The sequence below is a fragment of the Streptomyces sp. NBC_00727 genome (genome assembly GCF_045161745.1).
GTDB lineage: Bacteria > Actinomycetota > Actinomycetes > Streptomycetales > Streptomycetaceae > Streptomyces.
In genome coordinates this window covers 2,293,825-2,350,800 of record NZ_CP108981.1, presented here as the reverse complement: position 1 = coordinate 2,350,800, position 56,976 = coordinate 2,293,825, and the positions used below count along the sequence as shown (strand labels likewise).

47 protein-coding genes and 3 tRNA genes (2 of these 50 cut by a window edge) are annotated in these 56,976 nt (G+C 72.5%); 19 read left to right on the top strand and 31 right to left on the bottom strand.

Annotated features, from left to right (window positions below; all coding sequences use genetic code 11):
- Positions 1 to 481, top strand: partial view of a lytic polysaccharide monooxygenase gene (locus tag OG242_RS10385; protein ID WP_405897875.1) — the 3' portion only. The gene continues 110 nt to the left of window position 1, outside the view; the window shows 481 of its 591 coding nt (coding positions 111-591); the start codon falls outside the window, past its left edge; its stop codon occupies positions 479 to 481.
- A 113-nt stretch (positions 482 to 594) separates the two neighbouring features.
- Here the strand turns inward: OG242_RS10385 and OG242_RS10380 are convergent, their stop codons facing one another.
- The 7 genes from OG242_RS10380 to ehuB form a co-directional block, all read right to left on the bottom strand.
- On the bottom strand, positions 595 to 2,139 hold the full coding sequence (locus OG242_RS10380; protein ID WP_405897874.1) for an MFS transporter: 1,545 nt from the start codon (positions 2,137 to 2,139) through the stop codon (positions 595 to 597).
- Between the two features lie 131 nt (positions 2,140 to 2,270).
- Positions 2,271 to 2,344, bottom strand: a tRNA-Lys gene (locus OG242_RS10375).
- A 75-nt stretch (positions 2,345 to 2,419) separates the two neighbouring features.
- Positions 2,420 to 3,178 (bottom strand): IclR family transcriptional regulator, encoded by a 759-nt coding sequence (locus OG242_RS10370; RefSeq protein WP_405897873.1) that lies wholly within the window; start codon positions 3,176 to 3,178, stop codon positions 2,420 to 2,422.
- Between the two features lie 183 nt (positions 3,179 to 3,361).
- Entirely contained in the window at positions 3,362 to 4,213 is an 852-nt protein-coding gene (ehuA, locus tag OG242_RS10365; protein WP_405897872.1) for an ectoine/hydroxyectoine ABC transporter ATP-binding protein EhuA, read from the bottom strand.
- A complete protein-coding gene (gene ehuD / locus OG242_RS10360) occupies positions 4,203 to 4,847 on the bottom strand; it encodes an ectoine/hydroxyectoine ABC transporter permease subunit EhuD (RefSeq protein WP_405897871.1) in 645 nt (214 codons plus the stop codon). Before ehuD ends, ehuA begins: the two co-directional genes overlap by 11 nt.
- A complete protein-coding gene (gene ehuC, locus OG242_RS10355) occupies positions 4,844 to 5,578 on the bottom strand; it encodes an ectoine/hydroxyectoine ABC transporter permease subunit EhuC (protein ID WP_405897870.1) in 735 nt (244 codons plus the stop codon). The genes ehuD and ehuC overlap by 4 nt, the downstream gene beginning before the upstream one ends.
- A 19-nt stretch (positions 5,579 to 5,597) precedes the next feature.
- Positions 5,598 to 6,500, bottom strand: coding sequence for an ectoine/hydroxyectoine ABC transporter substrate-binding protein EhuB (gene ehuB / locus OG242_RS10350; RefSeq protein WP_405897869.1), 903 nt, complete (start codon positions 6,498 to 6,500; stop codon positions 5,598 to 5,600).
- A 362-nt stretch (positions 6,501 to 6,862) separates the two neighbouring features.
- On the opposite strand from ehuB, the gene OG242_RS10345 reads away from it, so the two are divergent.
- Together OG242_RS10345 and OG242_RS10340 are read left to right on the top strand one after the other, a co-directional pair.
- Complete coding sequence (locus tag OG242_RS10345) at positions 6,863 to 7,642, top strand: decarboxylase (RefSeq protein ID WP_405897868.1); 780 nt, start codon at positions 6,863 to 6,865, stop codon at positions 7,640 to 7,642.
- Between the two features lie 91 nt (positions 7,643 to 7,733).
- Positions 7,734 to 8,876, top strand: a complete 1,143-nt coding sequence (locus OG242_RS10340) for an LLM class flavin-dependent oxidoreductase (protein WP_405897867.1) — start codon at positions 7,734 to 7,736, stop codon at positions 8,874 to 8,876.
- 3 nt (positions 8,877 to 8,879) lie between these two features.
- Here the strand turns inward: OG242_RS10340 and OG242_RS10335 are convergent, their stop codons facing one another.
- On the bottom strand, positions 8,880 to 10,757 hold the full coding sequence (locus OG242_RS10335) for a putative bifunctional diguanylate cyclase/phosphodiesterase (protein ID WP_405897866.1): 1,878 nt from the start codon (positions 10,755 to 10,757) through the stop codon (positions 8,880 to 8,882).
- Between the two features lie 436 nt (positions 10,758 to 11,193).
- Between OG242_RS10335 and OG242_RS10330 the strand changes: the two genes are divergently transcribed.
- The gene (locus OG242_RS10330) at positions 11,194 to 12,435 is read left to right on the top strand and encodes a M6 family metalloprotease domain-containing protein (RefSeq protein ID WP_405897865.1); all 1,242 of its coding nucleotides are present in this window, start codon (positions 11,194 to 11,196) and stop codon (positions 12,433 to 12,435) included.
- A gap of 61 nt (positions 12,436 to 12,496) precedes the next feature.
- On the opposite strand, the gene OG242_RS10325 is transcribed toward OG242_RS10330, so the two are convergent.
- The 7 genes from OG242_RS10325 to OG242_RS10295 all read right to left on the bottom strand — a co-directional run bounded on the left by OG242_RS10325 (position 12,497) and on the right by OG242_RS10295 (position 18,821).
- Positions 12,497 to 12,570: transfer RNA gene (locus OG242_RS10325), tRNA-Lys, on the bottom strand.
- Entirely contained in the window at positions 12,561 to 13,256 is a 696-nt protein-coding gene (locus OG242_RS10320) for a bifunctional DNA primase/polymerase (protein ID WP_405897864.1), read from the bottom strand. The genes OG242_RS10325 and OG242_RS10320 overlap by 10 nt, the downstream gene beginning before the upstream one ends.
- Positions 13,257 to 13,375: 119 nt before the next feature.
- Positions 13,376 to 13,717 (bottom strand): hypothetical protein, encoded by a 342-nt coding sequence (locus OG242_RS10315; RefSeq protein WP_405897863.1) that lies wholly within the window; start codon positions 13,715 to 13,717, stop codon positions 13,376 to 13,378.
- A 128-nt stretch (positions 13,718 to 13,845) separates the two neighbouring features.
- Positions 13,846 to 15,180 carry an AAA domain-containing protein gene (locus OG242_RS10310; RefSeq protein ID WP_405897862.1) on the bottom strand — a complete coding sequence of 445 codons (1,335 nt, stop codon included), beginning with the start codon at positions 15,178 to 15,180 and terminating at the stop codon, positions 13,846 to 13,848.
- Positions 15,177 to 16,787 (bottom strand): hypothetical protein, encoded by a 1,611-nt coding sequence (locus OG242_RS10305; protein WP_405897861.1) that lies wholly within the window; start codon positions 16,785 to 16,787, stop codon positions 15,177 to 15,179. Before OG242_RS10305 ends, OG242_RS10310 begins: the two co-directional genes overlap by 4 nt.
- A complete protein-coding gene (locus tag OG242_RS10300) occupies positions 16,778 to 17,869 on the bottom strand; it encodes a hypothetical protein (protein WP_405901571.1) in 1,092 nt (363 codons plus the stop codon). The genes OG242_RS10305 and OG242_RS10300 overlap by 10 nt, the downstream gene beginning before the upstream one ends.
- Complete coding sequence (locus tag OG242_RS10295; RefSeq protein ID WP_405901570.1) at positions 17,850 to 18,821, bottom strand: phosphatase PAP2 family protein; 972 nt, start codon at positions 18,819 to 18,821, stop codon at positions 17,850 to 17,852. Before OG242_RS10295 ends, OG242_RS10300 begins: the two co-directional genes overlap by 20 nt.
- A gap of 237 nt (positions 18,822 to 19,058) precedes the next feature.
- Here OG242_RS10295 and OG242_RS10290 point away from each other — a divergent pair, with 237 nt between their 5' ends.
- Entirely contained in the window at positions 19,059 to 19,655 is a 597-nt protein-coding gene (locus tag OG242_RS10290; RefSeq protein WP_405897860.1) for a histidine phosphatase family protein, read from the top strand.
- A gap of 191 nt (positions 19,656 to 19,846) precedes the next feature.
- Here the strand turns inward: OG242_RS10290 and OG242_RS10285 are convergent, their stop codons facing one another.
- The gene (locus OG242_RS10285) at positions 19,847 to 21,247 is read right to left on the bottom strand and encodes a tetratricopeptide repeat protein (RefSeq protein ID WP_405897859.1); all 1,401 of its coding nucleotides are present in this window, start codon (positions 21,245 to 21,247) and stop codon (positions 19,847 to 19,849) included.
- A 254-nt stretch (positions 21,248 to 21,501) separates the two neighbouring features.
- Between OG242_RS10285 and OG242_RS10280 the strand changes: the two genes are divergently transcribed.
- Both OG242_RS10280 and OG242_RS10275 read left to right on the top strand, forming a co-directional pair.
- On the top strand, positions 21,502 to 21,879 hold the full coding sequence (locus OG242_RS10280) for a hypothetical protein (RefSeq protein ID WP_093710801.1): 378 nt from the start codon (positions 21,502 to 21,504) through the stop codon (positions 21,877 to 21,879).
- 174 nt (positions 21,880 to 22,053) lie between these two features.
- On the top strand, positions 22,054 to 22,863 hold the full coding sequence (locus tag OG242_RS10275) for a spermidine synthase (RefSeq protein WP_405901569.1): 810 nt from the start codon (positions 22,054 to 22,056) through the stop codon (positions 22,861 to 22,863).
- A 6-nt stretch (positions 22,864 to 22,869) separates the two neighbouring features.
- On the opposite strand, the gene OG242_RS10270 is transcribed toward OG242_RS10275, so the two are convergent.
- Entirely contained in the window at positions 22,870 to 23,409 is a 540-nt protein-coding gene (locus OG242_RS10270) for a hypothetical protein (protein ID WP_405897858.1), read from the bottom strand.
- Between the two features lie 68 nt (positions 23,410 to 23,477).
- Between OG242_RS10270 and OG242_RS10265 the strand changes: the two genes are divergently transcribed.
- The 3 genes from OG242_RS10265 to OG242_RS10255 all read left to right on the top strand — a co-directional run bounded on the left by OG242_RS10265 (position 23,478) and on the right by OG242_RS10255 (position 27,187).
- Entirely contained in the window at positions 23,478 to 24,182 is a 705-nt protein-coding gene (locus OG242_RS10265; RefSeq protein ID WP_405897857.1) for a response regulator transcription factor, read from the top strand.
- Positions 24,179 to 25,582, top strand: coding sequence for an ATP-binding protein (locus tag OG242_RS10260; protein ID WP_405897856.1), 1,404 nt, complete (start codon positions 24,179 to 24,181; stop codon positions 25,580 to 25,582). Before OG242_RS10265 ends, OG242_RS10260 begins: the two co-directional genes overlap by 4 nt.
- Positions 25,583 to 25,711: 129 nt before the next feature.
- On the top strand, positions 25,712 to 27,187 hold the full coding sequence (locus OG242_RS10255) for a cellulose binding domain-containing protein (RefSeq protein ID WP_405897855.1): 1,476 nt from the start codon (positions 25,712 to 25,714) through the stop codon (positions 27,185 to 27,187).
- Positions 27,188 to 27,321: 134 nt separating this feature from the next.
- Here the strand turns inward: OG242_RS10255 and OG242_RS10250 are convergent, their stop codons facing one another.
- Complete coding sequence (locus OG242_RS10250; protein WP_405901568.1) at positions 27,322 to 29,064, bottom strand: 2-isopropylmalate synthase; 1,743 nt, start codon at positions 29,062 to 29,064, stop codon at positions 27,322 to 27,324.
- Between the two features lie 232 nt (positions 29,065 to 29,296).
- Between OG242_RS10250 and OG242_RS10245 the strand changes: the two genes are divergently transcribed.
- From OG242_RS10245 to OG242_RS10220, 6 genes are all read left to right on the top strand, one after another.
- Positions 29,297 to 29,992, top strand: coding sequence for an FCD domain-containing protein (locus tag OG242_RS10245; RefSeq protein WP_405901567.1), 696 nt, complete (start codon positions 29,297 to 29,299; stop codon positions 29,990 to 29,992).
- Positions 29,993 to 30,763: 771 nt separating this feature from the next.
- Entirely contained in the window at positions 30,764 to 32,092 is a 1,329-nt protein-coding gene (locus OG242_RS10240) for an ABC transporter substrate-binding protein (RefSeq protein ID WP_405897854.1), read from the top strand.
- Between the two features lie 208 nt (positions 32,093 to 32,300).
- Complete coding sequence (locus OG242_RS10235; RefSeq protein ID WP_405897853.1) at positions 32,301 to 33,299, top strand: carbohydrate ABC transporter permease; 999 nt, start codon at positions 32,301 to 32,303, stop codon at positions 33,297 to 33,299.
- A gap of 15 nt (positions 33,300 to 33,314) precedes the next feature.
- Positions 33,315 to 34,235, top strand: a complete 921-nt coding sequence (locus tag OG242_RS10230) for a carbohydrate ABC transporter permease (protein WP_405897852.1) — start codon at positions 33,315 to 33,317, stop codon at positions 34,233 to 34,235.
- 124 nt (positions 34,236 to 34,359) lie between these two features.
- Complete coding sequence (locus OG242_RS10225; protein WP_405897851.1) at positions 34,360 to 35,826, top strand: GH1 family beta-glucosidase; 1,467 nt, start codon at positions 34,360 to 34,362, stop codon at positions 35,824 to 35,826.
- A 258-nt stretch (positions 35,827 to 36,084) separates the two neighbouring features.
- Positions 36,085 to 37,116 carry a LacI family DNA-binding transcriptional regulator gene (locus tag OG242_RS10220; protein ID WP_405897850.1) on the top strand — a complete coding sequence of 344 codons (1,032 nt, stop codon included), beginning with the start codon at positions 36,085 to 36,087 and terminating at the stop codon, positions 37,114 to 37,116.
- Between the two features lie 274 nt (positions 37,117 to 37,390).
- Here OG242_RS10220 and OG242_RS10215 read toward each other — a convergent pair.
- The 3 genes from OG242_RS10215 to OG242_RS10205 form a co-directional block, all read right to left on the bottom strand.
- Positions 37,391 to 37,463: transfer RNA gene (locus OG242_RS10215), tRNA-His, on the bottom strand.
- Between the two features lie 115 nt (positions 37,464 to 37,578).
- Complete coding sequence (gene orn, locus OG242_RS10210; RefSeq protein ID WP_405897849.1) at positions 37,579 to 38,181, bottom strand: oligoribonuclease; 603 nt, start codon at positions 38,179 to 38,181, stop codon at positions 37,579 to 37,581.
- Positions 38,182 to 38,191: 10 nt separating this feature from the next.
- Positions 38,192 to 39,394, bottom strand: coding sequence for a helix-turn-helix domain-containing protein (locus OG242_RS10205; protein WP_405897848.1), 1,203 nt, complete (start codon positions 39,392 to 39,394; stop codon positions 38,192 to 38,194).
- 915 nt (positions 39,395 to 40,309) lie between these two features.
- Between OG242_RS10205 and OG242_RS10200 the strand changes: the two genes are divergently transcribed.
- Positions 40,310 to 40,831 carry a universal stress protein gene (locus OG242_RS10200; protein ID WP_405897847.1) on the top strand — a complete coding sequence of 174 codons (522 nt, stop codon included), beginning with the start codon at positions 40,310 to 40,312 and terminating at the stop codon, positions 40,829 to 40,831.
- A 133-nt stretch (positions 40,832 to 40,964) separates the two neighbouring features.
- On the opposite strand, the gene glmS is transcribed toward OG242_RS10200, so the two are convergent.
- The gene (gene glmS, locus OG242_RS10195) at positions 40,965 to 42,794 is read right to left on the bottom strand and encodes a glutamine--fructose-6-phosphate transaminase (isomerizing) (RefSeq protein WP_405897846.1); all 1,830 of its coding nucleotides are present in this window, start codon (positions 42,792 to 42,794) and stop codon (positions 40,965 to 40,967) included.
- Between the two features lie 57 nt (positions 42,795 to 42,851).
- Positions 42,852 to 43,127 carry a hypothetical protein gene (locus OG242_RS10190; RefSeq protein ID WP_405897845.1) on the bottom strand — a complete coding sequence of 92 codons (276 nt, stop codon included), beginning with the start codon at positions 43,125 to 43,127 and terminating at the stop codon, positions 42,852 to 42,854.
- A 324-nt stretch (positions 43,128 to 43,451) separates the two neighbouring features.
- On the opposite strand from OG242_RS10190, the gene OG242_RS10185 reads away from it, so the two are divergent.
- On the top strand, positions 43,452 to 45,113 hold the full coding sequence (locus OG242_RS10185; protein ID WP_405897844.1) for a beta-N-acetylhexosaminidase: 1,662 nt from the start codon (positions 43,452 to 43,454) through the stop codon (positions 45,111 to 45,113).
- Positions 45,114 to 45,160: 47 nt separating this feature from the next.
- Here the strand turns inward: OG242_RS10185 and OG242_RS10180 are convergent, their stop codons facing one another.
- From OG242_RS10180 to OG242_RS10150, 7 genes are all read right to left on the bottom strand, one after another.
- Positions 45,161 to 46,192, bottom strand: coding sequence for an ABC transporter substrate-binding protein (locus tag OG242_RS10180; RefSeq protein WP_405897843.1), 1,032 nt, complete (start codon positions 46,190 to 46,192; stop codon positions 45,161 to 45,163).
- 132 nt (positions 46,193 to 46,324) lie between these two features.
- Positions 46,325 to 46,999 carry a YdcF family protein gene (locus OG242_RS10175; protein WP_405897842.1) on the bottom strand — a complete coding sequence of 225 codons (675 nt, stop codon included), beginning with the start codon at positions 46,997 to 46,999 and terminating at the stop codon, positions 46,325 to 46,327.
- Positions 46,996 to 47,787: a GntR family transcriptional regulator gene (locus OG242_RS10170; RefSeq protein WP_405897841.1), complete on the bottom strand. Its 792-nt coding sequence runs from the start codon at positions 47,785 to 47,787 to the stop codon at positions 46,996 to 46,998. Before OG242_RS10170 ends, OG242_RS10175 begins: the two co-directional genes overlap by 4 nt.
- Positions 47,788 to 48,198: 411 nt before the next feature.
- On the bottom strand, positions 48,199 to 49,365 hold the full coding sequence (locus OG242_RS10165) for an acyl-CoA dehydrogenase family protein (protein WP_266535238.1): 1,167 nt from the start codon (positions 49,363 to 49,365) through the stop codon (positions 48,199 to 48,201).
- Positions 49,366 to 49,388: 23 nt separating this feature from the next.
- Entirely contained in the window at positions 49,389 to 50,342 is a 954-nt protein-coding gene (locus tag OG242_RS10160) for a hydroxymethylglutaryl-CoA lyase (protein ID WP_405897840.1), read from the bottom strand.
- Positions 50,339 to 52,423: a biotin carboxylase N-terminal domain-containing protein gene (locus tag OG242_RS10155; RefSeq protein WP_405901566.1), complete on the bottom strand. Its 2,085-nt coding sequence runs from the start codon at positions 52,421 to 52,423 to the stop codon at positions 50,339 to 50,341. The genes OG242_RS10160 and OG242_RS10155 overlap by 4 nt, the downstream gene beginning before the upstream one ends.
- Before the next feature lie 13 nt (positions 52,424 to 52,436).
- Complete coding sequence (locus OG242_RS10150; protein WP_405897839.1) at positions 52,437 to 54,044, bottom strand: carboxyl transferase domain-containing protein; 1,608 nt, start codon at positions 54,042 to 54,044, stop codon at positions 52,437 to 52,439.
- Positions 54,045 to 54,163: 119 nt separating this feature from the next.
- On the opposite strand from OG242_RS10150, the gene OG242_RS10145 reads away from it, so the two are divergent.
- Positions 54,164 to 54,835: a TetR/AcrR family transcriptional regulator gene (locus OG242_RS10145; protein ID WP_405897838.1), complete on the top strand. Its 672-nt coding sequence runs from the start codon at positions 54,164 to 54,166 to the stop codon at positions 54,833 to 54,835.
- On the opposite strand, the gene OG242_RS10140 is transcribed toward OG242_RS10145, so the two are convergent.
- A protein-coding gene (locus tag OG242_RS10140) for an SGNH hydrolase domain-containing protein (RefSeq protein ID WP_405897837.1) crosses the window boundary here: on the bottom strand, positions 54,832 to 56,976 show its 3' portion. Its footprint extends 786 nt past the window's final position; 2,145 of the gene's 2,931 nt are visible here — the last part of the coding sequence; the start codon falls outside the window, past its right edge; its stop codon occupies positions 54,832 to 54,834. The two genes, OG242_RS10145 and OG242_RS10140, sit on opposite strands and share 4 nt — an antisense overlap.

Here is a 56,976-nt window from a genome sequence, read left to right as displayed (position 1 = left end):
TCAGAAGCTGTGTGCCAACGGCACGGTGACCGGCTGCGGCAACATCCAGTGGGAGCCGCAGAGCGTCGAGGGCCCCAAGGGCTTCCCGGCGGCGGGTCCGGCCGACGGGAAGATCTGCTCCGCCGGTCACGGCGAGTTCGCGCAGCTCGACGACCCGCGCGGCGGCAACTGGCCCGCCACCAAGGTGACGGCCGGTCAGGGCTTCAGCTTCCGCTGGCAGTTCACCGCCCGCCACGCCACGTCGGACTTCCGCTACTACATCACCAAGGACGGCTGGGACCCCACCAAGCCGCTCACCCGGGCCGACCTGGAGCCGCAGCCCTTCATGACGGTGCCGTACGGCGGCAAGCAGCCCCCGGCGACGCTGACCCAGCAGGGCACCATCCCCACCCAGAAGTCCGGGAAGCACATCATCCTGAGCGTCTGGAACGTCGCGGACACCGCCAACGCGTTCTACTCGTGCTCGGACGTCCAGTTCTGACGCCGCCGGAGTGACCGTGCCGCGTAGGTGACGTGCTGCCGGCGGGCAGCACGGCGAGCCCCGGGGAGTCCAAGGCTCCCCGGGGCTCGCCGTGCCGGTGGGCAGGGCCACGGTCAGACCTGCGCCGGGACCGGAGCGGCCGGTGCCTCGACGGCGGGCTCCTCGGCGGCGGCCGGCCGGGTCGCCCGGCGCAGCAGGGTCGCCGCCAGGACCGCACCGGTCAGCAGGATCAGGGACCCGGTCACCGAGGCGTAGTGCATGCTGTGCACGAAGGCGTCCCGGCCGGTCGCGATCAGTGAGTCGTCGCCCGTGGTCAGCGCGCCCGGCAGGGTCTTGCGGGCGGCCTCGGGGGCGGCGGCGGGCATGTCCGCCCGGTAGACCGCGGTGGCGACGGCGCCCAGCAGGGCCATGCCCAGCGCACCGCCGAACTCCTGCCCGGTCTCCAGGAGCGAGGCGGCCGAGCCGGCCTTCTCCGCCGGGCTGACGGCCATCGCCATGTCCGATACGAGCGCCATCACCGCGACGATGCCGCTGCTCATCACCGCCGAGCCGATCAGCAGCAGGACCAGCGAGTCGGTCCCGGCCAGCGTGAAGACCCCGAAGCCGGCCGCCCCGATGACGAACCCGCCGCAGACCACGTACGCCCGCTGGGTCCGCTGGGCGAGCGCGGTCGCCGTGGGCGCCGCCGCGCCGACCGCCAGGGACGGGGCCAGGCTCCACAGCGCGGCCTCCATCGTGCTCATGCCGAGCACCGACTGCAGGTACTGGGTGGTGAAGAAGGCCGAGCCCATCATCGCGAAGGCGGCCAGCGCGTTCAGCCCGATCCCGACGCCGAAGCCGCGGCCCCGGAACAGCTCCCGGCTGATCATCGCGTCGGAGCGGGTGCGCTGCCGGCGGACGAAGACCCAGCCGATGACCAGCCCGGCGGCGATGACCAGGGCCCGCTCGGCGTCGAGCCCGTGGGCGGCGCTCTCCTTGATGCCGTAGACCACCGGCAGGACCGTACCCATGGACAGCGGAACGCTTCCGAAGTCGAAGCGGCCGGGGTTCGGGTCCTTGAACTCCGGGACCAGCAGCGGCACGAGGACCAGCAGCAGGAGCATCGCGGGCACGTTGATCAGGAAGACCGAGCCCCACCAGAAGTGCTCCAGCATCACCCCGCTGAGCACCGAACCGAGCGCGACCCCGCCCGCCATGGCGCCCGACCAGATGCCGATGGCCTTCGCGCGCTGCTGCTCGTCGCGGAACATGTTGCGCACGAGCCCGATGGTGGACGGCATCAGCGTCGCCCCGCCGATCCCGAGGACCGCCCGGGCCGCGATGAGCATCTCCGGGCTGTTCGCGTACGCGGCGCAGACCGAGGCGGCGCCGAAGGCGAGGGCCCCGATCAGCAGCAGCTTCCGGCGGCCGATGCGGTCACCCAGCGAGCCCATCGTGATGAGGAGGCCGGCCAGGGCGAAGGCGTACACGTCGAAGATCCACAGCTGCTGGGTGGCGCTGGGGGCGAGGTCCCGGTCGATGGACGGGATCGCGAAGAAGAGGACGGAGACGTCCATCGAGACGAGCAGGAGAGGGAGGAGCAGGACCAGGAAGGCGGTCCACTCCCGACGGCCGGCGAGTGCGCCGGGGGCGGCGGTGGTGCTCGTGGGGTTCGTCATGCCAAGGAATATACGACTGTGTAAAACAGCTGTCTAGTACGTCTGTGTAAAACGTTCGTACATGACCGCGGGCAACGCAAAACGCACGAGGCGGTCTCCGTGGATACGGAGACCGCCTCGTGCGTCGTCTGTGCGCCGCCAGGGACTCGAACCCCGGACCCGCTGATTAAGAGTCAGCTGCTCTAACCAACTGAGCTAGCGGCGCCTGCTGACGTGAAAATAATACCCGGTCCGGAGGGGTGCTGGTGACAGACCTGTCCCGGGCACTCCGGGGCTGCTCCTACAGCGCCAGCGACAGGAGCACCGGGGCCGCGCGCCGGTTCAGCGTGTCCGCCGCGGCCCGCAGCCGGTGCGCGTCCTCCACCGGCATCGACAGGGCCAGGCAGCCCGCCGCCGAACCGGCGGTCAGCGGCACCGCCGCGCACACCGTGCCGACCGCGTACTCCTGCAGGTCCAGCACCGGCACCGTGGCCGGCTGGCTGTCCAGCTTGGAGAAGAGGACCTTCTCGCTGGTGATCGTCCGCGAGGTCAGCCGGGCCGTCCTGTGCCGCGAGATGTGGTCGCGCCGGCCGTTCTGGTCGAGCTGGGTCAGCAGGCACTTGCCGATCGCCGAGGCGTGCGCCGCCGAGCGGAAGTCCACCCACTCGTTGACCGCGGGGGTGAGCGGGCTGTCGGCGTACTGCGTGACGCGGATCTCGCCGTCCACGTACCGGCTGATGTAGACCGCCGCGCCGACCGAGTCGCGCAGCTGGGCCAGGGTCTGCTGGAGCTTGGACTCCAGGGCCTGCCGGCGGGCCGCGCCCGAGCCGAGCAGCAGCAGCGAGGCGCCGATGACGTACGCCCCGTCGGTGATCTGCTCGACGTACCCCTCGCGGCGCAGCGTCAGCAGCAGCGGCGATAGGTGGCCGACGGGCAGGCCCGTCTCCCGGGAGATCTGGGTGTCCGTGACCCCGCTGCCGTGCTTGGAGACCGTCTCGAGAACGCGAAGGGCGTACTGCACCGAGTGGAACGACGCGGTCGGTTCGGGCTTCAACGCCACGGCTTCCCCCTACCAGTTGGGACCGGAGGCCGGCTTGTGACCGGAGGCTTCGCCACCACGATAGCCGTCGGGGGCCTGTTCAGGGGGCGGTGCGGCGGACTCGTGGGTGCGCCCCGGCGCTGTCAGCAGGGGCGCACCCGTCCGGCATATGCCAGCGTCATGCGCGGGCGACGGATGCCGAGGTCACAGCACCGCGTTGAGGAATTCGCGCGTGCGTTCGTGCGAGGGATCGGAGAAGATTTTTTCCGGCGAACCGGACTCCACGACCCGCCCGGCGTCGAACATCAGCACCTTCTCCGAGACGTCACGGGCGAAGTTCATCTCGTGCGTCACGCAGAGCATCGTGATGTCGGTGTTCCTGGCGATGTCGCTGAGCAGCTCCAGCACCCCCGCCACCAGCTCCGGGTCCAGCGCGGACGTCACCTCGTCCAGGAGCAGGATCTCCGGCTCCATCGCCAGCGCACGGGCGATCGCGACCCGCTGCTGCTGGCCGCCGGAGAGCTGCGAGGGGTGCGCGTCGACCTTGCCGGACAGGCCGACCAGGTCCAGCAGCTCCCGGGCCCGGGCCTCCGCCTTGTCCCGGTCCATGCCGAGGACGTTGACGGGCGCCTCGGTGATGTTCTGGAGCACCTTCATGTTGGGGAAGAGGTTGAACTGCTGGAAGACCATGCCGATCTTCCGGCGGGCCGCCCGCAGGTGCTTCTCGGACGCCGGCTTCAGCGAGCCGTCGGGCGCCCGGATGTGCGTCAGCGGCTCGCCGTTGATCCGGATCACGCCGTCGCTGACCCGCTCCAGCGTCATCAGGAGGCGCAGGATCGTCGTCTTGCCCGAGCCGCTGGGCCCGATCAGGGTGACGTGCTCGCCGCGCTCGACCGTGAAGTCCAGCTCGTCGAGGACCGTGTGGTCGCCGTAGCGCTTGACGACCTTGTCGAAGCGGACGAGCGGGTGCCCGCCGTCCTTGGACGCGTCGACGGGCACGACGGGCTCGGAGGCCGTGGCCGCGTTCTTCTGCAGGGGGAGGGGCTCAGTGGCCAAGGCGCTTCTCCAGCTTCCTCATCAGGAGTGACGTGGGGTAGCTCGCGACCAGGAAGATCAGGCCGGCGAGCGTGAACACCTCCGTGAACACGAAGTGCTTGGTGCCGTAGTCGCGTGCCTCGAAGACCATCTCGTGCACGGTGATCACGGCGAGGTACGGCGTCTCCTTGAACATCGAGATCGCGTAGTTGCCCAGCGCCGGCACCACGTTGCGCACGGCCTGCGGAAGGATCACCGCCTGCCAGGTCCGCCGGGGCGTCAGCGACAGCGCCCGGCACGCCTCCCACTGCCCCTTCGGCACGGCGTCGATCCCGGCGCGGTACACCTCGGAGGTGTACGTGGCGTAGTGGACGCCCAGTACCACGATGCCGATCGTCAGCGGCTCCACCGACGTGAACAGTGCGGCGGCGCCCACCAGTTGCACGATCAGCGGGGTGGAGCGGATGAACTCCATCACCGCCTTCACCGGCACGGTCACCAGCCGGGACGGGGCCCGCCCGGCGACCGCGATGGCCAGCCCGAGCACCGCGGCGACCAGGGTGCCGAGCACCGTGGCCAGCAGGGTCGTCCAGAACCCGTCGAGGAGCAGGGGGAACGCGTCACCGACGGCGCCCCAGTCGAAGTCGCTGTTCACCTGGCACCTCCGGCCTGGGCGGCGGACACGGCGCTACGGGACTTCAGCAGGCTCTTGCCGCCCGCGGCGAGGCCGAGCCGCCGCTTGGCGGACCGCTCCAGCAGGTTCATGAGCAGGGTGAGCGCGTAGGCCAGGACGAAGTAGCAGACCAGCAGCGTCGCGTACGCCGTGAGGGTCTCACCCGTACGGGTGCGGAGCTTCTCGATGGCGGTCATGAGGTCCGCCGCCGAGATCAGCCACAGCAGTGGGGTCGCCTTCAGCAGCTGGATCAGCAGGTTGGTGAACGACGGGATCATCTGCACCCACGCCTGCGGCAGGATCACCTTGCGCATCCGGTGCAGCGGCGACATGTTCAGCGCCAGCGCCGCCTCGTACTGCCCGCGCGGTACGGAGTTGACCGCGCCGCGCACCACTTCGGCGCCGTACGCGCCGTAGTTGAGGCCGAACGCGAGCACCCCGCAGACGACCGGCGTCAGTTCGTACCCGGTCAGCTGCGGCATCGCGTAGTACAGCCAGAACAGCTGCACGTACAGCGAGGTGCCGCGGAAGAACTCCACCACCACGCGGGAGACCCCGCGCGACAGCATGAGCCGGCTGAGCGACATCAGGCCCAGGACGAACGACAGGAGCAGCGCCGCCAGGGCGCCGAACACCGTGGCCTGCAGGGTCACCCACAGGCCGGACCGCAGTTGCGGCAGATCGTCGGCGAAGGCCGAGAAGAAATCATTCATGCGGTGGGTACCGTCCCTGTCAGCCCTTGCACAGATCGGCCGTCTTCAAGGTGGCCGGCGGCAGCTCGGTCGCCCCGAAGCCGTAGTCGCGCAGGAGCTCCACGTAGCGGGACTTGTCGGCGGTGATCTTCTTCAGCTCGCGGTTGAAGGCGTCGCGCAGTTCCTCGTTGCCCTTGCGGAAGACCGCGCCGCCGGGGCTGTACTGCTTCTCGCCGTCCAGCTCGGGCAGGAACGCCTCGGTGACCTCGGTGCCCTCGTTGGTCTTGGCGAGCCAGCGCAGCGAGATCCCGGTCAGCAGGAACGCGTCGACCCGGCCGCCCTTGACCGCGTCCGCCCCGTCCTGCGGCTTCTGGAGCGTCTTGATCTTGCCCTCGGGTATGCCGGCGCCCTTGGCGTACGAGCCCTCGACCGCGCCCGCCATCACCCCGATGGTGATGCCGGCGGCCTTCGCGGACGCGAGGTCGGTGACCTTCTTCGGGTTGCCCTTCTTCACCATCATCGCGGTCGGCGAGATGAACTCCGGCTCGGAGAAGAGGGCGTTGGCGCAGCGCTCCGGGGTGATCGCCATGCCGGCGCTGACCACGTCGTACTTGCCGGCCTGGAGGCCGGGGATCAGGCTGTCCCACTCGGAGAGGGTGGGCTTCAGCTCGTCGACACCCAGCGCCTTGAAGATCTCGCGGTGCAACGTGGGCGCCTCGCCCTTGAGTTCCTTGCCGTCCATGTAGCCGTACGGCGCCTCGTCGGCGTACGCGACCCGTACGAAACCCTGCTTGCGGAGCTTTTCGAGCGCGCCTTCGCCGTCGGCGGAGCCCTCGCCGGCCTTGCTGCACGCGGCGAGGAGGCCCGGGACGACGAGCAGACCGCCCACCGCTGCCGATCGGTTGAGGAATCCCCGGCGGGACAGGTTCGGGAAGTCAGCCATGGTTCGCAATCTCCTGAAGGGGTCGAACAGTCCGGACAGGCTTGGCGCCTGCCCGATCCCCTGCGTCTATTCAGGAAGAGCGCGCATGTAATCGAACGGTGGCCGGAGGGTGACCTTCCCGTGTCCGGTGGCAGGCCGGAAGGCGTCCTTTGTGCGGGATGTCCCGTACGCGGCTCCGTATCGCGACGGATGCCCGCACGGGCGCCGTTCATGCATGCCGGCCCCCGCCCGCTCGTCTCGAAGCGATATCCGGGGCGGATGGCGGAATACTGGAACAGGAGCGGGGAAACCGGTCAGTGCCGGCGTGATCGCGCGCGGCACAGACGCAGGCGCAGAGAAGCAGGCGCAGAGAAAGGGTGGACATGACGACCGTCGGATTCCTCTACCCGGGCCACTTCGCCGAGGACGACTACCCGCGCATGGAGATCCTCCTCGACAGCACCATCAGACTCGTCGTCCATCACACCGAGAGCCCGGACGCCGCCTACCGCGAGGACGCCCTGAGCGCCCTGGGCGCCCCCGGCCGGTTCGCCGCGGGCATCGAGGAGCTCCAGCGCTCCGGGGTCCAGTCCATCGTCTGGGCCTGCGACGGCGGGAGCTTCCTGTACGGGTGGCAGGGCGCCCACGACCAGGTCGCGGCCCTCGCCCGGGCGGCGGGCGTGCCCGCGTCCAGCACCTCCATCGGCTTCGTGCACGCGGCACGGAAGCTGGGCGCCGAGCGCGTCGCGGTCGCCGCGACCTACCCCGAGGCCGTCGCCGAGCGGTTCGCCGCGTTCCTGCGGGAGACCGGCATGGAGGTGACCGGCGTCCACGCGGCGGGCGTCACCGACGCCGCCGAGGCCGCCTCCTGGGACGCGGACCGGGTCCTCGAACTGGCCAGGGCCGCCGACCGCCCCGACGCGCAGGCCGTCCTGGTCCCCGACACGGCCCTGCACACCGTCTCCCACCTCCCCGAGCTGGAGGAGGCGCTCGGCAAGCCCGTCCTCACCGCGAACCAGGTGGCGGCCCGCGAGGCCCTGCGCCTGGCCGACCGCCCGGCCTGGGCGCCCCGGCTCGGCGCGCTCTTCGCCAACCGCGAGCAGCCGCCGGCCCCGGTGAGCCGGGGCAGCGGACGGGCGTACGCGCACGGGAAGAAGAGCTAGCAGGGGCACGCCCCGGAATAAACGGAGCCATCCTCCTGTTGGTGCTCTCGGACAGACCAGGCATGAAGCGCACCACCGGAGAGGCCAGGACGTGGACGAGATTCGAGGCGACGAGATCCAGGGCGAGGCGACCCGGGACGGCGGCGTCCAGGGCGGCGAGATCCGCGGCACGGCCCGGGGCACCGCCCCCGTGCCGCTCTCCGTGCTGGACCTGGTGACCGTCGGCCAGGGCGGCACGGCGAGCCAGGCCCTGCGCACCGGCGTGGAGATCGCCCAGCTCGCCGAGCGCCGCGGCTTCCACCGCTACTGGGTCGCCGAGCACCACTCGATGCCCGGCGTCGCCTCCTCGTCCCCGGCCGTGATCCTGGCCCACACCGCCGCCCACACCGAGCGCATCCGGCTCGGCTCGGGCGGCGTCATGCTGCCCAACCACGCCCCGCTCGTCATCGCCGAGCAGTTCGGCACCCTGGAGGCGATGGCCCCCGGCCGCGTCGACCTCGGCCTGGGCCGCGCCCCCGGCACGGACGGCGCCACGGCCGCAGCCCTGCGCCGGACGGACCGGCTGAACGAGGGCGCGGACGATTTCCCGCAGCAGTTGATGGAGCTCACCCGGTTCCTGGACGACGACTTCCCCGACGGGCACCCCTACGCCCGCATCCACGCGGTCCCCGGCCCCGTCCAGGCCACCGCCGAGGGCGGCGTCCAGTCCCCGGCGCGCCCGCCCATCTGGCTGCTCGGCTCCTCCGGCTTCAGCGCCCGGCTCGCCGGGGTCCTCGGGCTGCCGTTCGCCTTCGCGCACCACTTCTCGGCCCAGAACACCGTGCCGGCCCTTGAGCTGTACCGCGACTCCTTCAAGCCTTCCACGGTCCTGGACGCCCCCTACGCCCTGATCGGCGTCGCCGCGCTGGCCGCCGACGACGAGCGCGAGGCCCGGCGCCAGGTGCTGACCGGCGCCCTGTCGATGCTCCGGCTGCGCTCCGGGCGGCCCGGTCTCGTCCCGACGCCCGAGGAGGCGGAGGCGTACTCCTTCTCCCCGATGGAGCGCGAGTTCGTCGACAACTGGCTGGTCAACATCGTCCACGGCACCGCCGACGAGGTCCGCTCCGGCCTCGACGACCTGGCCAAGCGGACCGGCGCCGACGAGCTGATGATCACCGCCAACGCCCACGGCGGCGAGGCCCGGCTGCGCAGCTACGGCCTGATCGCCGACGCGTACGGCCTGCCGGGGGCGTGAGCGTTACGCCTCCGGGGCGCGGGTCCCGATGAGTTCGGCGATGCGCTCCGGGGCGACCGCCCGCGAGTAGAGCCAGCCCTGTCCGGTGTCGCAGCCGATCCGGCGCAGCCGCTCCGCCTGGCCGGCCGTCTCCACGCACTCCGCGGTGACGGTCAGGCCCAGCCGGTGCGCCAGTGCGACCATGGCCTCGACGATCGTCTCGTCGGCGGGGCTGGGATGCGCGCCGTCCTCGTACCGGAAACCGCGCACGAACGCGCCGTCCAGCTTGAGGACGGACACCGGCAGGCGGCTCAGGTAGGCGAGGTTCGAGTAGCCGGTGCCGAAGTCGTCGATGGCGATGCGGACGCCCATGTCGCTGAGCGTCTGAAGGGCCCGCAGAGGCCGGCCCGCCGAGCCCATCACCGCGGACTCGGTCAGCTCCAGCTGCAGCAGCGCCGGGTCCAGCCCGGTCTCCGCCAGGATCTCCGCGACATCGGTGACCAGGTCGGAGTCCCAGACCTGGCGCACCGCGACGTTGACGCTGATGAACAGCGGCGGCTTCGCCGGGTGGTCGAGCTGCCAGCGCCTGGCCTGCCGGCAGGCCGAGCGCAGCACCCACCGGCCGAGCTGCACGATCGAGCCGTCCTCCTCGGCGATCGCGACGAACCGATTCGGCGAGAGCACGCCGAACTGCGGGTGGTTCCAGCGCACCAGCGCCTCGACCCCGCGCACCACGCCGTCCGCCATGCCGACCAGCGGCTGGTACTCGATGGTGAACTCGCCGCGCTCCACGGCCGGGCGGAGCGTCGACGACAGCGCCTGGCGGGTCATCCGGTGGGCGTTGCGCTCCGGGTCGAACAGGGTCCACCGGGCCTTGCCGTCGGCCTTCGCCCAGTACAGCGTGGTGTCGGCGGCCTGCATCAGACCGGTGGCGGTCGTCCCCGCGACGGGCCGCTCCACCACCCCGATCGACGCCGAGACCGAGAGCCGCTGCCCGGCCAGGTCGAAGGGCTGCTGGAGCGCCCCCAGCAGCGTGCGGGCCAGGTCGGTCAGCTGCTCGGTGCCGGTGGACTCCTCGACCAGGACCGCGAACTCGTCGCCGCCGAGCCGGGCCACCAGCGGGGCGCCGGCCGGGTAGGCGCCCTGCTGCTCGGCGCAGTCCGTCAGCCGCGCGGCGACCGCCGCGAGCAGCCGGTCGCCGATCCGGTGGCCCAGGGTGTCGTTGACCGCCTTGAAGCCGTCCAGGTCCAGGTAGCAGAGCCCGACGCGGGAGCCTTCGCCCTCCTGGTGGGGCTCGCCGTCCTGGCGGGTCTCCTGGTGGGGCGGGGTGCGGAGCGCCGCCGACAGCCGCTCGAAGAACAGCGTCCGGTTGGGCAGCCGGGTCACCGGGTCGTGCATCTGGAGGTGGCGCAGCCGGTTCTGCAGTTCGCGCCGGTCGCTGACGTCCGCGACGGACAGCAGCACCTGGCCCGGCGCGCCGCCGCCCTCCGCCTCCCGGCCGCCCGGCATCGGCACGACGGTGATCTCGGCCCACAGCGCGCGCCCGTCGGGGTGCTTGAGCGGGCGGGTGCAGCGGAAGCGGGAGCGCCGGCCGTGCAGGACCTCGCGGTACGCGTGCCAGTCGCGGGCGTCCGCCGCCAGGTCGACCAGGTCGGCGGCCGACTGCGCGGTGAGCGCCGCCGCGCCGGTGCCGGTCAGCGCGCCGAGCGCGTCGTTGGCGGTGACGATCAGGCCCTCGGGGTCGACGACGGCCATCGGCAGGGCGGCGGCCCGGAACGCGGACCGGTAGTCGTGCGCCGCGGTGGCGGACGAGCCGGACGGCCACTCGTCGTGACTCTCCGTCACTACGGGTCTCTGTGCAGAGGGTGTCGTGGGCCGCGGCCCTTCGGAGGTTGCGCTCACCGTTCGCTCCGCCCTGCAGTTCTGTCCCGGACACCTCTGGTCGGACTGGCCCGCCGCGTGGAGCGCCGTCGTGAGAGGCGGGGAACCGCGCAGGAAAGCGAGGTGAAGCATAGAGGGCGGCGCCCCGGCCGATCCAGCGCCCCGCCCCTCGGGCGCCCCGCGTGCGACCCGCACGGCCGATGCGGACACCGATCCGGTATGTCCCCAACTGATCGTTTCTGCGCGCCTCTGTTCTCTCACGTTGCGCGGGTGATCGATTGTGACTGTCTGTGAAGGTGCTGACAGGTGAGGCGGCCGACACGACTGGGGGAGTCCGACGTGACGAAACAGTCATAACCCCACAAGGTGGACACGGGAGGTTTCCAGGGTCCGCACCCCGTGCCGGAGTCGTCCGCGCCCGCGCCGGAGGTATCCGCTCCCCGTACCGGAGGTAGATGTGCCGCGTCAGCCCGGGCCCTCAGGGGTGGAGAGGCCGAGCCCGCGCGGGCTGGCGGCCGGGCTGATCTCGCTGGTGGCGCTCGTGGCCACCTCCCTCGTGGCCGGCCCCGCGGCCGCCGCCAACGGAGACGCGACCGCCTGCGCCCTGCCCCGCACCCCCGCCCACCACTCCCTCGGCGTCGACCGCTGGAACGGCGCCTACCCGCGCCCGGACCACGCCCTGGACGCGGTGATGGTCTTCCTCTCGTTCCCCGACGCCGAGCCGGCCATCACCCCCGCCGAACTCACCTCGGACTACTTCCCGGCCACCACCCGGTTCTTCCAGCGCGCCTCGTACGGCAAGTTCACCCTGCGCCCGCACCCCCAGCGGCAGTGGACCCGGATGCCCAAGCCCTCGACCTGGTACGGCATACAGCGCGACTGGGCCAGCGACCGGCGCAGCGCCTACCTGCGCGACGCGATCCGGGTGGCCGACGCCCAGGTCGACTTCTCGCGGTACGACATCGTCTACCTCGTCGCGGACCCGGACGCCCCCGGTGTCGACTCCGACGCCACCAAGGTCGTCAACTTCGACCGGCCCCTGCACGCCGACGGTACGGACATCAGGCGCGTCGTCACCGTCTTCGAGCAGCACCCGCCGGACCACAACGTGCTGGCCCACGAGACCGGACACGTCTTCGACCTGCCCGACCTCTACCACCGCCCCTCCGACGGCAAGGGCGACTGGGACACCTACGTCGGCGACTGGGACGTCATGGGCAGCCAGTTCGGGCTGGCACCGGACCTCTTCGGCTGGCACAAGTGGAAGCTGGGCTGGCTGGACGACCGGCAGGTGGTCTGCGTACAGAGCGACCGGGTCGTCACCCTCGAACCGATGGCCGACGTCCCCGTGCCCGGCGCCTCCCTCGGCACCCGGCTCGCCGTGATCAGGACCGGTGAGGGCGGCGCGGTGGCCGTCGAGGCGCGCGGCTCCACCGGCAACGACCGCTCGACCTGCGCCGAGGGCATCCTGCTCTACCGGGTGCGCAACGAGACCCCGTCCGGCGGTGGCCCGGTCGAGGTGCTCGACACGCATCCGGACAGCGACGCCTGCTGGGAGCGGTCGGTCTACCCGCCGCTCGCGGACGCGCCGCTGCGCGTCGGCGAGACGTACTCGGTGCCCGGCGCGCACGCCACGATCGAGGTCGCCGACCGGACGCCGTCGGGCGCGTACACGGTCCGCATCACCACGGGAACCTGACCGGGCCCTTCGCCGGACAACGAAGAAGCCCCCCGCTTCCGCGAGGGGCTTCTTCCGTCTGTGCGCCGCCAGGGACTCGAACCCCGGACCCGCTGATTAAGAGTCAGCTGCTCTAACCAACTGAGCTAGCGGCGCCTGCTGACGTCGTAGACCTTAGCACCCGGATCGGTGAGAGGAAAAATCGAAATCCGGGGCGTCGGAGCAGGCACCGACCGGGCCACCCGCACGCACGCCCACAGCAGTACGTCCGGGCCCGGAAGCCAGGGGGCACGCGTGTCCGGCGCCACCAGCCAGCGGGGCCCCGTATAGCTCTCCTGGCAGGTCAGGGGCGGGACCGTCACCGCGTCCCCGGTGCCGTGACAGAGCAGCGGGGGAACCTTCGTACCGCCGCCCTCCTGGCTCTGCGGGCCGCCTCCCCACTCCTCCCAGTCCAGCAGCGAGGGCAGCCGCTGGGCCGTGCCCGGGGAGGCGAAGAGCAGCATCCGGCCGCGGTGCGAGGCGACCGGCCCGGAGCCCGGTCCGTCGGCCCACAGGTGCTCCAGCATCCGGCGCCCGAACAGCGTGGGCACGTTCACCACGTCGAACGCCGTGCCGCACGGCAGGACACCGGGGGCCGTCGGCCGCGACTCCCACTGGGACAGGGCGCTGCGCGGGTACGCCGTGGCCCCGGCCAGCCAGGCGGCACCGGCCGCGGTCACCTGAGCAGTCTGGTTCCGCGCGGGCTCGCGCAGGGCGGCGAAGAGGTCCGCCTCGTGGCCGGCGGGGAGGCAGGGTCCGTCACCGTGGTGCAGGGTCGTTTCGTCGGGCAGCCATGCGGTCATGTGCACAGGTCTACCGTTGGTGATCAACCGGTTTCCGAGAGTTGCCGAAAAACGGGACACGATAACCGCGCGAGGAGTATGGTTCGCCCGGGCATATGCCGGTGGTGGTACCCGGGCGCCTACGACGACGGCGCGTTCAGCAGGGTGCGACCGAACTCGACCATCTTCTTCGCGTAGTCCTCGGTCCACTCCGCGCGCCGCGCGATGTCCGCGGTCGTGAGCCGGTCGAACCGGCGCGGATCGGCCAGCTGGGCCGCGGCCATCGCCTGGAACTCGACCGCGCGGTCGGTCGCGGCCCGGAAGGCCAGGGCCAGTTCCGTCGCCCGGCCCAGCAGCTCCTTCGGATCGTCCATCGACTCCAGGTCGAAGAAGTGCTCCGGGTCCGCGACGGCGGCCGCCGGCTCGAAGAGCAGGGACGCGGGGCGCAGCCGCCGCTGCTCGCCTTGCTCGGGTTGTGCCATGTGGTTCTTCCTCCTACGACAGGCCCTCGGGCGGCCCGGACGGCCACCCTCCATTGTCCGTTCGGCCGCAAGGGCGCATACGTCCTGCCGCCGGGGCGCGCGACACCCCGGCCGCGCCCCCGGCGCACTCAACAAGCCCCGCGCACCCGGTGTTCCGCCAGGTGCGCCAGCACCGCGTGGTTCGCCTCCCAGCCGTCCGGGAACTTCACCGTGACGCCGAGCTGGACCGGTTCTGTCGACGGGTGCTCGTCCAGCAGGTCGGCCACGCCCTCGCGGCAGACCACGATGCACGCGTGCCGGTGGCGGGAGGCCAGGACGCACAGCCGCCCCGTCTCCAGGTGGAACGCGGTGGCGTCCGGGCGGCCCGACAGCGGGTGCAGCACCACCGTCACGTCGAACTCGCGGCCCTGCAGCCGGTTCGCCGTGTCCACCGCGACCCCCGTCACGCCGAGCTCCGCCAGCGCGGCGCGCACCGCCGCCGCCTGGTCGCGGTGGGCCGTGCCGACCGCGACCCGGTCCGCCGTCACCGGGGCCGGATCGGGGGAGCGCTCACTGACGGCGGCCCCGCCCCGGTCCAGCAGGCGGCGCACCACCAGGGCGACGGCGCGGACCGCCTCCGGGTCGGTGCGCGGGGTGTGCCGGGCCGGCAGTTCGAGCAGGCCCCAGCCCGAGTCCGCCGCCTCGTCCAGCACCCGGTCCGTCGCCGACCCGTCCGACGCGACGCCGAAGGACAGCCGCCGGTCGCCGTGGTCCGTGCCGCTGCGGAACGGGGTGTACGGGTAGAACGCGTCCGACACCAGCGGCGCCGCCGACGCGGGGAGCCGCCAGGAGACCGGCAGCCGGTGCTGCGGCAGCTCCGGGTTGTGCGCGAGCAGCGTGCTCACCGCGCTCGCCGAGGGGTCGTAGCTCAGCCCCGCCCACTGGTCCGCGCCGACGATCGAGAACGGGTCCAGCTGGCCCGGGTCGCCCACGAACAGCGCCCGCTCGAAGAGCCCGGCCACCGCCAGCAGCGCGTCCGAGCGCATCTGGTACGCCTCGTCGACGATCGCGTGCCCCCACGGCTCCACGTTCTTCACATGGCCCCACTTCGCCGCCGTCGAGATCACGACGTCGAGGCCCGCCAGGTCCGCCGCCTTCGCGGACTTGCGCACGTTCTCCAAGCCGTCCAGCACCTTGTCGTACGGGTCGGGGTCGTTGCTGTGCAGCCGGCCCACCGGCAGCCCGGGCTCCTTCTCCGCGAGCCGCACCACCAGGTCGTCCACCTGCGCGTTCGTCTGCGCGACCACCATCAGCGGGCGGCCCGCCGCGGCCAGCTCCAGCGCGGCGCGCACCACCAGCGTCGACTTGCCCGCGCCCGGCGGGGAGTCCACCACGATGCCCCGGGCCGTGCCGTTCAGCGTGTCGTCCAGGATTTTCGCGGTGGCCAGGCCCGCCGCCGCGCCCGGGTCGAATACGGCCGTCAAAGCAGGTCCTCCGGGGTCGAGGGGTCGGGCAGCTCCGCCGCTTCGAGGCCGCCCGGCGGACCGCCGTGGGTCCACGGGGTCTCCTCGGCGTCCGGCAGCTGCGGCCCGCCGCGCTGGTCGTGCTCGAACAGGGTCCAGGCGATCCGCTCGCCCGGCTCCGGGACCGACCCCGGGGCGGGCTCCTTGCCGCGCCCCATCCGGTCGGTGATCCGCAGCACCAGCGAGGGCGCGCCGCCCTCCTCGTCCGCCGGGCCGTACCCGGCGAACTGGGCGGTCTGCGGCTTGCCGTCCAGCGAGCGGTAGACCTTGACGCCCTCGCCCAGCTGCGGCCGCTCGTCGGTGCGGACGGTGACCAGCGGGCGCGGCGAGGGCCGCTTCGACTCGCTGTACGCCATCTCCACCGCGCTCACCTCGCCGATGAACGCCTCCCCGGCCAGCCGGCGGCCCGCCAGGACCAGCGGATCGTCCAGCGCCTCCTGCGCCTCCAGCTGCGCCTGGGCCGTCTCCCGCGCGGCCAGCTTGCGGGCGGCCGTCACGGCGTCGTCCCGGCGCGGCTGCGGCGGCTCACCGGAGCGGACCCGGTCGCGGTGGGCGGTGAACGACCAGCGGTCCCGGGTCCAGCGGTCCTCGGTCCTGGCCCCCTCGGGCAGCTCCCGCAGCAGGTCCAGGCCCCGCCACACCGCGTCCCAGGTCGGCCGCAGCACCCCGGCCAGCAACGCCCTGATCTCCCGCTCGGCCCCGGACAGTCCGGCGAGCCGGGCATCGGCCGCGAGCCCGTCCTCGGCGGCCGCCAGCGAGGCGCGCGCCCGGTCGTACTTCTCGATCGCCGGGGCCAGCAGCCGGTTGTCGAAATCGGGGTCGGTGGCCGGGCCGGCCGGCGGGCACAGCAGCTGCCCCGCCGCGTCCCGGGCCAGCTCCGCGCGGAGCGCCGCCTCGGCACCGGACTCGCCGGCCGGCGGGTCGATCCAGGCGAGCAGGGCCCCCAGGTGCTGGTCCTCCAGATTCGACTGGCCGGTCGCCCAGTGCCGGTTGAGGAGATCGGTGCAGGCGAGCAGGAGCGAGGAGCCGGGGACCCGGGCCCGCTCGCCGTAGTGCGTCAGCCAGCGCCCGAGGAGCGGGACCCGGGCGGGCGCCGGATACGGCGTGTCCGGGTCGTCCTCGGCGGTGCGCCGGAAGCGCATGGAGCGGCCCAGCAGCCGGACGAACTCGATGCCCGCGCGGCTCGGGACGACGATCTGCGCCGCGTCCACGCACAGCTCGGTCTCGACCTTGACCCGCTTCCCGGTCGCCGGATCCGTCTCGTTGCGCTCGGCGGGCTCGATGACGTCCGCGTACGACTCGATGTGCGGCAGCACCGCCTCGGCCAGCTCGGCGAGGAACGCGAACCGCAGGTCCCGGTCGCGGGGCTGGGCCACGGCCAGCAGCCGGGGCGCCTCCCGGTCCGTGCCGACGAGCGCGCCGAGCGGGGCGCCCGCCTCGCCCGCCGTGGTCAGCGGCACCAGGACGAGCGGGCGGCCGGTCAGCCGGCGGTGGCGGACGGTGGCCGTCGGCCCGGCCCGGCCGCTCTCCACGGCCTCCAGCCGGGCCAGCGTGTTGATCAGTGACATACGGCGCGTCCCTCCAGTGCCTCGGCGCGCAGGGCCGCCGCGCGGCGCAGGGCGGCGACCGCGGGGTCGGCCGGGTCGCCCTCCTTGCCCGCGGCCGCCGCCAGCACCCCGGCGACCGTCGTCAGACCGCCCAGCTCGCCCCGCACCCCGCGGCCCAGCGCCTCCACGGCGCCCTCGGCGCGGGCCCGGGACCGGCAGTGGAAGGCCAGCTCGCAGGCGGACAGGCACTCCGGCGCGTAGGCGGCGGCGACCGACTCGACGGCCGTCTCCAGGTCCTCGGGGGAGCGCTCCGGGTCGAACGACGCGCCCGCGGGGAGGGCCGCCGCGATCTCCTCGACGCGGGTGAGGCGGGTCAGCTGGCGGCGGGTGACGGCGCGCTGCTTGCGTACGTCGACGACGGAGGCGGCCGGCAGGTTCGAGAAGTCCTTCGGGCAGACCAGCAGCACCCGGTGCCCCACCCGGGCCCCGTCCGTGACCTCCGCGACGCGCTCCAGCGCCAGGACGTAGACCGCGGACTGGCGGGCTGCCGCGCCCACCTTCGCGGCGTCCGCGGAGCCGTCGATCATGGGGAACGACTTGATCTCGACGACCGTCCAGGTGCCGTCGGGGTGCACCACCACCGCGTCCGGCTCCAGATAGGCCGGGGAGCCCGCCACCTCCAGGGCGAGCATCGGGTGGTCCAGCAGCGCCCAGCCGCCGGCCCCGGTCGCCTCCCGCAGCGCCAGCGCGGTGCGGGCCGCGCGGCCCTCGGGCCCGGCCGCCGTCAGGTCCGGCACGGCCACCTCGCGAGGCGGTTCACCGGAGCCGCCGAGCCGCTCGTGCAGCAGGCGCATCAGCTCCGTACCGCCGTCGGCCTTGACCCGGGCCTCGAAGGCGTTGCCCCGCATGAAGGCGAACTGGGACTGGCCGAAGGGGGCCGGTGAGCCCAGCGCGGAGGCGAGCGCGCCCTTGTCGACCCCGGCCCCGTCGAGCAGGGCGCGGCGCTTGCAGCCCGGGTTGGCGGCGAGGGCCGCGAGCGCGCGGGCGTCCAGCGGGCGCGGGGCGACCGCCGGGCCTCTCAGCTCAGCGAGCCGCCGTCGCAGGGTCCCCGTCGGGGGCCCGTCCGGACCGGTCGGCGCCGTCGGCCCGGGCAGGCGGGCCGGCCGCTGCTGCCGCGTCGGATGGTTCTGCGGAGGAGGTCCGCTGGCCGGGGATTCGCTCACCCGCCGAAGTCTTGCATCCGGCACTGACATCCGTGGACGGTACGGCCTCGGAGGTCCCGGAGAACCGGGGCATCACCGCCGCCTTGACCCGGTCGGCCAGGCGCATCACGGGCCGGGCCAGCAGGGCCCCGACGCCCATCACGGCGCAGCCGGCGACCGCGTCGAGCAGATAGTGGTTGGCGGTGCCCATCACGACGAACGTGGTGATCAGCGGGTACGCGATGCCCGCGGCGCGCAGCGCCGGGTGCTTGGCGTGGCGCCACAGCAGGATGCCGCACCACAGCGCCCAGCCGACGTGCAGGCTGGGCATCGCCGCGTACTGGTTGGTCATCCCGCCCATGCCGCGCGGCGCGCTCGCCTCCGTACCCCACCAGCCGTACGAGCTGTACTGCGCCATGGTGTCGACGAATCCGTGCTTCGCGTCCAGCAGCCTCGGCGGGCACGTCGGCATCAGCGTGAAGCCGATCAGTCCGAGCATGGTCGAGGTCATCAGCCAGGTGCGGGCCCTGCGGTACGCGGCCGAGTGGCGGCGGAACATCCAGATCAGGACGGCCGGGGTGACGACGTAGTGCAGGGAGGCGTACGCGAAGTCGGAGGGCACGCCTATGGAGGCGTGCGCCGTGAAGAGGCGGTTGAGCGGGTGCTCCGCGTTCAGGAACAGGGCCTTTTCCACGCGCAGGATGCTCAGGCCGTGGTCCACGGCCGTGGACACGTCACCGCGTACGAGGAGCCGGCCGCCGGAGTACGCCGCGTACACCAGGGCCAGGAGCGGCAGCTCGGTCCACCAGCGGAGCCGGTGGCGCGGAGCGGGCGCGGTGGTGGCGTGCGGCATCCGGAACTTCTCCATCATGTTTCATGCGGCCGACTGCGGGCGTTCAACCGTACGGTGCGCGTCGGCCGCGTGTCCCCCGGGGGTGTGGTCGGCACCCCTCAGTTGTTCGGATTCATCTGTGGTCAATGGGACGCCGCTACGGCCCCCCGGGTTGCTTCATGGGCGGATACGGGATGATGGGAACAAGGTCTCAGATGACCGCATCCCAGGTCCCAGCTTTTCAGGGAGAACCCTTTTATGGCACCGCGCATCCTGCTCGCCCGGCACGGGCAGACGGAATGGTCCCTCAACGGCAGGCACACCGGCAGGACGGACATTCCGCTGCTCGACGCCGGACGCGAGGGGGCGAAGCTCCTCGGCCGGCGGCTGCACAAGGGGCCGTGGGCGGAGCTGCGCGACCTGGAGGTCCGCACCAGCCCGCTCGTCCGCGCCTCCGAGACGTGCGAGCTCGCCGGTTTCGGCGACCGCGCGGAGGCGTGGGACACGCTGATGGAGTGGGACTACGGGGCGTACGAGGGGATGACCCCGGACGAGATCAAGGCCGGCCGGCCGGACTGGTTCATCTGGCGCGACGGGGTGCCGGAGGGCGAGAGCACCGCCGAGGTGTCGGCCCGGGCCGACGAGATAGTGGAGTGGGCCCGCTCGGCCGACCGCGACGTCCTGGTCTTCGCCCACGGCCACATCCTGCGGGCGCTCGGCGCGCGCTGGATGGGCGAGGACGTCGCCTTCGGCGCGCGCATCTGGCTGGCGCCGACGTCGCTGTCGGTCCTGGGCTGGACGTACGGGTCGCCGGCGATCCACCACTGGAACGACACGGGGCACCTTGAGCGGTGAGCGGTGCCCCTGCGGGGGGCGGTGCGCATTCCAGCCCGTCCGGCGCCCCTGGCGGGGCCGGTGCGGCGGTGAATTCCAGCCCGTCCGGCGTTTGAGGACGGAACCGTTGCGCACGGGGTGCGGTGCGCGTTCCGGGGCCCCGGCCGGAGGGCCGAGTGGTGTGCCCCGGACCGGGGCAGAGGGTTCCGTCCTCAAACGCCGGACGGGCTGGGTTGGCTGGGTTGGCCGGGTTGGCCGGGCGCGGCAGCGGTCTCGTAGCGGTCCAGGAAGTCGCGCACGCGCGGCGGCGCCCCTGACCGGGGCCCCAGGGCCCCCACCGCGTCCATGAGCATCGCGCGGATGCGGGAGGACTGGACCTCGTCCAGCAGGTCCAGGACCGCGTGGCCGGCCGACGCCGCCTCCTCGGGGCGGCCCCCGCGGGCCAGGTCCCAGGTCAGCTCCGCGCGGTACAGCGCGAGGTTGCGGGTGAAGCGGGGGTCCTGGAGCCGGACCGCCCGGTCCGCGTGGCGCGCGGCCCGGGACCAGTCGCCGAGGGCCGCCCAGCACTGGGCCTCCAGCATCTCCAGCTCCGCCTCGCGGAAGAAGCTCATCCATTCCGGGTCCGCCCCCGACGGCCCCCGCGAGAACGCGGTGTGCGCCCGGCCGAGCGCCCGCTCGCAGCCCGTCCGGTCCCCGAGCCCCGCCCGGCCCCCCGCCTCCCGGAGCGCGAGCAGCGCCCGCAACCGGGGCGAGCCCAGCCGCTGCGCGGCGCGCAGGCCCGCCTCCGCCGCCCGCACGGCCTCGCGCGGCCGCCCCGTATCGCGGGCCAGGAACGACGCGTTGCAGAACGCGTGCGCCTCCAGGGCCGGGTCCCCGGCCACCCGCGCCATGGCCAGCGCTTCCGCGTAGTGCGAGCGGGCGTCCTCGAAGCGGCCCGAGTCGTGGGCCAGCCACCCCACCGAGAGGGCCAGCTCACCGGCGCCCGAGTGCAGCCGGTCCGCCGTGGCGCCCCGGCTCGCGGTCCCGGCGTCGAGCAGGGCGTACGCCGCGCGCAGCGGCTGCGAGGCGCGCCGGTAGAGCCAGTCCCCGCCGTGCCGGTCGTCCAGCAGCCGGATCTGCCGCACCGCCCGCTCGACGGCGCTCACCTCCGTCTGGCCGACCCGGCGTTGCAGGGGCAGGGAGACGGCCGGGCCGCCGAGGCCCAGACCCAGGGAGACGGCCGCCACCGCGGTGGTGCCGCTCGTCATGAACACGCGACGCAGCACGTCGCTCTCCTCGTCGGTGTCGCTGCCTGGCTCCAGCGGCGGGGCAGTCGGGGGTTGCGGGGCGTCCGCCGCGGGCCTGGCCGCCCGCCCGCGTACGGAATCGCGGGGCGAGAAGCCCAGGTCCTCCAGGGTCGTCCCGGGGAACATGTGCAGGAAGACCCGCTCGTACGCGTAGTTGGGACAGCGGATCTCGCCGGACTCCACGCGTCCGATGTACCGGGCGTCGCACGCGACCTGCTCGCCGATCTCGCGAGCCGACCTGCGTACCGCGGTAGCGAACTCCCCGGCGGAGCGCGAACCGCGCAGCCGCCGGAAGGCGAGGTTGGGAACTGCCCCTGTCGACACCATGGCGTGGCCCTCTCGGTGCGAGCCGGGCGTTGTTTCCGGTGTCCCGGCGGAGCAAGAACGTACCCGCTGTGACGGTACGCACACGCAGCGTTTCCGGACGAAGTGGGCATCTCGGACGCGATCCGCCATGAACTGCCACCCTTTGCGGCGGTGTCGCACCGTAGCCCTTGACGCGGTCGGGGCGTTGGACCCTACGGAGACGGAGTGCGGCTCCGCCCGGCGATGAGAGGAGAGGTCCCTTGTTGCACACCGACATGGCGACCGGCGGTACGGCGTCCGCCGACGAACCCTGTGATCTGGTGACCGTGCCCGCCCGGCAGGGTCTGGAGGCCGTCGACATCCTGCGCCGGGGCGCCGCGCAGGACGTCGTGGGCCCCGTCATCCACGACGGCACCTGCGACACCCTCGGCTTCCTGGTACCGCCGGGCACCGCGCAGGGCTGGGACGTACCGGGCAGCGCCTGTACGCGGACCGACGGCCGGGGGCTGCGCATCCCCGCCGAGCCGCCGGTCTCCGGCAGCGGCTGGCTGCTGCCGCCCGCCGCGGACACCCCGGTCACCGACCCGGCCGTGCTGCGCGACGCGCTCGACCAGGCGGCCCGGCTGATCGAGGCCGCCGACAACTGCCGCTGAGCCGGCCGCCCTCATCGCACCGATAATGGCCGTACGGCGGGCGGCGCGGACCGGTCCGTCCCGTACAAGGTGAGCAGTGGGCAGGGGCGAGAAGCAGTGGCACGTCGAGGAGCGTCCGGCGACCGCAAGGGGCGCGCGGGCCGCGCGGTCCCGGACAGCAACGTCTCCGAGCCCGTGGACGGCGGGCTCGCCGAGCTCGTGCCCGACCGGGAGCGCCGCCGTGCCTGGACGCTGACGATCGACGGGGCCCCGCAGTCCCACGTCGACCTCGACGACCCGGCGTACCTCTCCTTCGAGTACCAGCGCCGCATCGGGCACATCGCGGACCTCGTCGCCCCCGCCGGGCAGCCGCTGCACGTGGTGCACCTGGGCGGCGGGGCCCTCACGCTCGCCCGGTACGTCGCCGCGACCCGTCCCCGGTCCACCCAGCAGGTCATCGAGGTGGACGCGGCCCTCGTGCAGCTGGTGCGCCGCGAACTGCCGCTGGACCCGCAGGCCAGGATCAGGGTCAGGTCCACCGACGCCCGCGCCGGGCTCGGGAAGATCCAGGACGGCTGGGCCGACCTCGTCATCGCGGACGTCTTCAGCGGTGCGCGCACCCCGGCGCACCTGACCACCACCGAGTTCCTCGCCGAGGTGCGCCGGGTCCTGAAACCCGGCGGGACGTACGTCGCCAATCTCGCGGACGGGCCGCCGCTGGCCCACCTGCGCGGCCAGATCGCCACCGCCGCCACGGTCTTCCCCGAACTCGCCCTCGCCGCCGACCCCACGGTGTGGCGGGGCCGCCGCTTCGGCAACGCGGTCCTGCTGGCCTCCGACACGGCGCCCGAGATCGCCCGGCTCACCCGCCGGGTCGCGACGGACCCGCACCCCGGGCGCGTCGAACACGGCAGGGCCCTCGCGGACTTCACCGGTGGCGCGGCCCCCGTGCACGACGCGGACGCCCGCCCGTCACCGCCGCCGCCCCCGGGCGCGTTCCACTGACGCCCGTCAAGAGTTGACGATGTCCACCTGGGGCGCGTGGTCGTTCCAGGTGCAGAAGACGGAGACCGTCGTGCCGTCGTCCCGGGCGAAGTTCACCCGTATCCAGGTCGTGTTGGACCACACCCGCATCGACCAGCCCGGCTCCGGGGTCGCGGACACCAGGTCCGCCGAGTCCTCCCGGATCTCGAACACGATCCGGCCGCCGTCCGTCGCGTAACTCCGCGCCTGCCCGGCCGGGGTGGTGGTCCCGGACGCCGGACGAGGGGTGTTGGGCGCCGGGGTGCGGGACGGCGAGGGGGTACGGGACGGCGTCGTGGACGGCGTCGGGGTGGTGGCCCGGGGCTTCGGGCCGGGGGAGGCCGGCGGGGCGGGGCGGTGCGTCGAGGACGCCAGGCTCTCCGTCGTCGGCTCCGAGACCGGCACCGCGCGCGGCGGGTCGTACACCGTGCCGGCCAGCACGGAGTGCACACCCCACCACGACACCGTGACCGCCGCGCCGGTGGCGAGCGACCACGCCAGCGCGTGTACGAGACCTCGTTGCATCATCAACATCCTGCACCACGAACCCGGTGGACATGACACCCGGGCAGGTCCGATGGCGTACGGTGCCGCCCATGCCCAGTGTGCTCGTGGTCGAGGACGACCAGTTCGTACGTTCCGCCCTCATCCGGCACCTGACGGAGGCCGGTCACACCGTACGGAGTGTCGGCACCGCTCTGGAAGCGCTGCGCGAAGTCGCCCACTTCCGTTTCGACGTGGTCATCCTCGACCTCGGACTGCCCGATCTCGACGGGTCCGAGGCGCTGAAGATGCTGCGCGGCATCACCGACGTGCCCGTCATCATCGCGACCGCCCGCGACGACGAGAGCGAGATCGTCCGGCTGCTCAACGACGGCGCCGACGACTACCTCACCAAACCGTTCTCCGTGGAGCACCTCTCGGCCCGGATGGCCGCCGTGCTCCGCCGGGCACGGGCCGCCGGCGGCGAGGCACCGCCCTCGCGCGTCATCCAGGTCGGCGGGCTGTCCATAGACCCGCTGCGCCGGCGGGCCGAACTCGACGGCGCCGCGCTCGACCTCACCCGCCGCGAGTTCGACCTGCTGACCTTCCTGGCCGGGCGGCCCGGCGTCGTCGTCCCCCGCAAGGAGCTCCTCGCCGAGGTCTGGCAGCAGTCCTACGGCGACGACCAGACCATCGACGTCCACCTCTCCTGGCTGCGCCGCAAGCTCGGCGAGACCGCGGCCCGGCCCCGCTACCTGCACACCCTGCGCGGCGTCGGCGTGAAGCTCCAGCCCCCGGCCCCGGAGCAGCCGGCATGAGATGGGCCCTGGTCAAGGTGTGCCTGGCCGTCACCGCGATGGTCGTGGTCGCCTTCGCGGTGCCGCTCGGGCTCGTCGTCAAGGAGATGGCCCGCGACCGCGCGTTCTCCGACGCCGAACGCCAGGCCGCGACGATCGGCCCGACGCTCTCCATCACCACGGACCGGGCCCAGCTCGAGAAGGCCGTGCTCACCACCGAACCGGGCGCCGCCGGCCGGATGGCCGTCCACATCCCGGCCACCGGCGAGCCCGACGGCGTGGAGGTGGACATCGGCCGCGGGCACGCCACCCGCGAGGAGCTGGAGACCGTACGCGTCTCGGGCCGCGCCGCCATCACCGAGGTCACCGGCGGCTCGGTGCTGCTCCAGCCCACCGCGGTGGGCCCCGAGGACATCGCCGTCGTCGAGGTGTTCGTGCCCGAGGACGCGGTCTCCCACGGGGTCACCACCGCCTGGCTGATGCTGGCGGGCGTCGGCGTCGCGCTCATCGTCGGCTCGGTCGCCGTGGCCGACCGCCTCGGCGTCCGCATGGTCGAGCCCGCCCGCCGCCTCGCGGGCGCCGCGCACGACCTGGGGGAGGGGCGGCTCGGCACCCGCGTCCGGGAGGAGGGGCCGGACGAACTCCGGTCCGCCGCGGTCGCGTTCAACTCCATGGCCGACCAGGTCGTCCAGCTCCTCGCCAACGAACGCGAGCTGGCCGCCGACCTCTCGCACCGGCTGCGCACCCCGCTCACCGTCCTCAGGCTGAACGCCGCGTCCCTCGGCGACGGACCCGCGGCCGAGCAGACCCGGGCGGCCGTCGAACAACTGGAGGGCGAGGTCGACACGATCATCCGGACCGCCCGCGAGCAGCGCCCGCAGACCCAGCCCGGCGGCCCGGGCGCCGGCTGCGACGCCTCCGAGGTGATCCGCGAGCGGATGGGCTTCTGGTCCGCGCTGGCCGAGGACGAGGGCCGCGAGGTGCGCCTCGCCGGGGTGGACCGTACGCTACGCATCCCGGTCGCCCGGCCCGAACTGGCGGCCGGGCTCGACGCGTTGCTCGGAAACGTCTTCCGGCACACCCCGGAGGGCACCGCCTTCGCGGTCGACGTGCACCACAGCGGTGACGCGGTGATCGTGCTGGTCTCGGACGCGGGCGGCGGCATCGCGGACCCGAAGGCGGCCCTGGCGCGCGGCGGGGCCCGGGACGCGGTGGGCTCGACCGGCCTCGGGCTCGACATCGTCCGCCGGGTCGCCGAGTCCACCGGCGGGGACGTGCGCATCGGCCGCTCGGTGCTGGGCGGCACGGAGGTCCGGGTCTGGATCGGGCTCGACGGACAGCGCCCGCGGCAGCGCGGACGCGGCCACCGGGTGGGCCGGCAGCGACGCCGCCTCCGGGGTGCGGGACGCCCGAACCTTTAGCGCGGCCGATGCGCTCCTTAAGGCAGCCCTAAGAACATCAACTCCGGTCCGGCTCGCCCCATTTGCCCGTTCCGCAGCCGCTAGCGTGCTCCCGCATCCCCCACTCCCGTACGACGAGGCAGGAACGCGATGGGCACCAGCACGCACCGGCGCACGATGGGCACGAGGACCAAGGTGACCGGCTCGGTCGTCGCGGCGGCCGTGATCGGCGGAACGGTCTTCGCCCTCACCGGCACGGCCCAGGCGTCGGCGGTCGGCGCCGCGTACACCCGTACCAGTGGCTGGACCGGCGGATACACCGGGCAGTACGTCGTCACCAACGACACCGGCGCCGCGAAGAACGACTGGACGCTCGAATTCGACCTGCCGGCGGGCACGAAGCTCAGCTCGCTGTGGAACGGCGAGCACACCGTCAGCGGCAGCCACGTCACCGTGCGGCCCGCCGGCTGGAACAAGCAGCTCGCCGCCGGGCAGTCCGTCACCGTCGGCTTCGTCGCCGCCTCCGACGGCACGGCCGCCGACCCCACCGGCTGCCTCATCGACGGCGCGAAGTGCTCCGTCGACCCCGGCGCCACCCCCGAACCCAGCGGCCGCCCCACCGAGTCCGCGACCCCGACCCCCACGGCCACCCCCACCGACAAGCCCAGCGACACGGCCACCCCCACCCCCACGCCGACCCCCACGAAGACCGACGACGGCGGCTCCACCGCCAGCGGCGCCCGCTTCGCCCCGTACGTGGACACCTCGCTCTACCCCGCGTACGACCTGGCCGGCACCGCGAACAAGACCGGGGTCAAGCAGTTCAACCTCGCCTTCATCACCTCGGGCGGCAGCTGCGCCCCCCTCTGGGGCGGGGTCACCGGCCTCGGTGACGACCACGTCGCCTCCCAGATCGGCGCCCTGCGCGCGGCCGGCGGCGACGTCCGGGTCTCCTTCGGCGGGGCCGCCGGCTCCGAACTGGCCCTGCGCTGCTCCTCGGCCGCCGACCTCGCCGCCGCGTACGGCAAGGTCGTCGACACGTACAAGCTGACCAAGGTCGACTTCGACATCGAGGGCGGCGCGCTCCCCGACACCGCCGCCAACACCCGCCGCTCGCAGGCCATCGCGCAGCTCCAGAAGTCGCACCCCGGCCTGGACGTGTCCTTCACCCTGCCGGTGATGCCCGAGGGCCTGACCCAGCCCGGCGTCGACCTGATCGCCGACGCGAAGAAGAACGGCGTGGACGTCGGCGCGGTCAACATCATGGCCATGGACTACGGCGCCTCCTACAGCGGCGACATGGGCACGTACGCCGTCCAGGCGGCCACCGCCACCCAGGCCCAGATCAAGGGCGTGCTCGGGCTCTCCGACGCCGAGGCGTGGAAGGCCGTCGCCGTCACCCCGATGATCGGCGTGAACGACGTCAGCACCGAGGTCTTCAAGGTCGAGGACGCCACCCAGCTGGTGACCTTCGCCAAGGAGAAGGGCCTCGCCTGGCTCGCGATGTGGTCGGGCACCCGGGACAAGGAGTGCGCGGGCGGCGCGAAGCCCACCGCCGACGCCTCGTGCAGCTCCATCACGCAGGAACCGCTCGCCTTCACCAAGGCGTTCGGCGCCTACAAGTAGGACCACACCCCCTCCGCGCACCCCGACCCGGCCCCCCCTTCCCCCCACCCCGGCCGGGGTGCGCGCCCCACTGCCCCCGGCCGGGGCGAGCACCCCCCTTCACCCGGCCGGGGGCGCACCCCTTCCGGGAGCGGCTACCCCCGCGCCCGGTTCACCGCCGACAGCACCGCCGCCACCGACGCGGCCACACCCGAGGCGTCGCGCCCCGCACCCCAGCGCTCCTCGCCGTCCACCCGGCAGTGCGCGTACGCGGTCGCCGTCCCGGTCCCGTCCGGCCCCTGCTCCACCAGGTCCAGGACGGCCGCCTCCACCCCGGCCGCCGCCAGCGCGTCCGCGAACGCGGTGACCGGGCCGGTGCCCGTCCCCTCGTGGTCGCCCTCCCGCTCGTCCACCCGCAGGGTGCAGACGAAGCGGTGTTCACCGGCCGGGCCGGTCTGCGCCGACCAGGAGGTGAGGGCCACCCCGCCGTCCTGCCCGGGGGCCAGGTACGCCGCCTCGAAGAGGTTCCACAGGTCCTTCCCGGTGGCCTCCGCACCGCTGTCGTCGGTCGACCGCTGCACCGTACGGGAGAACTCCGCCCGCATCCCGGCCGGCAGGTCCACGCCGTGGCCGGTGCGCAGCAGATGGGCGATGCCGCCCTTGCCCGACTGCGAGTTGACCCGGATGACCGCCTCGTACGTACGCCCCACATCGGCCGGGTCGATCGGCAGGTACGGCACCTCCCACAGCTCGGACTCCCCGTCGGCGCGGCGGGCGAAGCCCTTGCTGATCGCGTCCTGGTGGGTGCCGGAGAACGCGGTGTACACCAGGTCTCCGCCGTACGGGTGGCGCGGTGGCACCGGCAGCCGGTTGCAGTGCTCGACCGTGCGGCGGATCTCGTCGATGTCCGAGAAGTCGATCATCGGGTCGACGCCCTGGGCGTGCAGGTTGAGCGCCAGGTTGACCAGGTCGACGTTGCCGGTGCGCTCGCCGTTGCCGAACAGGCAGCCCTCCACCCGCTGGGCGCCCGCCAGCACCGCCAGCTCCGCGCAGGCCACGCCCGTACCGCGGTCGTTGTGCGGGTGCACGGAGAGGATGACCGAGTCCCGCCGGGCCAGATTGCGGTGCATGTACTCGATCTGGTCCGCGTAGACGTTGGGCGTGGCGATCTCCACCGTGGCCGGCAGGTTGTGGACGACCGGCCGGTCCGGCGAGGCGTCCCACAGCTCGGTCAGGCTGTCGCAGATCTCCAGGACGTAGTCCGGCTCGGTCAGGTTGAAGACCTCCGGCGAGAACTGGAACCGGATGTCCGCCTCGGGCCTCGCCCGCGACAGCCGGTCCATCTGCCGTGCCGCGTCCAGCACCACGCCGTGCACCCCGGCCCGGTCGCGGCCCAGGACCACCTCGCGCCAGACGGGCGCGGTCGCGATGTAGAGGTGGACGACGACCCGGTCCAGGCCCGCCACCGACTCGAAGGTCCGCTCGATGAGGTCCGCCTTGGCGGGAGTGAAGACGACCACGGTGACGTCGTCGGGGACGGCCCCGCTCGTCGCCAGGTGGCGTACGAAGTCGAAGTCGGTGCGGCTCGCGGACGGGTAGCCGACCTCGATCTCCTTGAAGCCCATCGCGACCAGCAGGTCGAACATCCGCCGCTTGCGCGGGGTGTCCATCGGCTCGGCGAGGGCCTGGTTGCCGTCCCGCAGGTCCACCGGCACCCACAGCGGGGGCCGTTCGATACGGGCCTGCGGCCAGCTCCGCGCGGTCAGCGGGACCGCCACGCGGTCGTACGCGGAGCGGTAGCGGTGCGAGGGCATGGAGCTGGAGCGCTGGGGGTTCCAGCGGGGCGCGGCCTCGGGGACCGGGCCGCGGGGCGTGCAGATGGTGGGGAAGCCGTGCATCGGGGACCGGGCGTCGGATGTGGCCGCGGACATGAACCCGGGCGTGAACTCGCGCATGAACGGTGTCTCTTCTCGCATCGCCTGATGCGACCGGCACAGCACGGCACCCCGCGGCGGGGTGCCGATCGCTTCAGGCCCCGCCGCGGCACCCGAGAAGGAGGAGACCGCGGTACGTCATGGGCGGTACAGTAACCAGAACGTAACCCCTCAGACAACCTGACAGGTGAACGACGTGTCCCCGCCCGGCCCGCTCCGCCCCAGCCCCCTCGTCGAACAGGCGACCAGCCATCTGCGGACGCGGATCACCGAGGGGCACTGGCCGGTCGGCACGAAGCTCCCGGGCGAGACGACCCTCGCCCGCGACCTGGGTGTGGGCCGCTCCACGGTCCGCGAGGCGGTCCGCACCCTCGCCGCGCTCGGCCTCCTGCGGTCCCGGCAGGGCGCCGGCGTCTTCGTCGTCGCGGACCACGTCACCGAGGACTGGCCGGTGCGGCTGCGCCGGGCGTCGGTCGCCGACGTCTACGAGGTCCGCATGCTCATCGAGGTCCAGGCCGCCCGCCTAGCCGCCCACCGCCGCACGGACGAGGACCTGACCGCCCTCGACGCGGCGCTCACCGCCCGGCTGGAGGCGGGGGAGGGCGCCGACGACGCGGACTTCGTGGACGCGGACATCGCCGTGCACCGGGCGGTCGTGGCCGCCGCGCACAACCCGGTCCTCAGCGACCTCTTCGCCGAGTTCGTCCCGGCCCTGCGGCAGGGGCTCATCGACCTGGTGGACCTGCTCGGGCTGCGCCGCGCGGACCCCCAGCACGGGCACGCGGGCCACCGCGCCCTGGTCACGGCCGTGGTGGCGGGCGACGCGGACGCGGCGGCGCGCGCCGCGCACGAGGAGCTGGCCGCCACGCTGGCCCGGCTGCGCACGGCCTGACGGGGCCGCCGCTCCGGGCGTCGGCCGCTCCGGGCGTCGGCCGCTCCGGGCGTCCGCCGCTCCTGTGCGTACTCGCCGAGGACGCCCCGCGGGTGGTGGCCGGTCTTCGCGGCGATCCGGCCGCGGCGGCGCCCCGGAGGGGCGCTCGGTGAGCCGGAACGCCGGGCCGACGGGCTCGTGGACGCCCTCCGGGGAGCAGGCGGACCTCCTTGCCGGGCCAGGGCCTCCGAACCACTTCGGCCCACCCCGCCCCGCCGGCGTCAGCCGGCCCCGGCTTCGGGCAAAGAACGCGCAACTCCGCATCCCCGCCCCCTCGGTGCCGTATCCCGTTCACTTCCCGGCGGGCCCTTCGCGGTTCTCCGCGGTCCAGGAAGACCGTTTCCGGGGGATGCCGAAAAACCGGCACCACAGCCGGTTTCCGGGGGCGATCCGACCAAGATCCAACCCCAACCGGCCTCCCACCTGCGGAAATTCAAACCTCCACGCCGCGCCGCAACGCGGCGCCCCGCTTTGGCAAGCCCTCGGTCGGACACGGTCTCGTGACTTGCAGGACACGCTCGCGCAACGGAAGCGCCTTCAACTCTTGACACCCACCCCCCGCAGGCAGCAATCTTCCGACATCGACGCATGGGAGCGCTCCCACATCACGCGGGATTTTCCCGGGTGAACGGCACTGCCCGTGTCCTCCCCCCTGAACCATCCGGCACCCGCACTCACCAGCGCGAATGCCACGCAGTGAGCCAGTCCCACCCTGGAACAAGGAGTAGTGGAATGCGTATCACCCGCACCGCCGCCGGTCGGAGCCGCAGAGTCGCGGTTCTGGCCACCACGGGCCTGACAGCCACGGCGCTGTTGTTGACCGGCTGCAGCAGCGACTCGGACTCGTCGGACGACACGTCCTCCGACGCGAACGGGAAGATTACGCTGACCGTCGCGGACTACGGGCAGTTCGGCTACAAGGAAGCCGGCCTCTTCGCGAAGTACCACGAGCTGCACCCGAACATCACGGTGAAGGAAGAGACCACCGCCAAGGAGGAGGACTACTACCCCAAGCTGCTCCAGCAGCTGAACTCGGGCAGTGGTCTGGCCGACGTCCATGGCCTTGAGGTCGGACGCATCAAGGAGATCGTCGACACGAAGGCGGACCAGTTCGCCGACCTGAGCAAGGTCATCGATGTCAACGAGTGGGTGTCCTGGAAGGAGAAGCAGGCCACCACCAAGGACGGCAAGGTGATCGGCGCGGGGACCGACATCGGCCCGATGTCGCTCTGCTACAACAGGGAGCTCTTCGAGAAGGCCGGTCTGCCGACCGACCGCAAGGAAGTCGCCGCCAAGATCTCCGGCGGCTGGGAGGACTACCTCAAGCTCGGTGAGGAGTTCAAGAAGAAGGCGCCCAAGGACACCTACTTCATGGACTCCGCCAGCGCGATGTTCAACGCCGTGGTCAGCTCGAACGCGAAGCAGTACTACGACGAGGACGGCAAGGCGATCTACGCGGAGAGCCCCAGCGTCAAGCAGGGCTGGAACCTGGCGGCCGAGGCCGCGGACAAGAAGCTGACCCAGGGCCTCGCCCAGTTCAGTGACCCGTGGAAGGCCGCTCTGCGCAAGAGCTCGATGGCCACCGTCGTCTGCCCGGCCTGGATGGCCGCCCAGATCTCGGTGAACGCCGGTGAAGGCAACAAGGGCAAGTGGGACATCACCACCGCCCCCGGTTCGTCCGCCGCCAACTGGGGCGGATCGTTCCTCGGTGTGCCCAAGGCGGGCAAGCACGTGGAGGAGGCCAGCAAGCTCGCGAAGTGGCTGACCGCCCCCGAGCAGCAGGCCGCCGTCTTCAAGGCGACCGGCCTCTTCCCGTCCAACAAGGGCGCGTACGAGCTGGCCGACGTGAAGAACGGCAAGCTCGAGTACTTCAACAACGCCCCGATCGGCCAGATCTACGCCGATGAGGCCAAGTCCATCCCCGAGGCCATCATCGGCCCGAAGGACGCCGACATCAAGCAGGCCATCTCCACCCAGATCAACAACATGGAGCAGCGCGGAACCGAGCCCGACAAGGCGTGGGACGCGGCGACGGATCAGATCGACAAGGTGATCGGCTGACGTTCGCAGCGGCGGGCGGCCCCCGGGCCGCCCGCACCTGCGCGTCGCCATCCCGCAGGGGCGTGGCCGTGCGGGACGCGTCTGCCGGCGGGCTTGCACGGGGCGACCGGGTAACTCCCCGGCCGCCCCGTGGAAGCCCACCGCACGCCTCCTCGGCCCCTGCCTCGTACCCGGGTAACTCAAGCACTCCAGGGAAGGAATCCCGCCCGTGGCCACCTCGTCTCCCACCCGGGACGTGTACACCCCGCCGCCCCCCGGCTCACAACGGAAGCCGGCGAGCACCCGCCGGCAGACGTGGCGGAGCCGCCTCTGGCGGTTCGACGACAAGGCGTCGCCGTACGCCTACATCGCCCCGTTCTTCCTCGTCTTCGGCGCCTTCGGGCTCTACCCGCTGATCTACACCGGCTGGATCGCCCTCCACCGGGTCGAGATGACCGGCCTGGACCAGATGGAATGGGTCGGCTGGGGCAACTTCGACAGGATCCTGCACGACTCGGAGTTCTGGACGGCCGTCAGCAACACCTTCCTGATCGGTGTGATGTCGACGGTCCCGCAGCTGCTCGTGGCCCTGGGCCTGGCGCACCTGCTGAACTACAAGCTCCGCGCCAGCACCTTCTGGCGGACCATCATCCTGACCCCGTACGCCACCTCGGTGGCCTCCGCGGCCCTCGTCTTCGCCCTGGTCTTCCGGACCGACGGCGGTCTGCTGAACTGGGCGCTGGAGTTCGTCGGCCTCGGCGACACGAACTGGGCCAACGGTCACTGGACGTCCAAGATCGCCATCTCCGTCATCGTGATCTGGCGCTGGACCGGCTACAACACCCTGATCTACCTCGCCGCGATGCAGGCCGTGCCGTCCGATCTGTACGAGGCCGCCTCGCTGGACGGCGCCTCGCGCTGGCAGCAGTTCCTCAAGGTGACCATCCCCTCGCTGCGGCCCACGATCCTGTTCACGATCGTCATCTCGACCATCGGTTCCATGCAGCTGTTCGGCGAGCCCCTGCTGTTGGAGGGCGGCGCGCTCGGTGCGACCGGCGGCAACGAGAACCAGTACGAGACGCTCAGCATCTACCTCTTCAACTACGGCTGGAAACTGGGCCATCTCGGTCCGGCCGCCGCAGTGGCCTGGGCGATGCTCGCCATCCTGCTGATCATCGCCGCGGTCAACTGGCTCATCGGCCGCTTCGTACGCAAATCCGCGGTCTGACCGGGAGCGATATCCATGACCATCACCAGCCCCACCAAAGCCCCCGGGTCCGTCCGCCCGGTGCGCACCGCCCACCGCGCGCAGAAGCGCCCGAGCCGCTTCAAGCCCGGTGCCGGGCAGCAGCTGAAGGGCGGTCCGTTCGCCTACATAGCGCTGGCCGTCGTCGGCATCGGCTCGCTGCTGCCGCTTTACTGGACCCTGGTGGCCGCGTCCCACACCCAGGACGAAGTGCTGGCCACCACCCCGCCGTTCCTGCCGGGCGGCCGGCTCTTCCACAACCTCGAAGCCGCCTGGGAGCAGGCCAACCTCGGCAAGGCGATCGTCAACAGCTTCATCGTCTCCGGCTGCATCACGCTGGCGACGCTCTTCTTCTGCACCCTGGCCGGCTACGCCTTCGCCAAGATGCGCTTCCGGGGCCGCGGCGCGCTGATGACCGCGGTGATCGCGACCCTGACCATCCCGCCGCAGCTCAGCGTCGTCCCGCTGTTCATGATGATGGCCGACCTCGGCTGGGGCGGAAGCCTCGAGTCGGTGATCTTCCCGACCCTGGTCAGCGCGTTCGGCGTGTTCTTCATGCGGCAGTACCTGATCGAAGCGCTGCCCTACGAGCTGATCGAGGCGGCCAAGATCGACGGTGCGAACAACTTCCGCATCGTGCTGAGCGTCGTGCTCCCGGTGGCCCGCCCCGCGATGATGGTGCTGGGCATGCTGACCTTCGTCCAGTCGTGGAACGACTTCTTCTGGCCCTACCTCGCGCTGAACCAGCAGAACCCCACCCTTCAGGTGGCCCTCGGCTCGCTGAAGGCCTCCTACACCCCCGACGAGAGCATCGTGATGGCCGGCGCGCTGATCAGCACCCTGCCGCTGCTCGTGGTGTTCGTCATCTTCGGCAAGCAGATCGTCGGCGGCATCATGTCCGGCGCCGTCAAGGGCTGACCACCCGCTCGCCGCTTCTCCGTCACGGAGCCGTACGGTCCCCGCCCGCCCCGCGGACCGTACGGGCTCCGTAGCCCCACCCCGTCACCGCCCCTGTCCGTCACACCCCTGGGAGCGCTCCCGCATGACTGCCGTACGACCTGACATCGCCCCGAAGCCGGTGCCCGAGGCCATCACCACGTTCCCGACGGGCTTCGTCTGGGGAGCGGCCACCGCCGCCTACCAGGTCGAGGGTGCCGCCGCCGAGGGCGGGCGCACGCCCTCCATCTGGGACACCTTCAGCCGCACCCCCGGCAAGGTCCGCAACGGCGACACCGGTGACATCGCCGCCGACCACTACCACCGCTACCGCGACGACGTGGCCCTGATGAAGCAGCTGGGGCTGAAGGCGTACCGCTTCTCCATCTCCTGGTCCCGGGTCCAGCCCACCGGCCGCGGCCCCGCCGTCGAGCGCGGGCTCGACTTCTACCGCAAGCTGGTCGACGAGCTGCTGGAGGCCGGCATCACGCCCGTCGCCACCCTCTACCACTGGGACCTGCCCCAGGAGCTGGAGGACGCGGGCGGCTGGCCGGAGCGCGCGACCGCCGAGCGGTTCGCGGACTACACCGCGATCATGGCCGGCGCGCTCGGCGACCGCGTCGGTACGTGGACCACCCTCAACGAGCCGTGGTGCTCGGCCTTCCTCGGCTACGGCTCCGGCGTGCACGCCCCCGGCCGCACCGAGCCCGCCTCCGCCCTGCGGGCGGCCCACCACCTCAACCTCGCCCATGGCCGGGCGATCGAGGTTCTGCGCGGTCAACTCCCCGCTACCGCGCAGACCTCGGTCACCCTCAATCTCCACCAGGTCCGCCCGCTGACGCCCAGCCCCGAGGACGCGGACGCCGCCCGCCGCATCGACGCGGTCGGCAACCGGGTCTTCACCGGCCCGATGCTGCACGGCGCCTACCCGGAGGACCTGCTCACGGACACCGCGCACCTGGTGGACTGGTCGAAGCTGGTCCAGGACGGTGACCTGGAGGCCATCGCGCGCCCGGTCGACGTCCTCGGCATCAACTACTACACGCCGACCCTGGTCTCCACGCCCGCCGAGGGCGCCGGCGACACCCGCAACGACGGCCACGGCGCGAGCGACCACTCGCCCTGGCCCGGCTCCGAGCACGTCGCCTTCCACCTCGCCGAGGGCAAGGCCACCACCGCCATGAACTGGTCGATCGACCCCAACGGGCTCTACAACCTGCTCATGGACGTCAACCGCGACCACCCCGGCATCCCGCTGATGGTCACCGAGAACGGCGCCGCCTTCGACGACTACGTCTCGCCCGAGGGCCGGGTGCAGGACCCCGAGCGCATCGCGTACCTGCACGGCCACCTCGACGCCGTGCAGCGCGCGGTCGCCGACGGCGCGGACGTGCGCGGCTACTTCCTCTGGTCGCTGCTGGACAACTTCGAGTGGGCGTACGGCTATTCGAAGCGGTTCGGCGCGGTGTACGTGGACTACGCCACCCAGCGCCGCATCCCGAAGGCCAGTGCCCACTGGTACGCCGACGTGATCCGCCGCCACGCCCTGCCCCCGCAGGGCGACCTCGCCTGACATCTCCCTCCCTCTCCGGTACGTCCTGACCCGTACCGGCCCGCTGAGACCCGGCACCCGTGCCGGGTCTCAGTCGTTTCCCGGCCCCGACGCCCCCGGCCTGTGCGTACCGCTTGACCACGCGCGTAGAGTGGGAGCGCTCCCATCCGGTGGGGCAGGGGAGCGGCCGACCGGTCCCGCACAGTGTCAGGGCGACCAACACCAGGACTTGGTTTGGTTATCCGACTGTGAGAAATTGACCGCGAACGGGAGGCAGCCATGACGGCAGCGCGAGTACGGAGCGGGGGCCGGCCCACGCTCGAAGAGGTCGCGGCGCGGGCGGGGGTCGGGCGGGGCACGGCCTCGCGGGTGATCAACGGATCGCCCCGGGTCAGCGCGCACACCAGGGAGGCGGTCGAGGCCGCCGTCGCCGAGCTGGGTTACGTACCCAACCGTGCGGCCCGCGCGCTGGCCGGCAACCGCACCGACGCCATCGCGCTCGTCGTGCCCGAGTCGGAGAGCCGCTTCTTCGCGGAGCCGTACTTCTCCGACATCGTGCGCGGGGTCGGCGCCGCCCTCGCCGACACGGAGATGCAGCTGCTGCTCACCCTCGTCGGCAGCGACCGGGAGCGCCGCAGGCTCGCGCAGTACCTCACCGCGCACCGCGTGGACGGTGTGCTGCTGGTCTCCGTGCACGCCGGCGATCCGCTGCCCGACCTGCTGGAACAGCTCGGCATGCCCGCCGTGATGAACGGACGCAGATCCGCCGCCGAATCGCTCTCCTCGGTCGACTCGGACAACTTCGAGGGCGCCCGCGGCGCGGTGGAGCACCTCGCCTCGCGCGGCCGCCGCGCCATCGCCACGATCACCGGCCGGCTCGACGTCTACGCCTCCCAGAGCCGCCTGGACGGCTACCGCCAGGCCGTCCGCGACGCCGGCCTGGAGCCCGACGAGCGGCTGATCGCCCCCGCCGACTTCTCCGAGGAGGGCGGCGTCCAGGCGATGCGCGACCTGCTCGCCCGCCGCCCCGACGTGGACGCGGTCTTCGCCGCCTCCGACGTGATGGCCGCCGGCGCCCGCCAGGTCCTGCGCGAGGCCGGCCGCCGCATCCCGGACGACGTCGCCCTCATCGGCTTCGACGACTCGGCCGTGGCCCGCCACATGGACCCGGCCCTCACCAGCGTGCGCCAGCCGATCGAGGAGATGGGCCGCACGATGACCCGGGTCCTGCTCGACATGATCTCCGGCGAGAGCGCGGACCGCGCCCAGATCGTGCTGCCGACGGAGCTGGTGGTCCGCGACTCGTCCTGAGGCCGGATCGCGGCAACCCGCCGCTCCGGTCGTCGTTGCCGTGAGAGTGGGCGGCGCCCCGGTGTCCCGACGTGAGGGCACACCGCAGCACCCCTCGGCGCACGCCACCCCAGGGCCCCGCCCCACCCGCCCCGCCCCGCCCCGCGCTCGCCTTCGGCACGGCCGCGTGGTCGGAGTTCACCGACTCCGTCGAACGGCCGGGGCCTCGCGGCCGGACCAGGGCACGAAGAAGCCCCTGTCCGCGTTTCCGCAGGACAGGGGCTTCTTCGTACAGGGTGAGTAACGGGACTCGAACCCGCGACATCCTGGACCACAACCAGGTGCTCTACCATCTGAGCTATACCCACCACGTCCGGGCGTTTCCGACCGGCCGAGAAAAAGTGTACAGGGTCCGGGAGGGTGCTCGCGCACTCATTTCCCGGCGGGGGGTCGCGGCCCCCGTAAGGGCCGTGACCAGCGCCTTCAGGTGCGGGGCTGCGAGACCCGCGCGGCCGCCGCCTTCGCCTGCTCGGAGTCCGGGCCGGGCTGCGGGACGAAGACCGCCTCGCGGTAGTACCGCAGCTCCGTGATGGAGTCGCGGATGTCGGCGAGGGCCCGGTGGTTGCCGTTCTTCTCCGGGCTGTTGAAGTACGCCCTCGGGTACCAGCGGCGGGCGAGCTCCTTGACCGAGGAGACGTCCACGATCCGGTAGTGGAGGTAGCCCTCCAGGAGCGGCATGTCGCGGGAGAGGAAGCCCCGGTCGGTGCCCACCGAATTGCCGCACAGCGGCGCCTTGCCGGGCTCCTTCACGTGCTCCCGTACGTACGCGAGGACCTGCTCCTCGGCGTCGGCCAGCGTCGTGCCGCCGGCCAGCTCGTCGAGGAGGCCCGAGGCGGTGTGCATCTGCCGCACCACCTCGGGCATGGTCTCCAGCGCCGCGTCCGGCGGGCGGATCACGATGTCCACCCCTTCGCCGAGCACGTTCAACTCCGAGTCGGTGACCAGCGCGGCCACCTCGATGAGTGCGTCTTCCGTCAACGAGAGCCCGGTCATCTCGCAGTCGATCCACACCATGCGGTCGTTCATACGCCCCACCCTACGGGGCGCTCCGCTGCCCGGGGAGGGCCGGGCGCCCCGCGGCGAACACGTCGGTGCCCGCCTTCGCGTCCAGCGCCGCGGGTGCGGCGCCGGACAGACCGGGGACCGCGCTACGGCGGCTCTGGGAGGTGCCCTGGGCGGGCACCGCCACCTCCGTCACCATGACCGGCTCCGGTACCCCGCCCTGCGGACGGCGGGCCCGGTAGGCGGCCCGGTACGCGGCGGGGGAGGAGCCGAGCTGGCGGCGGAAGTGCCCGCGCAGCGCGACCGGCGAGCGGAAGCCGCAGCGGCCCGCGACCTCGTCGACCGAGTAGTCCGACGTCTCAAGGAGGCGCTGCGCCTGCAGCACCCGCTGGGTGATCAGCCACTGGAGCGGTGCGCTGCCGGTGAGCGAGCGGAACCTCCGGTCGAAGGTCCGCCGGCTCATGTAGGCGCGCGCGGCCAGCGTCTCCACGTCGAACTGCTCGTGCAGATGCTCCAGCGCCCAGGCGACGACCTCGGCGAGCGGGTCGGAGCCGATTTCCTCAGGTAAAGACCTGTCGAGGTAGCGCTCCTGACCGCCACTGCGCCGGGGCGGCACGACGAGCCGGCGGGCCAGTGCCCCGGCGGCCTCCGTGCCGTGGTCCGAGCGGACTATGTGCAGGCACAGGTCGATGCCGGCCGCCGTCCCGGCGGAGGTCAGCACGTCCCCGTCGTCGACGAACAGCTCGCGCGGGTCGACGTGCACCGACGGGTAGCGCTTGGCCAGCGTCGGCGCGTACATCCAGTGCGTGGTGGCGGGACGGCCGTCCAGCAGTCCGGCGGCGGCGAGCACGAAGGCCCCGGTGCACAGCCCGACGATGCGGGCGCCCTCCTCGTGGGCGCGGCGCAGCGCGTCCAGGGCCTCCACGGGCGGCGGCGAGGTGATCGAGCGCCAGGCGGGCACCACGACGGTGCCGGCCCTGCTGATCGCCTCCAGCCCGTAGGGCGCGGTCAGTTCGAGTCCGCCGGTGGTGCGCAGGGGTCCCTCTTCACCGCCGCACACGAGCAACCGGTAGCGCGGAACTCCCGCGTCCTGGCGGTCGATTCCGAACACCGACAGCGGGATGGAGCTCTCGAAGATGGGGCCACCGCTGAAGAGCAGTACGGCGACGACTTCACGGCGTCGTCTTCCGCCCAGCTTCCGTACAGCCTCCGTTGCGGTGGCGGAGTCCTGGCTCATGACGCTAAGCCCCCCTCGGTGTTCGCGTCTTCCTGGTCCTTACGGGCCTGTCGCACCTGCACTTGTCCCCTCGGTCGTGCACGAGTCCCGGCCTTCGACGCCCAAGATCGAATCTACTGCGTCCCGTGGTGCCGTCGTGACAAGTTCACCAACCGGCTCATTGTCGACAAGGCAACCTGGCGGGAAGCGTTCGATCACGAAGCGTTTCACTCGCAGGTCGTACAGGGAAGTGCGTCCGGCGTTCATGGCCCGTCCCCATTGGGCGGAAGCGTACCGCCCGGTCTCTTCCTGCCTGGTGGCAAGGGGGTTGATCGGCCATTTCGACAAGGAATGAACCCGGCCCTGAAGTTGGCTGAAAATGTACGGTCGCGTGTGCGGATATCAGTCGTTCTACCGGCGCACGACCCGGGGCGCCTGTCCGCCCCTGCGCGCCCCCTCGCAAGGGAAGTGGGGCCGCGCCGGGCGGGCCGGCGCGCCCGGCGGGACGCGGGTGGCGACGGGCAGCCGAATACCGCCCACCGGGTCACGCCGGGCGCGGGTCGTGCGGCAGGTTCCGGACGGGCCGGCGCGCGCCGGCCGACTCCCCCGGAAGGGTGGGTTCCGGTACGCCGGGGCGACGCTCCCGCGGGACACGGCGAATCGTTCCTGCCGGGTGCCGGGAAGGGGCCGGGAGGGTGCCGGAGAGCGGACCGGGCGGTCTGTGTACCGGGCAACCGGCATTGCCATCCGGGCCCGCTCTCGGGCATGCTCCGGAAAACGTCGCATGCGCCGTGCGCGGGGCGGGCATTGAAGGAGTGGCGCCGTACCCTTGGGGGTAAGGGGTTGGGAAGATGATTCCCGGACACCACGACACCGCCCGCTGACGCACCTTCCCACGTCGCTTCCCTCACGAGGACTCTCTTCGCCGAGACACCGATGGCCGGTCACGAAATCCCCGAACCCGCAGACCGCGAGCAGGTAGCCGACCCCATGTCGGACCCGCTGGCGGCCGAACAAGCACGCCGTCCGTGCGACCCCGCCTTCCGGCATGGGGTCGTCGTCGGCTTCGACGGCTCGACGTCCAGCGAGCGGGCCCTCGCCTACGCGATCGGCATGTCCCGCAGGACGGGCTCCGGTCTGATCATCGTCCACGTCGCCAACCGGCTGCCGACCACGGTGTGGGCGGGCTGCGAGCCCCCGGTCTTCGTCGACGTCCCGGACCACCGCACCGAGGTCCTCGGCCTGGAGCTCGCCTGCGCGGACTATCTCACCGAGGTCCCCTGGGTGCTCGTGGAGCGCGGCGGGGACATCTGCCACGAGCTGGAGGAGGTCGGCCGGGAGTATTCGGCCGACGCCATCGTCGTGGGCTCCACGCACGGCCTGGTGGGCAAGATCTTCGGCTCGGTGGCCGGCCGGCTGGCCCGCCGCGCACAGCGCCCGGTGGTCGTCATCCCGTAACGCCCCGGCTGCGGACCGTGGTTCCGGGGCGGTGCGTTCGCGCCACCCGGCGGAGCACGTACGTATACGGAAACGGACCCCCGGACACCAGCGGTGTCCGGGGGTCCGTTTCCGTGCGACGGGGGTGCCGTGCCTACTCGACGGTGACGGACTTCGCCAGGTTGCGCGGCTTGTCGATGTCCCGGCCCATGGCCAGCGCCGTGTGGTACGCGAAGAGCTGGAGCGGGATGCCCATGAGGATCGGGTCCAGCTCGTTCTCGTTCTTCGGTACGACGATGGTGTGGTCGGCCTTCTCCTGGACCTGGTGGGCCACGGCGAGGATGCGGCCGCTGCGGGCCTTGATCTCCTCCATCGCGGCGCGGTTCTTCTCCAGCAGGTCGTCGTCGGGCACGATCGCCACGGTCGGCATCGCGGGCTCGATCAGGGCGAGCGGGCCGTGCTTCAGCTCGGAGGCGGGGTAGGCCTCGGCGTGGATGTACGAGACCTCCTTGAGCTTCAGCGAGGCCTCGCGGGCGACGGGGTAGCCGCGCACCCGGCCGATGAACATCATCGACTTCGCGTCCGCGTACTCGGCGGCCAGCCTCTTGATCTCGTCCTCGCCCGCCAGGATCTCGCTGATCTGGGCGGGCAGCTTGCGCAGGCCCTCGATGATCCGCTTGCCGTCGGCGACCGACAGGTCCCGGATGCGGCCCAGGTGCAGGGCGAGCAGCGCGAACGCGACCACGGTGTTGGTGAAGCACTTGGTGGAGACCACGCACACCTCGGGGCCCGCGTGCACGTACGTGCCGCCGTCGGCCTCGCGGGCGATGGCCGAGCCGACCACGTTGACCACGCCGAGGACCCGCGCGCCCTTGCGCTTCAGCTCCTGGACGGCGGCCAGCACGTCGTACGTCTCGCCGGACTGCGAGACCGCGACGTACAGCGTGTCGGGGTCCACGACCGGGTTGCGGTAGCGGAACTCGGAGGCGGGCTCGGCGTCCGCGGGGATGCGGGCGAGCTCCTCGATCAGCTGGGCGCCGATCTGGCCCGCGTGGTACGAGGTGCCGCAGCCGAGGATCTTGATCCGGCGGACCCCGCGCGCCTCGCGGGCGTCCAGGTTGAGGCCGCCCAGGTGCACCGTGGAGAACCGGTCGTCGATCCGGCCGCGCAGCACCCGGTCGACGGCGTCCGCCTGCTCGGAGATCTCCTTGTGCATGTACGTGTCGTGGCCGCCCATGTCGTACGACTCGGCCTCCCACTCCACGGTGGTCGGCGTGGCCGTCGTGGTCGAGCCCTCCGTGGTGTACGTACGGAAGTCGTCGGCCTTGAGGGTGGCCATCTCACCGTCGTCCAGGGTGACGACCTGGCGGGTGTGGGCGACCAGCGCGGCGACGTCGGAGGCGACGAACATCTCCTTCTCGCCGATGCCGAGGACGACCGGGGAGCCGTTGCGGGCCACCACGATGCGGTCGTTGAAGTCGGCGTGCAGGACGGCGATGCCGTAGGTGCCCTCGACGGAGCGCAGGGCCTCGCGGACCTTCTCCTCCAGCGTCCCGGCGTCCGAGCGGGCGATCAGGTGGACCAGCACCTCGGTGTCGGTCTCGGAGAGGAAGACGACGCCCTCGGCGGTCAGCCGGGCGCGCAGCTCGGAGGCGTTGTCGATGATCCCGTTGTGGACGACGGCGACCCTGCCCGCGGCGTCCAGGTGCGGGTGGGCGTTCTCGTCGCTCGGGGCGCCGTGGGTGGCCCAGCGGGTGTGGGCGATGCCGGTGGTGCCGGCGAAGCGCTTGGGGACCCGGGACTCCAGCTCGCGGACCCGGCCCTTGGCCTTGACCGACTTCAGCGTGGCGGGCTTCCCGGCCGCGGGCTTCCCGGTGATCACGATGCCGGCGGAGTCGTAACCCCGGTACTCCAGCCGCTGCAGGCCCTCAAGCAGCAACGGGGCCACGTCACGCTTTCCGATGTAACCGACGATTCCGCACATAGAGCGTTCTGCCCTCCAACGACGAACAAGTAAGGGGTACCCGGCCGTGAGGCGGCCTCAGCCGTAGACGAGGCGGCGCAGCTGACGGAGCGAGAGCTCCGGCGGCGCGACCGCCCGGTGCGGCAGTTCGGCCGCGATCCGTTCGAAGATCTCCGTGTTCACCAGGCCGCCGGCCTGCAGTTCGCGGTGGCGGCGGCGGACGAAGACCTCGGTCGTCTCGTCGAAGTACGCCAGCACGTCGAGGATCACCCGGGCGGCTTCCCCGCGGGGGAGCGTGGTGCTGCGCACCACGTGGTCAATGAGGTCGTCGTACGACGAGAGGCGTTCGAGCACCCGTCGATACTGCGACGGAAGGGGTTCGAGCGCAACAATCCTGCCCGATATCGGGCAGAGAACCGTGATACTGGCCCTGTTTTTCTGGCTTGGGTGGATTTCGCGCGGGTGGCGCGAGGGGGCGGGGGAGAGGGTGGCGCGGCAGTGGTCGGAGCCGAAGGGGTGAATGTGCACATAAGCCGCAAAAGCTCATCAGGGTGCCTGGGTGACCAACGCCGGTAAGTGGTCTACACCTTGACCACCCGTGAGACGCGCGGTACGCATGGCGACGGAGAAAGGTCAGGAGACCCAGCAGAGTGACCCCCGTAGAAAGGGACCCGGCTTGTGAGACTGCACACGGTCCGGCGCAGTGCTCTTCCCCGTGCTCTACCCCGACTCCTCGGCTCGCTGCTTCTCGTCGCGGCGGCCGGTGTCTCCAGCGCGTGCGCCGCCCCACAGGCGTCCGCCGCGAGTGCGACCGCGGTGGCGTGGGCGCCCAGGCCGCTCGGCCAGGTGGTGCCCGCCCCCGCCTCGGTCAGACCCGGCGGCGACCCGTACACGCTTAACGGCTCCACCAGGATCCGGACGGCCGGCGCCTCCGTCGAGGCCCGGAAGATCGGTGACTACCTGGCGCGCGTGCTGCGCCCCTCCACCGGGTTCGCCCTGCCGGTCACCGCCAAGGACGGCGCCGACGGCATCCGGCTCCGGCTCGACCCCCGCGCCGGCAAGCTGGGCGCGGAGGGCTACACGCTCACCTCCCGGCGCGGCAGTGTCACCATCACCGCCCGGAAGCCCGCAGGGCTCTTCCACGGCGTCCAGACGCTGCGCCAGCTGCTTCCGGCCCAAGTGGAGCGCGATACCCGCCAGAAGGGCCCCTGGCGGGTCGCCGGCGGCTCCATCACCGACACCCCGCGCTACGCCTACCGGGGCGCGATGCTCGACGTCTCACGCCACTTCTTCTCGGTCGACGAGGTGAAGCGGTACATCGACCAGATCGCGCAGTACAAGATCAACACCTTCCACATCCACCTCTCCGACGACCAGGGCTGGCGCATCGCCGTCGACTCCTGGCCGAGGCTCGCCACGTACGGCGGCTCCACCGAGGTCGACGGCGGGCCCGGCGGGTACTACACCAAGGCCCAGTACAAGGAGATCGTGCGGTACGCGGGCTCCCGCTACCTGGAGGTGGTCCCGGAGATCGACATGCCGGGCCACACCAACGCCGCCCTCGCCTCGTACGCCGAGCTGAACTGCGACGGGGTCGCGCCGCCGCTCTATACCGGCATCAAGGTCGGTTTCAGCTCGCTGTGCGCCGGCAAGGACGTCACGTACGGCTTCATCGACGACGTCGTCCGCGAGGTGGCCGCGCTCACGCCCGGCCGCTACTTCCACATCGGCGGCGACGAGGCGCACTCCACCAGCCACGAGGACTACGTGGCGATCATGACCCGGGCCCAGGCGGTCGTCGGCAAGTACGGCAAGACCGTGATGGGCTGGCACCAGCTCACCGGTGCCGACCCGGTCAAGGGCGCGGTCGCGCAGTACTGGGGCTACGACAAGACCAGCGCCGCCGACCGGCAGCAGGTGGTGGACGCGGCGAAGAACGGCACCCGGCTCGTGCTGTCGCCGGCGGACCGGGTCTACCTCGACATGAAGTACAACGACCAGACCGAACTGGGCCTGAAGTGGGCCGGGACGGTCGAGGTCCAGCGCAGCTACGACTGGGACCCGGGGACGTACCTCACCGGCGCCCCGGAGAGTGCGGTGCTCGGCGTGGAGGCGCCGATCTGGTCCGAGACCCTGACCGACAGCGACGACATCGACGCCATGGCGTTCCCGAGGCTGCCCGGCGCCGCCGAGCTGGCCTGGTCACCGGCGTCGACGCACGACTGGGACACGTACAAGGTGCGGCTCGCGGCGCTCGGGGAGCGGTTCACCGCCCAGGGCATCGACTACTACCGCTCGCCGCAGGTCCCGTGGCCCGCGTCGGAGACCGGCGGTAGCTGACACGCCACCGTCCGGCGGCCGGGCTCACCGGCCGCCGGACGGTCGTGTCAGGCGACCTTCTTGGCGTTCTCGATGGCCTTCGCCAGGTCCTCCAGGATCGGCGCGCACTTGTCGTAGCTGTAGATCGGCTCGGTCGTACGCGGGACGACCTGGCCCGCCTTGACTGCCGGCAGCTGCGCCCAGGTCGGCTTGGAGGCCAGCGCCTCGGGCTGGAGCGCCGAGGAGCGGTTGTCCATCATGATGATGTCGGCGCCGTACTTGTCGACGTTCTCCCAGCTCAGCTCCTCGAAGAAGCCCGCCGCGTTCACCTTCGGCTCCACGAACTTCACGCCCAGCTCCTGGAAGTACAGGGTGTCGGCGGAGGTCTTGGCGAGCGAGACGTAGAACAGGTCCTGGCTGGCCGAGCCGACCATGACCTTGATCTCCGGCTTCGACTTCGCGGCGGCGCGCAGCCGGGCCGCGGCCTTCTCGAACCGCGTCCTGGCGGCGGTGACCTTCGCGGACTTCACATCGGCGCCGAGCGAGGCCGCGAGGTCCTCGTGGCGCTGGATGGCCTTCGGGATCGTGGTCTGCGCGGCCCACAGGGCGACGCTCGGCGCCAGCTTCAGGATCTTGTCCTTGGTCTGGTCCGGCACGTACCAGAGGGCGTCCTTCTCCCACATCGCCGTGACCAGCAGCTCCGGGCCGAGTGCCGCGTACTTCTCGACGTTGAACTCGCCCCAGACGTTGCCCAGGATCTCGACCTTGCTGATGTCCAGGTCGCCGGCCTGCACGTCGGGCTTGCCGTCCTTGGTCTTCGTCGGGCCGAAGACCGCCTTGACCTCGACGCCGTAGTCGTGGAGGGCGGCGGCGACACCGGTGAAGGCGACGATGTTCTTCGGGACGGACTCGGCCTCGGCGACCTGCCCCCGGTCGTCCTTGAACTTCCAGGGCCCGCTGCCGGCGCTCTTGGAACCGGTGGACGCGGAGTCCTTCGAGTCGCTGCCGCCGCAGGCCGCGAGCACGGCGCCGAGACCAACGGCACCGCCCATGGCCAGCAGGCCGCGGCGGGTGGGACGGGACGCTCGGGTTGTGCTCATGACGGAGTCCGCTTTCGTACGAGCCGGAGACCGGCCGATGACACGTTGGAAGGAAGGTTAGCCTAACCTTAAGCCGTGTCGACCTGCGGGCCCCGGCCGTGGGGGTGGTCCCGCCCCGGGGCGGGGGGTGCCTCAGCGGGCCGGGTTGCCGGCCGCGTCCACGATGAGCCGGCTCGTGAACCCGGCCCGGCACAGCCGCTCGTACGCGGCGGCCACCTCGCCGGGGACGGGGTCGGTGGCCATGAAACCCCGGGCCGGATAGATCAGCAGGCGCTGCAAGGCGCCGACCAGCATGTCGATGACCATGCGGTCGTCCTGGACGGAGGCCAGGTACTGCTCGAACGTGACCGGTTCCGACGCGCTCACGAAGGTGACGCCAGGCCAGAGTCTGCGCGCCGTGGCATGGGCGCGCCGTTCCTCGTACGGCTTGCTGACCAGCAGTACGGACGAGACCGGGACGCCCGCCTCGTCGAGAGCCGTCCGCGAGAAGCGGATGTTCTCCCCGGTGTTGCGGGCGCGCGGCTCGACGAGCACCGCGCTTTCGGGGACGCCCAGTTCGAGTGCCCGCTCCCGGTAGTGCACGGCCTCACCGCGCGGCATGCGGGCACGCGTGGTGGGGCTGGTGGCGCCGGTGAACACGATGAGGGGCACCAGGCCTTGCTGGTAGAGGCGCGCGGTTGCGTCGGCGACCCCGAGGTCGTGGCTTCCGAGGCCGATCGCCACCGAGCAGGGGTGCAGATCGTGGTGCATCAGATGGTGCTCCCACAGGAGCCGGGCATCCGACCACGACTGGGCGGAGATGGTCATGTGGCGCCTCTGTCGTGGGCCGAGTCCGGAACCTCGAAGTCGTACGACCAGGTGAAGCGTGAGGCCGCGTGCACTCCTATCGCGAACTCGACGACGGTTCCGTCGGCCGTGTACGCGGTCCTGTGCAGTTCCACCACTGGCTCCCCACCGGCCAGCATGAGCAACTTCGACTCCTCGGGGGTCGCCACGCGCGCGAAGAGCTCCTCGCGCATGCGGTCGACCTCGTAGCCCGCGTCGAAGAGCACGCGAAAACCTCCGCCACGGCCGGCAGGGCCCGGGGCGGGATCGACCAGGCGCGTGCCCTCGACATGCTCCGGGCGGTAGTAGCTGGTCAGCGTGTGTGTCGGCTGTCCGGCCTCTCGTACGACGCGCGCGCGGGCGTACACGAGGGAACCGGGAGCCAGTCCATGCGCGGCAGCGGCGGCGGGTGGCGCCTCGATCCGCTTCACCGTCTGCGTCTGGTCATTTCGCCTGTGGGGGCGCCCGGAAGCCACGCGGTCGGCAATGAAAGCGACCTCGTCGCCGTCGCGCCACTTGGCCTTGTCGTACCGGCTGACACCGAGACGCTTGAGCGGGGGCTGTTGCCGTACGACTGTGCCGTGCCCGCGCGACGAGGTGACCAGACCTTCGGCCTCCAAGGCCCGGTATGCCGCGTGGACCGTGGACTTGGAGCCCTCGCCCGCTTCGACGAGGTCCCTGATGTGCGGCAGGCGGTCGCCCGGGGAGTAGGCGCCGCTTCGGATCCGGTCGGCCAGCCTGTCCGCCAACTCCCGCCACTTGGGCGCCATGCGCAACTCCTCTCGCGACGTCTCAAGGAGCAGTCAAGCACAGCGCCGAGACAGTCTCGGGACTGCGGGCCAATATCGACCTCGCTGGGGTTGCAATCCCAGGACTGCGGTGCAACTGAGAGGGTGTGGGTGCGATGACGGGCGGCAGCAAGGCGCGACAGGGCTTGTCCCGGTTAACGGAGCGATTCGGGAGGGACGGCGTCCTCATCGTCCCGACCGCCGATGCGGGGGCGGAGGGGGCCGACCTCGTGCCCGGTGGGGCGCTCCGCTGGCCCCCGTGTGAGTGCGGGCACTCGTTGTGCCCCGATTACGTGCCGGAGGGCGAGGGCTGAGAGGTTCGGCCCACGCGGGGCCGAATGGTCGGTCGGGGGCCCGTTGCCGGCCCCCGACCGACGTGCTCGGCGCCGTTTCTCAGGCCTGCAGGCCCAGTTCGCGGGCGATCAGCATGCGCTGGACCTCGCTCGTGCCCTCGCCGATCTCCAGGATCTTGGAGTCGCGCCACATGCGGGCCACCGGGTACTCGTTCATGAAGCCGTAGCCGCCGTGGATCTGGGTCGCCTCGCGGGCGTTGTCCACGGCGACCGTCGAGGAGTACAGCTTGGCGATGGCCGCCTCCTTCTTGAACGGCTCGTCCGCCAGCAGCCGGGAGGCCGCGTCGCGCCAGCCGATGCGGGCCATGTGCGCCCGCATCTCCATGTCCGCGATCTTGAACTGGATGGCCTGGTTGGCGCCGATCGGCTTCCCGAAGGCGTGCCGCTCGGCGGCGTACTTCACCGACTCGTCCACGCAGCCCTGCGCCAGGCCCGTCGAGAGCGCGGCGATGGCGATGCGGCCCTCGTCGAGGATGCGCAGGAACTGCGCGTAGCCCCGGCCCTCCTCGCCGAGCAGGTTCTCCAGCGGGACGCGCACGTCGGAGAAGGACAGCTCACGGGTGTCCGAGGCGTTCCAGCCGACCTTGGAGTAGGGCGCGGCCACCGTGAAGCCTGGGGTGCCGGACGGGACGATGATCGAGGAGATCAGCGGGGCGCCGTTCTCCTTGCGGCCGGTCACCGCCGTGACCGTCACCAACTCAGTGATGTCCGTACCGGAGTTGGTGATGAAGCACTTGGAGCCGTTGATCACCCACTCGCCCGTCGCCTCGTCGCGCACGGCCGTCGTCCGCGTACCGCCCGCGTCCGAGCCGCCGTCCGGCTCGGTCAGGCCGAACGCGCCCAGCGCCTCGCCCGAGCAGAGCTTCGGCAGCCACCGCCGCTTCTGCTCCTCGGTGCCGAAGCGGTACACCGGCATCGCGCCCAGCGAGACCCCGGCCTCCAGCGTGATCGCCACCGAGGAGTCGACCCGGGCCAGCTCCTCCAGGGCGATGCCGAGGGCGAGGTAGTCGCCGCCCATGCCGCCGTACTCCTCCGGGAACGGCAGCCCGAACAGGCCCATCCGCCCCATCTCGCGCACGATCTCGTACGGGAACTCGTGCCGCTCGTAGAAGTCGCCGATCTTCGGGGCGACGACGTCGTGCGCGAACTCCTCGACGGTACGGCGCAGTTCCTCGTGCTCGGCGGTCAGCCGGTGGTCCAGGGACATGGGGACGTTCTCCTTGTGGGCGTTCACTGCGCCGCGAGTGCGCGGACGGTGCGGGAAGGGCTGGGTCGGCCCAGGTGTCCGGCGAGCCACACGCTGGTGGCGGTGAGCTCGTCGAGGTCGACCCCGGTTTCGATGCCGAGGCCGTCGAGCATCCACACGAGATCCTCGGTGGCGAGGTTTCCGGTCGCGCTCTTCGCGTACGGGCAGCCGCCGAGGCCGCCCGCCGACGCGTCCACCGTGGACACGCCGTGCCGCAGCGCCGCGAGGGTGTTGGACAGGGCCTGCCCGTACGTGTCGTGGAAGTGCACCCCGATCGCGTCGGTGTCCACCCCGGCCTCGTTCAGCCCGGTCAGCAGCGCAGTCACGTGGCCGGGGGTCGCGACGCCGATGGTGTCCCCGAGCGACAGCTCGTCGCAGCCGAGGTCCATCAGCGCCTTCGCGACCCGGACGACCTGCGCGACCGGCACGGCTCCCTCCCAGGGGTCGCCGAAGCACATCGACAGATAGCCGCGCACATGCACCGCGTCCGCCTTGGCGCGGGCCACCACCGGCGCGAACATGGCCAGCGACTCGTCGACCGTCCGGTTGAGGTTGCGCGCGGCGAACGTCTCCGTCGCGGAGCCGAACACCGCGATCCCGCGGGCCCCGAGCGCCAGGGCCCGGTCGAGCCCGCGCTCGTTCGGCACGAGGACCGGCAGCGCCACGTCGCCCACGTCCGCGATGTCCCCGAGCATCGGGAACAGCTGCTCGGCGTCCGCGAGTTGGGGCACCCACTTGGGGTGCACGAAGCTCGTCGCCTCGATCGTGGTCAGCCCGGCGACGGCGAGGCGGCGGATGAACTCCGCCTTCACCTCGGTCGGGACGACCCCCTTCTCGTTCTGCAGGCCGTCGCGGGCGCCGACCTCGTGGATGCGGACCCGGGCGGGCAGGCCCTCGGCCGGGACGGTCATCGGCAGGGTGCGGACGGCGGTCGTCATGCGTCCTCCCCGGCGGCGGGCACGACCACGGCCAGCACCTGGTCCATGGCGACCGTGGCCCCCGCGGTCACGTCGAGTTCGGTGACGGTGCCCGCGTGCGGGGCGGAGATGACGTGCTCCATCTTCATCGCCTCCACCACCAGCAGGCTCTGCCCGGCGGCGACCTCGTCCCCGACGGCCACCTTCACCACGGTCACCGTCCCGGGCATGGGCGCGGCCAGCGTGTCGGCGCCGGACCGGGCGGCGCCGCTCAGCGACGCCTCGACCGGGTCGTGGTCCCGCACGTGCCAGCTGTCGCCGTCCCGGCCGAGCCAGTGGCCCTCCGGGGAGACGGCGTACGCGAACACATGGGTGACCCCGGCGAGTTCGAGCGCGATGCGGCCCTCGCCCGCCGTGAGCGTCCTGGCCTTCTCCGCGGTGCCGGGCAGCGGTCCGAGCGGCCCGCAGGTGCCCGACTCCGGGGCCGGCGGGTTCGTGCCCTCCCCGACGTGGCCGAACGTCAGCTCCGTGTCCCCGCCGCCGCACGGCCGCAGGCCCACCTGGACCGGGTCGTGGCCGGGGATGTGGAAGTCGTACACCGTCCGGGCCGGGGTGCCACCGAGCCGCCAGCCGTTCCCCGCCGAGAACGGGTCGGCCCAGGCACCGGCGGCGGGGCGGGCGGCGGCGGACGCGGTGTGCTGCCGCAGCAGCGCGGCCGCCGCGTACACCTCCTCCGGCACGCCGTCCGGGACCAGCGCGTCCACCTCGCGCTCCACCAGACCGGTGTCCAGCTCGCCCGCCACCACGGCCGGGTGGGCCAGCAGCCGGCGCAGGAAGCCCGCGTTGACCGGGACGCCCAGGATCACGGTGTCCGCGAGGGCCACCCGCAGCCGGCGCAGCGCGGTCGCCCGGTCGGGGCCGTACGCGATGACCTTGGACAGCATCGGGTCGTACAGGCTGCCGACCTCGCCGCCCTCGCCGAGCCCCGAGTCGGTGCGCACCCCGCCGCCCTGCGGCTCGTGCAGCGCGAGCACGGTGCCGCCCGAGGGCAGGAAGCCGCGGCCCGGGTCCTCGGCGCAGACCCGGGCCTCCACGGCGTGCCCGGTGAGCGTGATGTCGTCCTGCCCGTACGGCAGCGGCTCACCGGCGGCGACGCGCAGCTGCCACTCCACCAGGTCGAGTCCGGTGATCAGCTCGGTCACCGGGTGCTCGACCTGGAGGCGGGTGTTCATCTCCATGAAGTAGTACGAGGAGGGGTCGCTGCCCGGGACGATGAACTCCACCGTGCCCGCGCCGACGTACCCGCAGGAGCGGGCCGCCTGGACGGCCGCCTCGCCCATCGACGCCCGGGTGGCCTCGTCGAGCAGGACGGACGGGGCCTCCTCGATGATCTTCTGGTGGCGGCGCTGGAGCGAGCACTCGCGCTCGCCCAGGTGCACCACGTTGCCGTGGGTGTCGGCCAGGACCTGGATCTCGATGTGGCGCGGCCGGTCGATCCAGCGCTCCACCAGCAGCGTGTCGTCGCCGAAGGAGGCGCGGGCCTCGCGCCGGGCCGCCGCGATCTCGTCCGCGAGCAGCGCCGCGTCCCGGACCAGCCGCATGCCCTTGCCGCCGCCGCCCGCCGAGGGCTTCAGCAGCACCGGCATGCCGATCCCGGCCGCCGCCTCCGCCAGCTCGGCGTCGCTCAGCCCGCTGCCGGAGGACCCGGGCACCACCGGGACGCCCGCCGCGGCGACCGTCTCCTTGGCCCGGATCTTGTCGCCCATCAGCGAGATCGCGGTGGCGGGCGGCCCGATGAAGACGAGCCCCGCCTCCGTGCACGCCCGGGCGAAGGCCGCGTTCTCCGCGAGGAAGCCGTAGCCGGGGTGGACGGCCTGCGCGCCGGTGCGGCGGGCGGCCTCCAGGAGGCGGTCGGCGCTCAGATAGCTCATCGAAGCGGGTGCGGGGCCGATCCGTACCGCCGTGTCGGCCTCCCGTACGTGCCGCGCGTCGGCGTCCGCGTCGCTGAAGACGGCGACCGAGCGCACACCCAGCTCGCGCAGGGTCCGGATGACCCGGACCGCGATCTCGCCGCGGTTGGCGACGAGGACCGTGTCGAACATCGTCATCTCTTCCTCACATCCGGAAGACGCCGAAGGCGGCGTCGCCCAAGGGCGCGTTGGCGCACGCGGTCAGGGCGAGCCCCAGCACCTGCCGGGTCTCCAGCGGGTCGATCACCCCGTCGTCCCAGAGCCGGGCGGTGGCGTAGTACGCGTTGCCCTGGGTCTCGTACTGCTCGCGGATCGGGGCCTTGAAGGACTCCTCGTCCTCGGCGCTCCAGTCGTCGCCCAGCTGGTCGCGCTTGACCGTGGCGAGGACGGACGCGGCCTGCTCGCCGCCCATGACGGAGATCTTCGCGTTGGGCCACATCCACAGGAAGCGGGGGCTGTAGGCCCGGCCGCACATGGAGTAGTTGCCCGCGCCGTAGGAGCCGCCGACCACCACGGTCAGCTTCGGCACCCGGGTGCAGGCGACGGCGGTGACCATCTTCGCGCCGTGCTTGGCGATGCCGCCGGCCTCGTAGTCCCGGCCGACCATGAAGCCCGAGATGTTCTGCAGGAAGACCAGCGGGATGCCGCGCTGGTCGCACAGCTCGATGAAGTGCGCGCCCTTCTGGGCGGACTCGGAGAACAGGATGCCGTTGTTGGCGACGATCCCGACCGGGTGGCCGTGGATGTGCGCGAAGCCGGTGATCAGCGTCGTGCCGTACTCCGCCTTGAACTCGGCGAACCGCGAGCCGTCGGCCACCCGGGCGATCACCTCGCGCACGTCGTACGGGGTGCGCGAGTCGACCGGGACCGCCCCGTACAGGCCGGCCGGGTCCACCTTCGGCTCCTCGGCCGGCCGCACCGACCAGGGCAGCGCGCCCCGGTCCGGCAGCGTCGCCACGATGTTCCGCACGATCCGCAGCGCGTGCGCGTCGTCCTCCGCGAGGTGGTCGGTGACGCCCGACGTACGGGAGTGCACCTCGCCGCCGCCCAGCTCCTCGGCCGTGACCACCTCACCGGTGGCGGCCTTCACCAGCGGCGGGCCGCCCAGGAAGATCGTGCCCTGGTTCCGGACGATGACGGCCTCGTCGCTCATCGCCGGGACGTACGCGCCGCCCGCCGTGCAGGAGCCGAGCACCGCCGCGATCTGCGGGACGCCGGCGCCGGACATCCGGGCCTGGTTGTAGAAGATCCGCCCGAAGTGCTCGCGGTCGGGGAAGACCTCGTCCTGCATCGGCAGGAAGGCGCCGCCCGAGTCCACCAGGTAGAGGCAGGGGAGACGGTTCTCCAGCGCCACCTCCTGGGCCCGCAGATGCTTCTTCACGGTCATCGGGTAGTACGTGCCGCCCTTGACCGTCGCGTCGTTGGCGACGATCACGCACTCGCGCCCGCTGACCCGGCCGATCCCGGCGATAACCCCGGCGGCCGGCGCGGCGCCCCCGTAGAGCCCTTCGGCCGCCAGCGGGGCCAGCTCCAGGAAGGGTGAGCCGGGGTCGAGCAGGGTGTCCACCCGCTCCCGCGGCAGCAGCTTGCCGCGCGCCACATGCCGGGCGCGGGCCTTCTCACCCCCGCCGAGCCTGGCCGTGGCGAGCCGCTTGCGCAGCTCGTCGGCGAGCGCGTGATGCGCCGCCTCGTTGGCCTGCCAGGCCTCCGAGGCGGGATCGGCCGCGCTCGCCAGCACCGGTGCCTGCTGCATCCTGTCGAGCCCCCTTGCCCGTTGTGCAGTGTTTCCGAGCGTCAACGGCATCGTGTTAATGACCGTTAACGTGGCTACAGGTTAACGAGCGCTAACCCGCCTGTCTAGAATGGCTGCTCATGAGCACCCATGCCGCCGCCCGCGTCGCGGCCCCCACCCGCCGCGAGCAGATCCTCCGGGAGGCCGCCCGCCTCTTCGCCGAGCGCGGCTTCCACGGTGTCGGCGTCGACGAGATAGGGGCCGCCGTCGGCATCAGCGGCCCCGGTCTCTACCGGCACTTCCCCGGCAAGGACGCGATGCTCGCCGAGCTCCTCGTCGGCATCAGCGAGCGGCTGCTGGCCGGCGGGGAGCTCCGGGTGTCCGAGGACGCCGCCTCCGGCGACGGATCGCCCGAGGCCCTGCTGGACGCGCTCATCGAGGGCCACATCGACTTCGCCCTCGACGACCGCCCCCTGATCACCCTGCACGACCGCGAGCTGGACCGCCTGCGGGACACCGACCGCAAGCGGGTGCGCCGGCTCCAGCGCCAGTACGTCGAGGTGTGGGTCGCCGTCGTCCGCGACCTCTACCCGGACCTGCCCGAACACGAGGCCCGCGCCGCCGTCCACGCGGTCTTCGGCCTGCTCAACTCCACCCCGCACCTGGGGTCTGTCCGGAGGCCCGCCGCGACGCCGCGGGGGGCCTCCGGACAGACCCCGAGCCCCGGCGCCCTGCCCGGCCGCACCGAGACGGCGGCCCTGCTGCACCGGCTGGCCCGGGGCGCCTTCGCGGCGGCGGGGGAGCGCGTCTAGGAAGCACCCTCCCGGGTGGACACGGTGACCCGGTCGACCCGCATCGCGTGCCCCGGTTCCGTCGCGGGGCCCGGCGTACCGCCGTCGGCGGCCGGAAGCGCCCCGCCCATCGCCACGTTCAGGATCAGGAACTGGCCCCGCAGCAGCGCCTCCTCCCAGGCGTCCCGGCCCGTCGCGGACGCCTTCACCCGGTGGTACACCCGGCCGTCCAGGGACCAGCGGACCTCCTCGGCGCCCGGCGCGGTGTCGACCTCCACGGCGTACGTGTGGAACGCGCCGCGGCAGCCCGCGCACTTCTGCCGGGGCGAGGTGAGCCCGACCGGCTCCTGGCAGGGCCCGCCGTCGAGCGTCCCGCAGTGCAGGGTGCCGAAGACCGACTCGCGCCCGTTGACGGACTCCATGACGTCGATCTCGCCGGTGGCCGGCCAGCCGGTGTACCCGTCGCGCAGCCCGGCGCCCATCGTCCAGAACGCGGGCCAGTAGCCGCCCGCCGCCGCACCCGACACGTCGGGCAGGGCGATCGACGCCTCGACGCGCAGGACGCCTCCGGGCGGCGGCGCGAAGTCGGAGCGCCGGGACTCGACACGACCCGAGTACCACCGCCCGTCGCGGCGCGTCGGCACGATCTCCAGGGCCCCCTCGCCGTCCAGCCGGACGTTGTCCGTGGAGTCCGTCATGGTCTCGATCTCGCCGGTGCCCCACTGCGCGGCCGGGCATCCGGGGTAGCAGGTGCCCTTGTCGTACAGCCACCGGGAGGAGGACGGGCGGATGCCCCCGGGCCCGTCGAACTCCTCGTCCAGCAGGGTGGTCCAGCCGTCGCGGGTCCCGACGCCCGCGGCCTCGGTGAGGAGCCGTTCGAGACGGGGAGCCAGCACCACGGCGGCCACATCGGTCAGATGGGTGTCGTCGCGGTAGAGCAGGACCCGGTCCAGGACCGCCGGGCACGTCGGCCCCGCGGCCGGGCACAGCACCGGGTTCACCGAGACGGACCGCACCCCCGGCAGGCCGCCGGCCGCCGCCTTCCGGGCCAGCGGGTCGGGCCACCGGGACTTCTTCCGGTCGAAGGCGCAGGCCTCCGGGTCCGCGAGGTGGCCCGAGACGCAGGCGGGGACGTCGCGGCCCGGGACCGGGGTGTCCTCGACGTACACGATCGGCACCCCGAGCGCCCGCAGCGGCTTCAGCGTCCGCTCCCAGCCCCTGAGCAGCGCCCGCTCGTCGTCCGTGTAGCGGTTCAGCGAGGAGACGACGATCAGCCGGGGCTTCGGGCCCTCGGCCAGCCGGGCCAGGCTGTCCGCCCGCCAGGTGTCGCACTCGTGGTACGCCCGCCCCAGCTGCGGGTTCACCACCGACAGCTCCGGCAGCGGGCAGCCCTGCTTCACCAGTTCCTGGAGCGCCCAGCCGCGTTCGGCGGCCAGGCTGAGCAGCGGCGAGAACCACTGCCCGGCGTGCGAGTCGCCGAGCAGGACGACCCGGTCGGGACTGTCCACCGCCCCGAACAGGCAGGGCGGGCTGCTCGTGACCTCCGGGGCCACCTCGCACGCCCCGTCCGGCGGGAAGCTCTGGCGGGCCTGGACCGGGTTCGGCACGATGGGGCCGCCCCCGGTCCGCGCCCCGGTACGGGCCAGCAGGGCGGGGCCGGTGACCGCGCCCGGCGGCAGGCCCTTCAGGTCCACCGGGGTGGCCGGGCCGAGCAGACGCAGCGTGGTGGTGCCGACGACCAGGGCCAGGACGACCGGGATGACGACGGACGCGACGCCCAGCGCGAGACCGCGCCGGGGGAGCTCGGAGACCGTACGGCTGTGCCGCAGCGGCCGCTCGACCCAGTGCCGGGTCGCCAGGGCGGGCAGCACCGAGGCCGCCGTGAGCGCGACCCGGGCCGGCCAGCCCAGGGTGCCGAAGCGGGCCTCGGCCAGGACGAGCACCGGCCAGTGCCACAGGTACAGCGTGTACGACAGCCGGCCGACCGCCCGGGGGCCGCGCAGGCCGAGCAGCCGCCCGACCCCGAGGCGCGCGGGCGACTCCGTACCCCGGCCGGGCGCGCCGGCGAGCAGGACGGCCGCCGTGGCCAGGGCCGGGACGAGCGCCGCGTACCCGGGATACGGCGTCGACGCGTCGTACCGCAGCACGCACCACACCAGCGC

What these genes read in the sequence shown, in the direction of transcription:
- OG242_RS10380 (WP_405897874.1), bottom strand. Translation starts at nt 2,139, where the DNA reads ATGACGAACCCCACGAGCACCACCGCCGCCCCCGGCGCACTCGCCGGC.
- ehuC (WP_405897870.1), bottom strand. Translation starts at nt 5,578, where the DNA reads ATGAATGATTTCTTCTCGGCCTTCGCCGACGATCTGCCGCAACTGCGG.
- ehuB (WP_405897869.1), bottom strand. Translation starts at nt 6,500, where the DNA reads ATGGCTGACTTCCCGAACCTGTCCCGCCGGGGATTCCTCAACCGATCG.
- OG242_RS10345 (WP_405897868.1), top strand. Translation starts at nt 6,863, where the DNA reads ATGACGACCGTCGGATTCCTCTACCCGGGCCACTTCGCCGAGGACGAC.
- OG242_RS10320 (WP_405897864.1), bottom strand. Translation starts at nt 13,256, where the DNA reads ATGACCGCATGGCTGCCCGACGAAACGACCCTGCACCACGGTGACGGA.
- OG242_RS10315 (WP_405897863.1), bottom strand. Translation starts at nt 13,717, where the DNA reads ATGGCACAACCCGAGCAAGGCGAGCAGCGGCGGCTGCGCCCCGCGTCC.
- OG242_RS10305 (WP_405897861.1), bottom strand. Translation starts at nt 16,787, where the DNA reads ATGTCACTGATCAACACGCTGGCCCGGCTGGAGGCCGTGGAGAGCGGC.
- OG242_RS10295 (WP_405901570.1), bottom strand. Translation starts at nt 18,821, where the DNA reads ATGCCGCACGCCACCACCGCGCCCGCTCCGCGCCACCGGCTCCGCTGG.
- OG242_RS10290 (WP_405897860.1), top strand. Translation starts at nt 19,059, where the DNA reads ATGGCACCGCGCATCCTGCTCGCCCGGCACGGGCAGACGGAATGGTCC.
- OG242_RS10285 (WP_405897859.1), bottom strand. Translation starts at nt 21,247, where the DNA reads ATGGTGTCGACAGGGGCAGTTCCCAACCTCGCCTTCCGGCGGCTGCGC.
- OG242_RS10280 (WP_093710801.1), top strand. Translation starts at nt 21,502, where the DNA reads ATGGCGACCGGCGGTACGGCGTCCGCCGACGAACCCTGTGATCTGGTG.
- OG242_RS10270 (WP_405897858.1), bottom strand. Translation starts at nt 23,409, where the DNA reads ATGATGCAACGAGGTCTCGTACACGCGCTGGCGTGGTCGCTCGCCACC.
- OG242_RS10265 (WP_405897857.1), top strand. Translation starts at nt 23,478, where the DNA reads ATGCCCAGTGTGCTCGTGGTCGAGGACGACCAGTTCGTACGTTCCGCC.
- OG242_RS10260 (WP_405897856.1), top strand. Translation starts at nt 24,179, where the DNA reads ATGAGATGGGCCCTGGTCAAGGTGTGCCTGGCCGTCACCGCGATGGTC.
- OG242_RS10255 (WP_405897855.1), top strand. Translation starts at nt 25,712, where the DNA reads ATGGGCACCAGCACGCACCGGCGCACGATGGGCACGAGGACCAAGGTG.
- OG242_RS10250 (WP_405901568.1), bottom strand. Translation starts at nt 29,064, where the DNA reads ATGCACGGCTTCCCCACCATCTGCACGCCCCGCGGCCCGGTCCCCGAG.
- OG242_RS10240 (WP_405897854.1), top strand. Translation starts at nt 30,764, where the DNA reads ATGCGTATCACCCGCACCGCCGCCGGTCGGAGCCGCAGAGTCGCGGTT.
- OG242_RS10230 (WP_405897852.1), top strand. Translation starts at nt 33,315, where the DNA reads ATGACCATCACCAGCCCCACCAAAGCCCCCGGGTCCGTCCGCCCGGTG.
- OG242_RS10225 (WP_405897851.1), top strand. Translation starts at nt 34,360, where the DNA reads ATGACTGCCGTACGACCTGACATCGCCCCGAAGCCGGTGCCCGAGGCC.
- OG242_RS10220 (WP_405897850.1), top strand. Translation starts at nt 36,085, where the DNA reads ATGACGGCAGCGCGAGTACGGAGCGGGGGCCGGCCCACGCTCGAAGAG.
- orn (WP_405897849.1), bottom strand. Translation starts at nt 38,181, where the DNA reads ATGAACGACCGCATGGTGTGGATCGACTGCGAGATGACCGGGCTCTCG.
- OG242_RS10205 (WP_405897848.1), bottom strand. Translation starts at nt 39,394, where the DNA reads ATGAGCCAGGACTCCGCCACCGCAACGGAGGCTGTACGGAAGCTGGGC.
- OG242_RS10200 (WP_405897847.1), top strand. Translation starts at nt 40,310, where the DNA reads ATGGCCGGTCACGAAATCCCCGAACCCGCAGACCGCGAGCAGGTAGCC.
- glmS (WP_405897846.1), bottom strand. Translation starts at nt 42,794, where the DNA reads ATGTGCGGAATCGTCGGTTACATCGGAAAGCGTGACGTGGCCCCGTTG.
- OG242_RS10180 (WP_405897843.1), bottom strand. Translation starts at nt 46,192, where the DNA reads ATGAGCACAACCCGAGCGTCCCGTCCCACCCGCCGCGGCCTGCTGGCC.
- OG242_RS10175 (WP_405897842.1), bottom strand. Translation starts at nt 46,999, where the DNA reads ATGACCATCTCCGCCCAGTCGTGGTCGGATGCCCGGCTCCTGTGGGAG.
- OG242_RS10170 (WP_405897841.1), bottom strand. Translation starts at nt 47,787, where the DNA reads ATGGCGCCCAAGTGGCGGGAGTTGGCGGACAGGCTGGCCGACCGGATC.
- OG242_RS10165 (WP_266535238.1), bottom strand. Translation starts at nt 49,365, where the DNA reads ATGTCCCTGGACCACCGGCTGACCGCCGAGCACGAGGAACTGCGCCGT.
- OG242_RS10160 (WP_405897840.1), bottom strand. Translation starts at nt 50,342, where the DNA reads ATGACGACCGCCGTCCGCACCCTGCCGATGACCGTCCCGGCCGAGGGC.
- OG242_RS10155 (WP_405901566.1), bottom strand. Translation starts at nt 52,423, where the DNA reads ATGTTCGACACGGTCCTCGTCGCCAACCGCGGCGAGATCGCGGTCCGG.
- OG242_RS10150 (WP_405897839.1), bottom strand. Translation starts at nt 54,044, where the DNA reads ATGCAGCAGGCACCGGTGCTGGCGAGCGCGGCCGATCCCGCCTCGGAG.
- OG242_RS10145 (WP_405897838.1), top strand. Translation starts at nt 54,164, where the DNA reads ATGAGCACCCATGCCGCCGCCCGCGTCGCGGCCCCCACCCGCCGCGAG.